Genomic DNA, 40,775 nt, shown 5'->3' on the forward strand with positions numbered 1-40,775 from the left:
GCCCTGTCCATCGCTGGCGGGCCTTTGAAGTTCGTGCGTTATTGGCTCACGACACCTCTCACGACCCGCCTTGGGCGGTCGTGGTCGTGGTGGTCGAGGCAATGCGTGGCTGATTCATAAAGTGGACAGTATCTGCACGGTATCTGGTTGGCAAGGGGGCGTGACCTGCGTGGCGGTTACTGCTTGTATTGATCGTTGAGGTCCGTTTCTAGTCGGTGACGTCTGTTGCGAAGGGCTGCAAATCGACCCAATACGCCCGTGATTGCGCATTATTCTGCCGCCCTGAGCGTGTTGACCTGGACTATGAGTTTAGAAATATCGGCGGTTTCCACGAACAGATCATAGGCCTCTAGATAGAGGTATTCGTTACTTGTCTGCAGGGCATTATTGGTGACGCAAGTAACCTTGCGGGCCATGCCTTGCAGTGAGGCGACTGTATGTGTGGCGGGAAGGGAGTCGCCTACCGAACACTCAAATTTCTGCACGAATGGTTTGCCGGTGCTCTGAGTGAAGTGTTTGCTGTAAGTGACAACACTCCCAGGTTTGAGTTTTTGCCAATCACCATCCAGGTCGATGTTCGTGAGGGTGCTTTGCTGGTCGTTTTTGCCAGCGAGCTCAGTGCTGCTCGTCGCGGCGAGTTCGATCAGCCCACGCCAGCGTAGGCTTACACGCTGGCTGCCCAGTGCTCCCGTCGCTTGCTCGCGCCATATGCCGCGGGCCGGGCCCGATTGCAAATACAAGTCCATTGGATGGTCGTTGACCACGGCGCGCGGCACGAGCGGAGAGCTAGCGTTGTAGGTGAATTGCAAATGGTTGAGCGTGTGGGTCGGTTGTCCCAGGGGGAGGGCGCTGACCTGTGCCAACAATGTCGCCGGTAGCTCCGGTGTACGCATGTCCGGCGGCAATTTTTGCCGAGTGACTGGCGTGGCGAGTTTCGCCAGGTTGGTGGGCTCGGCGCACATGGCGCCAATTAGCCGGGCACGTTGTTCAGTGTCCAATGCACTGTCGATTGGCTTAACGGGCGGCGGCAGCAAAATCTGATCGCCTAAACGATAAGCCTGGCGAGTGCTGGCCTGGCGGGTTGCACAGTCCACCTCGACACGCTCGAACTGGCGGTCGTAGGGCTTTCCTTCGCTTTCGTCCAGACGGGTGCGCCTGAAGTCGATGCCCGCCCAGATCGAGCGTCGGGAATTCACGATGCCCAGGGTGCCAGGGTCCAATAACAAAAGGTCTTCGCTGTCACCGGGAAGCTGCTTCCAAACGCTGTCTCGGACCGCTTGGCACATCTGCTGAGCGATGTTCCGCGCTTTGTCTGCTGGCAGAACATAGGGACTGCTCCACCTCTTTGCCTGTCGATAATCCATCGCCAATGTCAACGAACCGCAGGTCGCGAAAAGCCGGGCCTGGGTAGCTGGCTCGGTGCCTTCAGCCGGTACGTCAACCGTCAGCACGGCAGTTTGGTCGAGTCTGAAAGTGCTATCCAACGGCAGCGGCCGGGATTGTACTCGGGTCGCCATGGCTCGATTTTGCGCCTCCTGCTCGGCAGCCTCGCGCTTATAGTAGTTGGCCATCCCGTGGCCTTGCAGGGCGCAACCCGCCAGGGTCACAGCGATGGCAACGCCCGCCAGGCGAAATAGAAGATTCACTGCAAACAGCTCCTTGGTGCACCCGTAATTCATCGTGATAGCGGATGCATCTTGTGAGGGGATCGAGGTTTTGACATTGTTGCGACGTGGTCGAGACAATGTCCGTGGTAGTCGAAGGCCAAGAAATATCGAGGGGAGACGGTCCTTCGTCGGTATCTGAGTATCGAGTTCATCTGATCGGCTTGACCATCAAAACCTTTAGGACGGGGAGAGGGCGAGGCTCGAAAGAGGCTTCTCCGGGCGGGCAGCAAACGACCCCAAGCATCCATCGAAAAGAGACCCGACAGGGATACGCTAAAGTTATGTGGGTCGTCGATTGTCCGCCCTGCTTCCGTCCCTGGAGGGTCCGATGCCGCCCATCATTACATGCCTGGTGGCGCTGTCTGTTCTTGGCCTGACTCCTGTAGTGCAAGCCCAGACTAACGCCTGCCCACCTGGCGAGAAACAAGTGTGCCTGAACGGCTGCATCTGCCTGCCAGATCTGGGGCAGATGCCTGATGGCGTCTACCAGGTCGCGGCACCTGCCCTGGCGCTGTGGCTGACCCAGGCACGCGCTGAAGCAGCCAGCGCCGAGATACAGCCCATTCCACCGCACATCCGGGAGCAACTACTGCGCTGGTACGACCCCAGCGTCCTCGATGCCGCGCACTACAAAGTGAGCGACAACGGCCAATTCAGCGCCGCCACTTCCATGCTGCAAAACCCCGACGTCGGTGCCGTGACGCTGATTGACATCATTCTCTTTCGGGACGCTCAAACCGCAGAACAGGACATCGCGCTCTGGGCTCACGAACTGAAGCACGTGCAGCAGTTTCAGGAATGGGGGGTAGAAGGATTTGCCCAGCGCTATACACAAGATTTCAATGCTGTGGAGGCGCCGGCTTATGCCATACAGGCTGAGGTTCGACGGTCGGTGCGGGGAGGGACTCAATGAAGGGTAGCGAAGCCCGCCTGACATTACGGGCATAAAGCAGTCATTATTGGCTGAAAGCAGCCTGTCAGTTAGGGAAGAGTTGAATGGTGTTCAGGGTGATGGTGGTCGGTGGTTACGGAAACTTCGGTAGCATCGTTTGCAGGCATTTGGTGGTGATGCCAGATGTGGAACTGGTGATTTCGGGTCGCGATCCACACAAGTTGCAGCGCAAAGTCGATGAGTTGAAAAGTCAATCGGGCACTGTCACCGAAAGTTGGTGCGGCAATGCCATGGGCACTGAGTTCAAATCCGTTTTGCGCTCGATGGACATCCAGTTGGTCATCCATACTGGCGGCCCGTTTCAGGGGCAATCCTATGCGGTCGCCGAGAGTTGCATCGAGGCTGGTGCGAACTACTGCGACCTGTCTGACTGTCGAACTTTCGTCAACGGCGTTGGCGTACTCGATGCCTTGGCGAAACAGGCAGGAGTGGCGATCCTCAGTGGCTGCAGTTCGGTGCCGACGCTATCGTCAGCCATCATCGATCAGCAGCGCTATCGCTTCAGTCGTATCGACTCGATCGAGCATGGCATTTCCTCTTCGGCGAAGATGCCGGGATTGTCGACCGTCGAAGGCGTACTCGCCTACGCAGGCAAACCGATCAGGCAACTCAAGAATGGCAAAGTGCATGAAGTGTCGGGTTGGCAGGATCTGACGCTGCGCAAGATGCCGCGTCTGGGTACGCGTGTGCTGGCCAACGTCGATGTGCCGGACATGGATATTTTCGCCAGCCGCTATGGCGCGCAAACCCTGAGCTTCAAGGCTGGCGCGGGCTTGAAGCTGGGTGGTGTCGCCAACTATCTGCTGGCTCAGGCGTTGAAGATCGGGCTGGTTCGCGACCATGCCCTTTGGGCTGCCAGACTGCATCGGCTGGGGACCCGGTTCGAACGCTTCGGCGATGGCAAAAGCGCGATGTACATCGACGTTCAGGGCAGGGGAGTTGACGGGAAACCGCTGGCCATGACCGTGCAACTGACGGCCATGAATGACAAGGGGCCGCAAATCCCAAGCTGCGCATCTGTAGCCTTGGCCGCAAAAATGGCCCAGGGGTATGTGCCGCAACCCGGTGCCAGGGCTTGCGTGGGTGAAATTACCGTCGATGAATACATGGCAGCGATCAACGATCCGGACAATTTGAGCCTGTCCGTGCAGTTCTCTGGCGGGCCCCGCTGACATGCTCTATCTGTGCATGAAGTACCTCCACGTCATTGCCGCGATTTTCCTGTTCGGATTCGGCATGGGTTCCTACCTCTATCTGATCGCCGCCAGCCGCACGGCCAACCCTCAAGTGATCGCGCATGTGGCCCGAATGGTCGTGCGCTTCGACACCTGGATTACCACGCCGGCAGGCTTTGTTCAGATCATCACGGGCTACCTGCTGATGAGGCTCTCCGGACTACCCATGACCACGGAGTGGGTGCTGACTTCGTTGATTATCTTCTTCTGCGTGGGTTCGCTTTGGCTGCCGGTGCTGGTGTTGCAGAGGCGGCTGTACCTGATGGCGTCGTGCGCAGTTGAGGCTGGCAACGGACTCGATGATGAATACCGATCCGTGTACAAAAAATGGTGGTGGATGGGGGTGGTCGGTTTTGTCGGGATGTTTGTGATTGTGCTGATGATGGTGACGAAGATGACGCCGGTACAACTGGTTGGGCTATTGGGGTAACAGGATCGGTTTGCTCAAGACTGTGGTGTTCAAGGCCTCTGCCAAACGTGAACGCGAGGCGGTCCAGTTAATGCGGGTGAGGGCGTTCATAGGGGTGCTTTCAAAAAGCGTTGTTCATGATCAGGATCCGGCAACAGGCACGTGTCGTATTTCCCGAAGAGCCGATAACGATTAAGCGCAATGCGGTCGTATGCCCAATCTCGAAGCATGCGAGGGAAGATGCGCAACAGGTTCACTGGGCGCCAGAGTGCGGGCAACTGGGCGATGACTTCGAAAAATGCATCCGAACGCTCCCAGTAGTGTCGGTCGCGGATCACCGCCATGGTGTCGAATTGATCCACGGGCAAACCTGCCCACGCGAGCAGAGCCTGCCCCTCGGGTGACTGAACCGCCGCCAACCGCACTCGCCGCTGGCGGTCATGGCGAATCAAGAAGCTCGCCCAGCCATTGCACAGCTTGCAGACACCGTCGAACAAGACCACCGTCTCTCCTGGTTTGAGCAGCGGCGCGGGTGAGGGGCGGATTTGCGAGGTGGGCATAAGCGTGGGTCCAAGGGAACCTGATTATCCCGGATCATAACCGCGTGCCAGCGTTAAAGTCTGCATTTGGCCGAAGGGGGGGCTGCTCCTTGCCGGCAGCCGCAATAGCCAATGCGTTATCATTGTCCCTTTGAAATTAGCCAAGGAGGCATCCATGAGTGTGCGTGGTAAAGACCGGCAGATCGACAATATTGAATTTAATGTCGACGACATTGCTCGCAGCAAAGCTTTCTACGGCAGTGCGTTCGGCTGGACATTCGTCGACTACGGCCCAACCTATACGGAATTCAGTGATGGCCGCCTTACCGGTGGCTTCACTACGGGAGAGCCGGTTCGACCTGGTGGCCCTTTGATCATTTTGTACTCGGATGATCTCGATGAGGCGCAGCAACGGCTCAAAGCCTTGGGCGCTGTTATCACCCGCGAAATATTCTCGTTCCCTGGTGGAAGCAGATTCCACTTCATTGATCCGGATGGCTATGAACTGGCCGTTTGGACAGCTCAGCAGTAGGTCTCAGGTCGGCCCAAAGCGGTCCATTACCAGGGTTTGCTTTGGGCCGATACTCAAGCGGTAGGTGCGGGTCGAGCCATGGCCCTGGTCGCATAAATTTGAAATGCACAGCGTTGCTCGCCAGAATCGCGGGCCGATCCGGTCAAAGGTGCCGGGCGCTCGTGGTGAAAAGGGGCAGCAGTTGAACCAACAGACATTGTCCATGCGCCTGGAACGCGTGGCGGCACATGTGCCAGCAGGCGCGCGGCTGGCCGATATCGGCTCGGATCACGGCTACCTGCCTGTGGCATTGATGCGCCGTGGCGCCATCGTGGCGGCGGTGGCCGGCGAGGTGGCATTGACGCCATTTCGCTCGGCCGAACGCACCGTGCGCGAGAACGACCTGGACCAGTGGATCACCGTGCGCCTGGCCAATGGCCTGGCGGCAATCGAGCCGGGAGACGGGATCACGGCAATCTGCGTCTGCGGCATGGGCGGCGAGACGATCCGCGACATTCTCGACAGCGGCAAGGCACGTCTGAGCGGGCAGGAGCGCCTGATCCTTCAACCCAACGGCGGCGAGCAGCCACTGCGCCAATGGCTGATGGAAAATGGTTACCGCATCCTCTGCGAGGAAGTGCTGCGGGAAAACCGCTTCGATTACGAAATCATCGTCGCCGAGCGCGCCGGACCTGTGATGTACACCGCCGAGGAGCTGTATTTCGGCCCGCTGCAGATGCAGGTACGCAGCCCGGCGTTCCTGCTCAAGTGGCAGCGCCTGTTGCGCGAGAAGCAACGGACCCTGAGCAACTTCGCAAGGGCGCGGCAGGCCGTGCCCGAGGAGAAGGTGCAGGACGTCGCCCGACAGGCCCGGTGGATCACCGACCTGCTGGCTTGAGCCCTTGACTAAGTAATTGCAGGGGCAAATTTCAACCTGACGGTTGCTGCTCTTATAGGGCTTGCGGTTAGCGGCAGCACAGGCAACCGCTGATCAGCGGTTGGTCGGGGTCGTTTTCGAGAAATGTAACCATGACTTCCATGCCCGTTCGGGGGGGCGTAATTCCACAACTCCAATGGGAGGTCCCCCTCAGCCAACAACAACTCTTGTCGTCAAATCTACCTTCGCGGTCCCAGGGGAACTTGACCTTGACCCTTCCGAGGCGCCTATCACTCTGGATCTCCTCGTCTTCCAGAGCGATGACCACAGCGGTGTGGTTGCTCGGTATCTGAGGTTTCTTGTGAGCCAAAGGCGGACGATAGGACACGTCCCACGGAAGAACGATAAAGCGGTTGCGGTAACCCTGATGAAAGTCATCCTCGTTGTCAGTGTTGCCTCTGGCGACGTTCTCACTCAATACCTGTGGTTGCTTGCCTTCGTGGATGACCTGAGTCACTAACCATAGGTCGTTCCATTCCTGGCGCGGGTGGCCAGAGATCTCCAGAACATGGCCACTGACTAACCGGGTCTGGCCACCTTGACCTTCAGCTTGACGATAAGCCGCGTGGCGGCGCTCCATAGCACGCAGACTTATCTGCTTGCCGTGCTCATGGCTTGTGAAAGGCTTCAGCTTGATATCGTTTTCCATGCCTGGCTGTTGCTCGTTTCTCCCCAGGCGTAGGTTGAAGCGCTTGATCAGTGGCTCGTTGGCCACTCTATCGCTCTCTTGTCCATAAGCAGTGGGTTGCCCAATCCTGGGAAAAGCTGCCTGATCATCGCCAAAGACCAGCACGTGGCCTTGAGCGCTGTGTTGGAAGTGGAAGTGGATACCTTCTTCTTCGCACAAGCGCTGAATAAAGTGCAAATCCGTTTCATCGTACTGGGTACAGTAGTCACGCTCGGGGTAGGTCGACCCCAGATTAAACCGATAAGCTTCACCCACAATCCCGTGTTCTTCCAGTATCAAGGCGACGATTTTCGGCACCGAGAACTGTTGATAGATCCTCTGGTTGATGCGGTGGCGCAAGTAGGACAGGTGCGGTACGAGGGCCAGATTGTAGCGCGTCAAACGCTGAGCATTACCGCTTTGGGCGATGTGATAGATCCGTCCATGGATGCCGCTGCCTTTCGTGTCGAAGGTCAGAAAAGCCTCTACGTCGAAGAGGCTTTCGAGATCCAGGTCAGACCGCTCGCTAACAAGCTCCACGTTGAAGAGATAAGGTCTGCTGATCGCCTCATCTCCGGTAAATGCGAGTACTTGAAAATCGTGCGCAAAACCGTCGATGGTCAAACTGAAAGGCGTCTGATTGGCTGGGCTGAACATCCACTGTTCTCTTCTTGCATAAGGTGTTGAATCGGCGCTGTCGCAGATGTCAATGTCAGGAAGCCGGGTAAGTCCAGCTCAGGGCAAGAGCCTATAACAGGCACTAACCCACTAATTTGGCGCCCCCGTATATCAGCGTTTGTGTCTTACTGTCCGGACATAAATAGCCTCAGCCTGCTGCTCACAGCATGTCCGCGTATAAAACAAAGACATGCATAGAGCAACAGGTGACAAATCAGGTCAGATCACACACCACTCTTCACTTTGGTCCAGATCCGCGTGCGGATTCGCTCTAGCTTCAATGGCAGTGGCTCAAGTGGGATAAGTGTGGCAATGGTCTTTTTGTCTGGATAAATCCAGGGGTTGTCTCGCAACTTCTGTTCGACAAACTCAGCGGCATCTTTGTTAGCGTTAGGGTAGAGAGTGTGGTTTGAGGTCTTGGCAATAACTTCTGGTCGCAACATGTAATTAATAAACGCCATACCTTCCTTTGGGTGGGGCGCGTCTTTTAGAAGAACCAGATTTTCCGACCAGACCAGCGCTCCTTCGCGAGGAAGGCTGTAGGTGATCTTGCGTCCAGTGTTGGTCTTCTCGTTTATGGCCTGCGCAGCAAGGGCACCATTAGCCCATCCCACGACTGCACAAATATTGCCGTCAGCCAGGTCAGCGTCAATTCGGGAGGAGTCGAAATAGAGGACGTAGGGACGGATTTTTAACAGTAGGGCTTGAGCTTTCTGGTAATCATCCGGGTTCCTGCTGTTGCTGGGGAGCCCAAGGTAATGCAAAGCAATCGAAATGATCTCACTTGGAGAGTCAAGCATTGCCACGCCACACGACTGGAGCTTGCTGATGTTTTCTTCTTTGAAGATCAAATCCCAGCTATTCACCGGAGCATTATCACCCAATGCCGCTTTGACTTTGTCAACGTCATAGCCAATGCCGGTAGTACCCCATAAATAGGGCACAGCGTAGCGATTACCAGGATCATTGACCGCGACCTGGGACAAGATATCAGGATCGATATGGGACAAATTGCTCAGTTGATTACGATCCAGCGGCTGAAGTACTCCCGCCTGGATCAGGCTTGGCAACACATTGGAGGTGGCCACAACCACGTCATACCCCGTGCGCCCAGCCATTACTTTGCTCTGCATGATTTCGGCGCTGTCGAAAGCATCCATATGCACTCTGGTGCCAGTTGCCTGCTCAAACTCCTTTGGGGTCTCCGGTGCGAGAAGCCCGAACCAGTTGTACAGATGCACCCCAGGCTCTACAGCTCCCACTGATGTGCTCATCCCAGCACAGAGAAGCGAGGCCGAAAAAATGGTTCGCAAACGTGATTTTCTCATGCAACATCCTTATCAAGACGATGTGCCCTCATGGCCATCGTAAGTCCTGCCAGCGAATATACCGGGCGTTACCGAATAGTAAATACCTACGAATACTTACCTCTGACCTACGAATCCCTAACCCTAAAGGGGTAGAAAATGCCGTTCGACCTTCATAGCCTGGCTTGGCACCGATCGATTGGGAAACTGATCATGCAGTTGAACCGTCCAGAATTCTGGAGTTCGCTTGTTCGTATATTAAACGAATACGTGCAAATCGATAATTGGGTTGTATTGATCTTTAGCAATCAACAAGTGCAAGTTGTTAGTCTTCCTGAGGTCGCAGATGTCGAAGAGGTGGACGCGTTCACTCATCGCTATGTGAAGGGGCTTTACCTGCTGGATCCATTTTATATAGCTAATCGAGAAAACCCCCAGAGCGGTTTCTTTCATTTGCTGGATATTGCGCCGGAATACTTTCTTGAAACTGAGTATTATCATCAATATTTTGCACAATATATCTCCGTGGATGAGGCTCAGTACAATGTTCAGCTCGACGCCGATAGAACGTTATGTATTTCCGTTGGTAGCAAAGTCCGTTTTAATCAAGAACAAATAACAATGCTTGATATTATCAAGCCGTGGGTGACTGCATTAATGCATCAGCGCATGTGTTTTGAAATTGATGTAGAGAAAAATCTCGCTGAGCCACCTCTATGGCCAGAAACGATTACCCAGCTGGGCACGCAAATAACAGCGCGCGAAAGTGATGTGCTCAGATTGTTGCTCAGTGGCTTCTCTAATAAAGAGATAGCCGGAAAGCTTTCCCTCTCGGTGGAAACGATAAAGGTTCATCGGCGCAATATTTATGCCAAATTAAATATCAAGTCACAATCCGAGCTGTTTGCTCGATTTTTTATGCCCAAACAAGATGTTTTCTCTACAAGTTGAAGTCGGCGTTTTAGTCTGGATATTACCGTTAAATGGGTTCACGGCTTCAGGTGCGAACCTTGCCTGACCTCTAAATCCCGGTTCGGGACGAGGGCATCACGCTAATTCGCGCGGGTCATCGGAGTCATGTTCCCGCAAGCATCAAATCCAGATTCTGCACTGCAGCTCCAGCTGCTCCCTTCCCAAGATTGTCAAACACCGCAGCCAACAAAACCTGGCCCGTTTCGTCATTCTCAAACACAGACAGTCGCAGATCATCAGTCCCGTTAAGTGCCTGAGGATCAAGGGACGTCAGCCCTTTAGCCTCCAGCATCGACATCACCTGTACATGGCTCGCATCGGCGTAGTGCCGCATCAGGCACGCATGCAACTGCACCGCACTCACACCTGGCGCCAACAACCGGGTTTGCAAGGGGATGGTCAGCACGATCCCCTGCCGAAAAGCGCCATAGGCCGGCACAAACATCGGCCGCTCCGTCAGACCGCTTTGTTGTTGAATCTCTGGAATATGTTTGTGTGCCAACCCCAGCCCATAGACCTGAAACGCCGACGCCTGTGCTGCGTCTTCTCCCTCATGCTCTTCCACCCCGACACGTCCTTTCCCGGAATAACCCGACACGGCATGAATGTTCATCGGGTAATCCCTGGGCAGTAATCCGGCCTCCAGTAAAGGGCGCAGCAACCCTATGGCCCCCGTTGGATAGCAACCCGGATTGCTGACCCGTCGCGCGGCGGCGATGCGTTGGCTCTGCTGCGGACTCATCTCTGCGAAACCATAGGTCCAGTCTGGATGGGTGCGGTGCGCCGAACTCGCATCGATCACCCGCACGGCGGGGTTTTCAATGGTCGCTACAGCGTCGCGCGCGGCTTGGTCGGGCAAGCACAGAATCGCGATGTCGCAGTTATTGATGGCTTCGGCGCGACGTTGCGGATCCTTGCGATAGTCGGGACTGAGTGTAATAAGCCGCAGATCGCTGCGGTCGCGTAGGCGTTGATGGATTTGCAACCCGGTGGTGCCTTGGTCGCCATCGATGAATACAAGGGGACTTGCCATGGAATGCTCTCGGACGTTGGAAATCAGGAGTTCCAATCTTCAGTGAGGCGCTAAAATAGGAAAAGTTGAATTTATAAACGATGAAATTCAGTTTTTCTGAACGAGGAGTCACTCATGCGCGAAATCAGCCTGGACCGTCTGCGCACTTTGGTGGCGATTGCCGACCTGGGTTCGTTTGCCGAGGCGGCCCGTGTGCTGCACTTGGCGCCACCCACGGTCAGTTTGCATATCGCCGACCTGGAGGCGCGCGTGGGCGGTAAGCTGTTGTCGCGCACGCGTGGGCGCGTTCAGCCTTCGGCGATTGGGAACACACTGGTGGAGCGTGCGCGGCGCCTGTTGGCGGATGCGGAGCAGGCGCTTGAGGACGTGGAACGTCAGGTACAGGGATTGGCCGGGCGTGTGCGGCTAGGCGCCTCCACAGGGGCCATCGCACAGTTGATGCCGCACGCTTTGGAGACGTTGAGCCAGCGCCATCCCGCTATCGATGTGCAGGTCGCGGTGCTCACGTCGCAGGAAACTTTGAAGAAGCTTGCCGAGGGCGCTTTGGAGATCGGTTTGGTCGCGCTGCCGCAGTCCCCGGTGAAGGGCTTGCGGATCGAGCCATGGCGACGGGACCCGGTCATGGCCTTCTTGCCAGCTCGCTGGGAATCCCCGGAGGTTGTGACCCCCGACTGGCTGTTCACTCAGCCATTGATTCTGAATGACAACACCACTCGTCTTTCGCGTTTGACTGCGGAGTGGTTCGCCAGTGGTGGGCCGCAGCCTGCGCCGCGTATTCAACTGAACTACAACGATGCGATCAAAAGCCTGGTGGCAGCTGGCTATGGTGCGACGTTGTTGCCGCATGAAGCCTCCACGCCATTGCCTGATACCAGGATCGTCATGCGGCCATTAAAGCCCTTATTGTGGCGTCAACTGGGTATTGCCCACCGTAGTCGAGACATCGAACGGCCTACGCAACATGTGCTGGATGTACTGTGGGAGTTGAGTGCGGGGTAGGGGATTTTGTCAGGCGAATCAATCGTGGGATTGCTAAACCAACTGGCGGACTCCCAAAGATAAAATCAAACCGCCGCACAGTCGGTCGATAGCTTTTTTCCTCCCTTGATACGCGGACGCAATCTTGGGTTGCGAAAGAGTGATTGCGACCATTCCATACCAGGTCATTGAAACCACCACTACAACTGCCAGCATCGACAAAAACGTGCCTGGTGAAACGTGGGCGGGGGCTGCTGCTGAAAAAACAGCGGCATAGAAGGCCATGGACTTGGGGTTGCCGATGTTGGTAACCACCCCCTGAATGAAGGACTGCCGGCAACTACCGGCGACGGTATCATTTAGCGGACCAAGCGCATTCTTCCCCGCGTTGATCAGCAGTCGGAATCCGAACCACATCAGGTAGGCGGCGCCCAGAACCTTTACAACAAGCGCAGCCCAAGGGAGCGCAGCAAATACAACCCCGAGACCTGCAATTGCACAGGTGGACCAGAACAAATTGACCAGTACGATGCCCGCTACCAAGGCCAGAGCTTCTGACCGTGTAGCCGCCACCGCTTTATGGACCACTGCAACGAAATTTGGCCCAGGGATAACGACACCGGCCAAGTAGACCAAAAAGACTGTCAAAACGGCGGAACCATCGATCATGTGCTTCCTCGCGAGTCCTGTGGACGGTGTTCGTCACGCCAATAAGATGTTCCAGGAGCAAGGTCGCTCGTGACCTCAACGTCCATCGAGATAAGAGTTTTACACAGGGCTTTCGAGATCAGGGGCTTTTTACACATTCTGGACTCAAAGCAACCCTTCGCAATCAACAGGGCACTTACTCTGGAGTGCCAATGGCAGCCAGCTTGTTCTAGATCGATGATGACTCAGACATCTCCACCAGCAGTTGTCCAAATGCATTGGCCGCGGGCGTCTTTCCCGTGACACTCCATATCAGTCTGAAATCAGCATCCAGCAGCGGTGGCAGGCCATGTTGGCCGTCAATGACCACCATGCCAGGCTCTAGATCGCCCAGCGGTAGAGCGGTGACGGCAAGTCCCGCCAATACCGCCGCTCTCAGTCCTTGTTGACTTGGAGAGGTAAAGGCGACCCGCCAATCTACGGTGGAACTCTCCAACGCATCTACGGCCACCTGGCGGTGCAAGCAGGGTGCTGGGGCAAACGCCAGTGGCAAAGGGGCATCGCCGGTAAATTCGAAATTCTGCGCAGCGGCCCAGACAAACCGGGTTTCGCGCAGCACGGTACCGCCGGCCTGGCTGCCCGGCAATGCCATGACCACGGCCAGATCGAGCCCGTCGGCATCAACCAGTGCGCGCAGATCGAGGTAGGTGCCGACGGTTACATCCAGGCGTACGGCGGGAAATTGTCTGGCGAACCGAGTCAGTAACGGCGGCAGGCCGTCGCCGATAAAGTTTTCTGGCACACCGAAGCGCACGGCCCCGAATACCGACGACGCTTCGAAACGTCGGGAGAGGGCGTCTTGTGCTCTGAGGATTTGTTCGGCATGGCGCAGAAAATCTTCACCATCTTCCGTCAGTGTCAAACGTCGGGTAGTGCGTACCAATAGCGTGGTACCGACCTGTTCTTCCAAACGCCGGATCTGATGACTGATCGCTGACTGGCTCAAATGCAGCCGCTCTGCGGCACGAGTGAAACTACCGGTGTCCTTGATCGCGACAAAAGCACGCAACAGAGCTGGGTCGAAGTCCATTAAGTCAACTCATGACGAATATTAATAAAACCTACGAAATTAAATCATTTCTGTCATTTTTTAATTGCTTCCAGAATGCGGCCGGTCACTTGGACTTGTGCCGGGTGACGCTGGCGAGGCTATCGCGTCTCTACTCCTGACGGCGTTCAGAGCGGTCTTGCCAGTGCCCATCAACTTGATCTGGAAGATCACGATGCAGTTCTCTTCTTCGCAAAAGGATATTTTCACCATCGCCGCCGTGTGCCTGGCGTCGCTGATGTTCGGCTTGGAAATCTCGAGCGTGCCGGCAATCCTGCCGACTCTTGAATCGGTTCTGCACAGCGATTTCAAAGATATGCAGTGGATCATGAATGCCTACACCATCGCCTGCACCACGGTGCTGATGGCCACCGGCACATTGGCGGATCGGTATGGGCGCAAGCGAGTGTTTGTCATCAGCCTGGTGCTTTTCGGCATTACCTCACTGGGCTGTGGATGGGCACAAAGCGCCAGTGTGTTGATCGCAAACCGTTTCCTGCAAGGTATGTCCGGTGGTGCCATGCTGATCTGTCAGGTGGCCGTGCTGTCTCACCGGTTCCAGTCGGGAGTTGCGCGCGGAAAAGCGTTCAGTGCCTGGGGAATCGTGTTCGGTATCGGTTTGGGGTTTGGCCCGATAATCGGCGCCGTTATCGTGGCGTTGTCGAGTTGGGAATGGGTGTTTCTGGTGCATGCGCCCATTGCCGTGCTCGCGCTGGTGCTGGTGCATGCGCCCATTGCCGTGCTCGCGCTGGTGCTGGTGATCGCCGGTGTCGATGAGTCACGTGATCCGCAGCGTCGCAGGCTGGATGTGTTGGGCATTATTTCGCTGTCACTGGCAGTGTTTGGCCTTTCCTGGTTCATCACCCAGGGCGCGGGGGAGGGTTTCTCCAGCGGTTCGGCCATCACTTGTCTGGTTGTGGCAATGCTCAGCTTTATCGTCTTTGTCGTTGCGCAGCGACGCTATGTCGATCCGATGTTCGACTTCTCGGTATTGCGCATCCGTCGCTTCTCGGGTGCCTTGCTAGGGTCGGCAGGCATGAACTTCAGCTTCTGGCCGTTCATGATTTACCTGCCGCTGTACTTTCAAAATAGCCTGGGCTACGCCAGTGTCGGCACCGGTCTGGCACTGCTGGCCTATACGCTGCCGACGCTGGTTGTTCCCCCGTTAGGTGAACGGCTGGCGCTGCGCTATCGACCTGACGTGGTGATTCCCGCAGGTTTGTTCACCATAGGATTGGGGTTCCTGCTGATGAAATGGGGCAGCAGTGTCGCGCACGCCAGCTGGCTGACGATGCTTCCAGGCTGTCTGATCGCCGGAATCGGACTGGGGCTGACCAATACACCTGTGACCAATACCACCACCGGATCGGTGCCCAGTGAACGTGCCGGCATGGCATCGGGCATCGATATCAGCGCTCGCATGATCAGCCTTGCAATCAATATCGCGCTGATGGGATTCATCTTGGTGGAAGGTATCCTGTCTTCCCTGCGCAACCAGTTGTCTGGCTCGCCCGATGATGGGCAACTGAGATGGCTGGCGGAGAATATTTCGGCCGGCAACTCTGCCGTGTTGGTGCCGACTGGCCAAGGGATCACGATTCCGGTCGATGTCGCCAACGCAGCTTTGGCGCATGGGTTTGGCTGGGTGATGCTGTATGGCGGTATTGCTGCATGGGTGCTGGTGGTGGCAAGTTACCTGGTCTTTCGTTCGAGCAAAGCTGTTCATTCTCAGCGCTGACTGTCATTCGAAGGACTGCTTCTGGCCGTTATCCATCTGATGCAAAAGCCAGTGATTCCTGGCAACGCACTGGTCCGATGCGCTCGACTATCGGTCCAGCAGAGGTGCCAACAGTGCACACATGCCGCGCCAGTGCGAACCCTCCCAGTAAATCCGTTGGCAGGCGTCACAGCGCAGGAAGTGCGAATAGAGGACGCCAACGCGTGGCGGCACTTGCGGCCGGGCCAGTTCCGGGCTGATCTCGTGTAGCGGCAGGTTGCAATGGAGGCACAGGCTGAAGGGGCGCGCGCTACGCGCCAGGTCGAGGCGCTCGTACAATTCGCGCAGCTGCAGCGACGGTTTCAGGGCATGCACGTAACAGCCGTGGCTGATGATCCGCCGCTTGAGCAGTTCGCGGTCGCGGGTTAGCACGATGCGTCCTTGCTGCGCGGCGATTTCGGCGATCTCGGCATCGTCGAAGCCATTGTCGTAGAGGGTGTCGAAGCCGCTCATGCGCAGCAGACTGGCCAATCCACCAAGGTGCGCATCAGCGACGAAGCGCAGCACCCGTAAAGGTTGCGCACGAACCTTGAGCAACGGACTGATGTCCAGCGTTTCGAACTTGGGATACACCGCCAGCCGGTCACCGTCGAAGATCACCCGCTCGAAGCCCACCGACTCGCCATTGAGCAGCACCATCTCGACCTCGGTGTGCGGTATCCCGAGCGCCTCGATCATGTGCTTGACCGTCGCCCCTTGCGCGCACTCGCAAGTGAAGGACTGCCGCCGCCGTTCGGCCGGCAGGAAATCGTTGAGCTCCTCGTAGAAACGGAAAGTTGCACGGGTCATGCTGAACAGTATGGCAGGGCTGCAGGAAGAATGAGTTCAGCTGCTCGGTAGAGGGCGGGAGGGATGGATTATCAGGTTGAGCCAGCGCCTTCGAGCAACCCAGCGGTCGCTCGAAGGCGCTCCGGTTACTTCAGGTTGCCGCTGAGGAATTGCTGCAGGCGCTCGCTCTTGGGGTTGCCCAATACGTCCTCGGGCGCACCTTGCTCTTCGACCCGCCCCTGGTGCAGGAACAGCACCTGGTTCGACACTTTTCGCGCAAAGCTCATTTCGTGGGTCACCATGATCATGGTGCGGCCTTCTTCGGCCAGCCCCTGGATCACCTTGAGCACTTCGCCCACCAGTTCCGGGTCCAGGGCCGACGTCGGCTCGTCGAACAGCATGATCTCCGGTTCCATGCTCAGGGCACGGGCAATGGCGACCCGTTGCTGCTGACCACCCGAGAGAAACGCCGGGTATTGATCAGCAACCCGTGCCGGCAAACCGACCTTGTCCAGGTAGCGCCGGGCGCGATCCTCTGCGTCCTTCTTGCTGACGCCCAGCACCCGGCGTGGTGCCATGGTGATGTTTTCCAGCACCGTCATGTGGCTCCACAGATTGAAGTGCTGGAACACCATCGCCAGGCGAGTGCGGATGCGTTGCAGCTCGTTGGCGTCGGCCACGCGCATGCCGTGGCGGTCATGGACCATTTGAATGGGCTGGTTGTCCAGGCTCATGGCGCCGTCGTTGGGCGTTTCCAGGAAGTTGATGCAACGTAGAAAGGTGCTCTTGCCCGAACCACTGGCGCCGATCAGGCTGATCACATCGCCGGTCTTGGCGTTCAGCGAAACGCCCTTTAGGACTTCATGGTTGCCGTAACTTTTGTGCAGGTTTTCAACGGTCAATTTGTACATGAACAAGCATCCTGAATTAGTGAGCCGGGCCGAGGAAAGACAACCAACGGCGTTCAGCCAGGCGGAACAGGCCGACCAGGGAGAAAGTGACTGCCAGGTAGATCAACGCGGCGAGGCCGAACGACTGGAAGGTCAGGAAGGTCGCCGAGTTGGCGTCCCGCGCGACTTTCAGGATGTCCGGGATGGTCGCGGTGAAGGCCACGGTGGTCGAGTGCAGCATCAGAATCACTTCGTTGCTGTAGTAAGGCAGCGAGCGACGCAGGGCGGACGGCATGATCACGTAGGCATAGAGCTTCCAGCCGGTCAGCCCGTAGGCTTTGGCCGCTTCGACTTCACCGTGGTTCATGCTGCGAATCGCCCCGGCGAAGATCTCCGTGGTGTACGCGCAGGTGTTCAGGGCGAAGGCGAGGATGGTGCAGTTCATCGCATCGCGAAAGAACGCATCCAGTACTGGCTGAGCACGCACCGCGGCCAGGCTGTAAATGCCGGTGTAGCAAATCAGCAGCTGGATATACAGCGGCGTACCGCGAAACAGGTAGGTGTAGAACTGCACCGGCCAGCGCACCAAGACATTGCTCGAGACCCGGGCAATCGACAACGGGATCGACATCACGAAGCCGAAGAGGATCGAAGCACTGAGTAGCCAGAGGGTCATGGCCAGCCCGGTGATGTGATTGCCGTCCTGGAACAGGAAAGGTTTCCAGTATTCCTGCAGTAGCTCGATCATCGCACGGCCTCCCGGGTGCCTGCGGCGTAGAAAATTTCCATCCGGCGCAAGACGTAGTTCGAAACGGTGGTGATCACCAGATAGATCAAGGCGGCCAGAATCAGGAAGAAGAACAGCTGATAGGTGCTCTTGCCCGCGTCCTGGGCCACCTTGACCAGATCGGCCAAGCCGATGATCGACACCAGCGCGGTGGCCTTGAGGATCACCATCCAGTTATTACCGATGCCCGGCAGGGCAAAACGCATCATTTGCGGGAACACCACCAGGCGAAAGCGCTGGGCGCGGGTCAGGCCGTAGGCGGTAGCCGCTTCCATCTGCCCTCGCGGTACGGCAAGGATGGCACCACGGAAGGTTTCGGTGAAATAAGCCCCGTAGATGAAGCCCAGGGTAATGACCCCGGCGCTGAACGGGTTGATCTCGATGTATTCCCATTCCATGAAGTCGGTGAACGAGGACAGCCAGGTTTGCAGGCTGTAGAAGATCAACAGCATCAGCACCAGGTCCGGCACCCCGCGAATCAGCGTGGTGTAGGCCTGCGCAGGGACGCGCAGCAGTGCCGATTTTGAAAGCTTGGCGCTGGCGCCGATCAGGCCCAGGCCAACGCTCACCAGCAAGCACAGAAAGGATAATTTGACCGTCATCCAGGAGCCTTGCAGCAATAGCGGGCCGAAACCCTGAAGGCTAAAGTCTGACAGCCCAAGAATCTGCAATAAGTTTTCTAGCATTGAGCAGCCCTACCTCAATCAAAAAAGTGCCCATCCGGAAATGGGCGCAGGGTCATTATTTGTCGCTGTAGAGATTCAGATCGCCAAAGTGCTTCTGCTGGACAGCCGCATAGGTGCCATTGTCGTGCAGTGCCTTGATACCTTTGTTCAGCAAGGCCTGAAGCTCGACGTTGCCTTTGGTGAGACCCACGGCGGTCTTGGCTGGAAGGAGGGGATTTTCGACCGGCTCGCTGACTTGGAAGTCGGCGCCTGGTGGCGACTTCAGGAAGCCCAGTTCTGCTTGCAGCATGTCCTGGATCGAGGCATCGAGGCGTCCGGAGATCAAGTCAGCGTACACCTGGTCCTGATTGGCGTAGGCCTGGGTCTCTACCCCGGCCTTGTCCAGCACGGCCTTGGCGTAGGCTTCCTGGATGGAGCCTTGCTCGTAGCCGATTTTCTTGCCCTTGAGGGCGGCCGGATCGATGCCGATGGCCGCGCCTTTCTTGAATACCAGCGCGGTCGGGCCAGAGAACAGCTCGTTCGAGAAATCGATGACTTTCTCACGCGCCGGCGTGACGGTCATGGAAGAGATCACGCCATCGAACTTGTTGGCCTTGAGGCCGGGAATCATGCCGTCGAAGTCGCTTTCAACCCACTTGCACTTGACCTTCAGCTCCGCGCAGATCGCGTTGCCCAAGTCGATGTCGAAGCCCACCAGGCCGCCGTCGGCGGCCTTGGATTCGAACGGCGCATAAGAGGGGTCGACGCCAAATCGCAACTCCTTGTACTCCTTGGCCAGCGCAGAACCGGCAGCCATACACAAAGCCAATGCAGAAAGAGTGAGAAATGCTTTTTTCATTATTTTATTCCCAGGGACCATCGAAAGCGCTTGTGCCGCAAGAGCGCGTGTACTGCGCTGCGAAATGTCCTATGCACACGCAAGTACTTGTACAGACAAGCATATGCAATCGCCCGGCCAATTCGCCGATTGGGCGTTTGAGAAAGCGCGTGCAGCGCTCTGGGATGGGCTTGGCAGGCAGGTGAACGCTGGGGAGAGGTAGCCTGCGAGGCTGTTACCTAAGCAGGCTTTTACACTCGGCTGGGGTATGCGGTAACAAAGTGTGGGGTTAAGGGCGCTGACTTTCCTGGCTCAAGCCTTGACCCAACGCTGACGGCTCCAGCTACTCAATGTATCGACCGCCAAGACCAATAACAGCATCGCCAGAATAACCGTGCTGGCTTGAGCTTCCTGGAACAGGCTGAGGCTGACATAGAGCATTTGCCCCAAACCACCGGCGCCGACGAAGCCGAGCACACTGGCCATGCGGATGTTGTTTTCCCAGCGGTACAGGATGTAGGCCAGTAGCTGTGGCAACAGGTTGGGCAGGGTGCCGTAACAGAATGCCAGGATGGCATTGCCGCCCTGCAGGCGGATGGCGTCGGCCGGTTCCGGCGGGGTGTTTTCCAGGGCTTCGGCGAACAACCGGCCGAGCACGCCGGTGGTGTGCAGGGCCAAGGCCAGGGTGCCGGCGTTGGGGCCGAGCCCGGCGGCCAGGACCATCAGTGCGGCCCATACCAGTTCCGGCACCGCGCGCAAGGCGTTGAGCACCAGGCGTGACGCGCTCTGCAAAGGCCAGCCGTAGCGCCCGGCTGCGGGCAATGCCAGTAACAGGCCGAACACCGCCGCGAGCAGGGTGCCCAGGGCCGACATGGCCAGGGTTTCCAGGGCGCCGTGGCCGATGGCTTGCAGATGGCCCGGGCTCAGGTCCGGGCTGAGAAAACGCTGGGCATAAGCGCCCATCTGCTTCAGGTTGCCGGCGCCGCCGAGCTCGCCGAGGTCGATGCCCAGGTAGTTGAACGAGGCGATGACCGCTGCGCCGATGCACAGGAGCAGTGCCAGGTTGAACAGGCGATTCATGTCAGCCTCCAGCGCAGCAGACGGCTGAGTTGATCGGCGAGCAGCACCAGGACGAGGAACGTCAATAACAGACTGGCCACTTCACCACCGGCGAACATGCGCAACGACAAATCCATTTGCTGGCCCAGGCCGCCGGCTCCGACGAAGCCCATCACCACCGAGGCGCGGATGGCGCATTCCCAGCGGTACACCGTGTATGACAGCAGTTCCGCGGCGACATTGGGCAGAATCCCGTAGCAAAAGGCTGCGAGCCGACCGCTGCCGGATTGCAGTAGCGCGTGTACCGGGCGCTGGTCGACCGACTCGAAAATTTCCGCATAGACCTTGCCCAACATACCGCTGTAGGTGATGGCAATGGCCAGTACCCCGGCTGTCGGGCCGAGGCCGACGGCGCGCACGAACAGCAGGGCCCAGACAATTTCCGGCACGCTGCGCAGGAAGATCAGCAAGCCGCGTATGGGCCAACGCAGCAGTTGGCCCCAATAGCTCGGGTGGCCAGCGCGGGAGGCAGCAGACAGCGACAGGGCACGACTGGCGAGCAGGCCGGCGGGAACAGCCAACAGCAACGCCAGGGCCATGCCGGTCGTGGCGATGGCCAGGGTCTGCAGGGTGGCTTGCAACAACAGCTGGATGAACTCGTCGCCATGGGCCGGTGGCCAGAAGGCGGACACGAACCGGCCCATCTCGCTCTGACTGTCACTCGCCACCAGCACACGGAGGTCCAACTCGCTGAAGCGGATGCCGGGCCACAGCAAGGCAAGGGCCAGCAGGGTGAGCAGCAGACGGGGCAGGGCGGCCGGATCGCGGGTGTCAGACGTCAGCATCGGGGGATCTGCACACTCAAGGGAGCCGGAGGAATCGGCGAGGACTGCAACTGCTCATTGGCGTAGAGCTTGTCGAGCAGCTCGCGATCGACGGCGCTGGCCGCAAGGTCGAACAGGATCTGTCCATCACGCAAGCCGATGATGCGCGAAAAGTGCGCCAGGGCCAGCTCCACCGCGTGCAGGCTGGCGACCAGGGTGACGTTCTGCTCCCGGGCATGGCGGCACAGCACCGAAAGCGTGTGCTGGGCCAACACCGGGTCCATGGCCGATACCGGCTCATCGGCCAGCAACACCTCGGGCGCTTGATATAACACGCGGGCAATGCCCACGCGCTGTAGTTGTCCGCCGGACAGTTGCTGGCAATGCGCGAACAACTTGTCACTCAGGTCCAGCCTGGCCAATGCCGCGCGTGCGCCCGGAACATCCAGCGGATGCAGCAGGTTCAGCAGGCTCTTGCCCAGACCCCACTGACCCAGCTTGCCGGCCAGAACTGCGGTGACCACGCGCTGGCGCGGGGGCAGGGGAGGCGCCTGATGAATCAGACCGATACGCGCGCGCAGCCGCTGGCGTTGACGGGCAGAAAGCTGCCAGACGCGCTCGCCGAGCACCTGCAGCTCGCCGTTGCCCGGTCGCAGGGCGGTGGCCAGCAGGTTGAGCAAGCTCGACTTACCCGCGCCGGACGGGCCGATGATCGCGACCTGTTCGCGGGCACCGATGTGCAGATCCACGCCACGCAGCGCCTGGACACCGTTGGCGTGGGTAAGGCTGACCTGGGTCAGATGCAATGTCATTTGAGCAGTTCGGCGGCGCGTGCGGCTTCCTCAATGCCCTTGTAGTTCTCAGGCTTGGTTTCGATAAAGCGGCTGGCGGCCTGCAGGTCCAGAATCTCCTTGTCTTTCGGGTTCGACGGATCGAGTGCCAGGAACGCAGCCTTTATCTTGGCCGCCAGCGCCGGATCGAGGGTTCCGCGCACCGTCCAGTTGTAGTCGAAGTACGCTGGGGTGGTCGAAAACACTTTGACCTTGGTGGTATCGACCTTGCCGGCAGCGACCAGTTTTTCCCACACGCTGGCGTTGAGCACCCCGGCGTCGACCTTGCCAGCCTGGACCCAGGCAACGGTGGCGTCATGGGCACCGGAGTAGCCCACGCGGCTAAAGTACGTTTCCGGCTTGATGCCTTCCTTGAGCATGAAGTAGCGCGGCATGAGACTGCCGGAAGTCGAGGACACCGAGCCGAAGGCAAAGGTCTTGCCCTTGAGATCGGCGAGGGACTTGACGGCTGGGTCGGCGGTGATGAATTTGCTGGTGAATTGGGCGTCCTGTTCACGCTGCACCAGCGGAATGGCGTTACCGGTTTTCAAGCGTGCCTGCACAAACGTAAAGCCGCCCAGCCAGGCCAGATCGATGCGGTCGGTAGCCAGCGCCTCGACCACAGCCGGATAATCGCTCACGGGTACGAACTCAACCTTCATGCCCAATTGTTGTTCCAGATAGGCGCCAAGCGGCTTGAACTTGCGCAGCAGTTCGGTCGGGGCTTCATCGGGAATCGCGCTGACTTTCAGGGTCTCGGCGGCTTGCGCCAGCAGGGTGCAAAAAGACAAGGACAAGCCGACGGCCAGTGCCAGGGTACGCTTGAGCATGGAACATCTCCGGTGCATTTACGAAAGAATGTCGAGGCGCCTGGCACAAGGTGATTGCTGCGTGGCGCTTCGTGAGGGTAGCCGAAATGGAGCGAAATTGACTGCTTTTGGGCTATTGCTGTTTATTGAAAAGGGCGGTATACGACTCAAAAGCAGCCCCTGAAGCGGGTGATCTTCTTCACCCTGTGAATGGTATCTCCAAGGCTTTTGAGATCCGAGCTAAAACTTTCATGCATTTTTCAGAAAGATCGAGCGGTGGTTCATTAATCATGTACGGCAGGTGTTCGAACGCTACTCCGGCCTCGTTGTGATCAACATCTGACTGGCATTTACCAAAGCGCCAGGGTGTAGCTGAGGATCAAGCGGTTCTCATCCAGATCATTACCGAAGTTCGAACGCACCGACGCGTTGCGCCATTTGAGGCCCAGCCCTTTCAGCGTACCGTCCTGCACCACGTAAGCGATATCGGTGTTGCGCTCCCATTCCTTGCCTTCACCTGGCGCTGCGCGTTGCACATTGTCGCCAGAGATGTAGCGGGTCATAAAACTCAGCCCCGGCACACCGAGTGCGGCAAAGTTGTAGTCGTAGCGTGCTTGCCAGGAATGCTCGTCGATGTTGGCGAAGTCGCCGATCTGCACGAAGTTGACCAGGAATGGATCGCTGCGCCCAATATACGGAAACGGATCGTTGCCGCTCATGCGTTGGTAGCCGAAGCCCAGAGCATGGCCACCAAGGCTGTAGGTAAACAGTGCACCAAAGGCCTTGTTGTCGAGCTCACGGAAGCTGCCGTCTTCGGTACTGCGCGCATAGCGCACGTCGCTCTTGAGCGACTGGCCCTTGCCCAGGTCCAGCAAGTGCACCAGCCCGAGGTAGTTCTGCTGGTAGATATTCTCCAGCGTGCCATAGCGGTACTGCGCAGTCAGGTTTGGCATGAACTGATAGTCAGCCCCGGCAAACTGGAACTTGTCGCTTTGCCCGCCGATGCGGTTGGCGGTCATGTTCTGATAATTGGTGGAGTCAACAACATTTATCTGTGTGAGTTGACCGGCTGTGAGCTTCAAACGGTCGATTTCCTGCACATTGACCATGCCGCCCTTGAAGGTTGACGGCAACAAACGAGTGTCATTGGAGTTCACTACCGGGTCCTTGATTTGCAAAGTCCCAAGCTTCAGGGTGCTGTTGGACAAGCGCACTTTGGCGGTCATGCCCAATTTGCTGTAGCTATTCTGGGAGCCACCGGACAAATCCGCCGGCAACAGATTGGTGCCCGCCGTCCCCCCACCGGAGTCCAGTTTGAAACCGGCCATGCCCAAGGCATCCAGGCCAAAGCCCAGAGTGCCGGCGGTGTAACCGGACTCCATCCGCAACAGGAAACCCTGCGCCCATTCCTCTGCTTTGTCCCGCGAACCTGCCTGGCGGAAATCGCGATTGAAATAGAAGTTGCGCGCTTCGAGACTGCCTTTACTGTCGGCAATGAAATCCGCCTGGGCAGCCGGTGCACAGAACAGGCTCAAGCCGAGCAATGTGCCAACCGGGACGTACACGCGCTGGGTGGAAATGAAATCGTTCATGCCATGCTCCTTTTGCAGGCGCGAGCGAACCCTCTCGGGGGCGTTGCCGCTCGCGACCGATGTTGTCGATAAGAAGTGGATCAGCGACGTCTGAGCAGTCTTGCTCAGACGTGTCGGGGCTCAGGACTCGAGTTGTCGACCGCGGGTTTCCGGCAGACTCAGCGCCGCCAGAATCACCACGCCATAAGCACCTGCTGCGAAGATTCCGATACCCGTACCAATTGGCAGCTTGTCGCTCAGTGCACCGATGAACAACGGGAACAGCGCGGCGATGGAGCGTCCGGCGTTGTAGCAGAAGCCCTGGCCCGAACCACGCATGCGAGTCGGAAACAACTCAGTGAGAAAAGCCCCCATGCCGGCGAAGATGCCCGAGGCGAAAAAGCCCAGCGGGAACCCGAGCCAGAGCATCAAGCTGTTATCGATGGGCAACTGGGTGTAGGCCAGGACTATCGCCATGGAGCCGACAGCGAACAGGATGAAGTTCTTCTTGCGACCGATGGCATCGGTCAGCAGCGCACTGGTCACGTAGCCGATGTACGAACCGACGATAACCATCGCCAGATATCCCCCGGTGCCGAGCACGCTCAGGCCCCGTTCGGTTTTCAGGTAGGTCGGTAACCAAGTGGTGATCGCGTAGTAGCCGCCCAGCGCGCCGGTGGTCAGCAACGACGCACGCAAGGTGGTGCTGAGCATCCGTGGTGCGAAGATTTCGAAGAACGCCCACGGCGAATCCTGCTCGGGTTTGGCCTTGCGCTCACGCCGGGTGTGCTCAAAGGTGTCCGATTCCTTGACCAGCCGGCGAATCACCAGCACAAACAATGCCGGCACCAACCCGATCATGAACAGCGCCCGCCAGGCTTCTTCCGGTGGAAGAAAGCTGAACAACCCGGCATAGAGCAACGCTGTCAGCCCCCAACCCAGAGCCCAACCGGCCTGCACCATGCCTACCGCCTTGCCCCGATCCTGTGAGCGAATCACTTCGCCGATCAGCACCGCGCCCGCCGTCCACTCTCCACCGAAGCCAAAGCCCATCAACGTCCGGGCCACCAGCAATTGCTCGTAGTTCTGCGCCAGCCCACACAAAAAGGTGAAGAACGCGAACCACAGGACCGTCAGTTGCAGGGTTCGTACCCGGCCGATGCGGTCGGACAAAATCCCGGCAACCCACCCGCCTGCCGCCGAGGCCAGCAGCGTACAGGTGCCGATCATTCCGGCATCCCCCTTGGAGATGCCCCAGGTGGCGATCAGCGTAGGAATAACGAAACTCAGCATCTGAGTGTCCATGCCGTCCAGGGCATAGCCGATTTTGCAGCTCCAGAATGTGCGTTTTTCATTTTTTGACAGAGGGCCGTACCAACTGAACGGGCCGGCGCGGCCCGTGCCTGAAGGCACGCTGTCAATTATGGTCTTTTCCATAGGGGTTCCTGCGGCAGCAAGCGAAGATGACGGACACGCCTCATTATTTTTTTGTGAAGGCGGTGTCGTGGGGGGGCAGACGCAGTGGCTGCGTCATGGCGTGGATTCTTCGCGCCGCGGCGGAATGGCGTCAAACGGGAAAAAAGCGAGGTTGCACATAAGAAAATTTGATACCTGCGCGACGGCTTCTGGAGTAACAATTGCCGGGTGCCGAACATGTTTCCCTGTGGGAGAGCAATATCCGCACTCCCAAATACAAAAGCTGCGAAAGCCACGAGAGTCGCCATGAACCTCAAGTTCCTCGAAACCTTCGTCTGGGTTGCCCGACTGCAAAGCTTCAGCCTGACTGCGGAGAAAATGTTCAGCACTCAGGCCGCTATCTCCAGCCGGATTGCCTCGCTGGAAGAGGAGTTGGGCCTGCGCTTGTTCGTGCGTGATTCGCGTGGGGTGTCGCTAACACCCGAAGGTGTGAAAGTGCTCGACTATGCCGAGCAGATGCTTGAGGTTCAGCGAGCGTTGAAGCACTCGCTGGACAACACCAGCCAGCAGCAGGGCCTGGTGCGTATCGGCGTGATGGATACGGTGATCCACACCTGGCTCAGCCCATTCATGTCGACCTTGATGCAGACTTTCCCCACCGTGGAAATCGAGATCAACGCCGACGCCGCGCGCAACCTGTGCGACCAGTTGCAAAAGGGCTATCTGGACATCGTTTTCCAGACTGACCTGATCCGCCACGAAAGCGTACGTAATCTCGAACTGGCGCACTATCCCATGCACTGGATCGCCGCCAGCAACTCGATCTATGCCCGACCCTTTGCCTCCCTTGCCGAGTTGGCCAGTGAGCGCATCATCACCTTCGTTAAAAACTCACGACCTCATCAGGATGTACTCAACCTTCTGCACGCCCATGGCATCAGTACGCCGCGAGTCAGTTGCGTCAACTCTGTTTCGGCCATGACCCGGTTGATTCGAGACGGCTTCGGTATTGGCGCATTACCGGCCGCATTAGTGGCTAAGCCCTTGGCCAGTGGCGAGCTGATTCAGCTGGAACCGGGCACAAGCTTGCCGCAATTGGATGTCGTGGCTTCGTGGCGCGCCGGGGTCGGCCTGGAATTGATCGAGAGCATCGTAAACATGAGCCGCCAAGTGGTTTGCCAATACGCTGAAGATGTCGGCCCGCTTCGAATGGTTCCAACGCCCGGTCTCAACAGTCGACAGCCCCTTGAATAACTATTAGTTGTTCGGGGGTAACAACATTCCTAGTTGGACGGCGTCGTCATGGTTTTCTAAAAAGAGTCATCGAACCCGAAGAGATGCCGTGATGAATCAGTCAGTCCTGTCCTTTGAGCAATTGCAGCAGCGTTCCCCTCTGGCCCTTCGCCAAAGCATCGCCGCCGGGCAATATCGGGACCACACCAGCGGTCTGGCCCAAGGTCGGGTGCAAGCCAATATCGTGATTCTGCCCAATGATTGGGCTAACGAATTTCTCCGGTATTGCACACTCAATCGACAGGCGTGTCCGGTGCTCGACGTTACCGAGCCGGGTGATCCGCATTTTCGTAATCTCGGGACGGCCATTGATATCCGCCATGACGTGCCCCGATACAGGGTCTATCGCCATGGCGAGTTGAGCGAAGAACCGTCGGATATCGAGCATTTGTGGCAGGACGACATGGTTGCCTTTGCCCTCGGCTGCTCGTTCTCTTTTGAACAACCCCTGCTTGAGGCTGGTATCCGCCTCAGGCACATAGATCTGGGGCGCAATGTCGCAATGTTCCGGACCAACATCGACACACGCTCCACCGCTCGCCTGTCTGGCAAAATGGTGGTGAGCATGCGCCCGATGAAAGCCGCCGCGGCGATCCAGGCGATTCAGATCACCGCACGCATGCCCAATGTCCATGGGGCGCCCGTACACATCGGTGATCCGGCGCTGATCGGCATTCATTCGCTAAGCAGCCCGGACTACGGCGATGCCGTACCGATCGAGGCCGACGAAATCCCGGTGTTCTGGGCCTGCGGCGTGACCCCGCAATCGGTGGTGCAAGCTTCACGTCCGCCGCTGTGCATCACCCATGCGCCCGGTTGCATGCTGGTGACGGATTTGTGGAATAGCGCTTTATAAAGGCGTACGGGGTCTGTGTAATAGTCATGTGAGCCGCGCATGAGGCGGCTCTCAACCAAGAATGGATGCGACGGACAAATAATGAACACTGCTCAACTATCAATTCGACAGTACATCAAAGCCAAGGACGGCAACCGTCCACATTTGTTAGACCAGGCCTTTGCGCCAGACGCGATCCTGGACATGGTCGTGCACACCGGATCCATCTCGTTTCCACCCCACGTCGAAGGCCTTGGGCCTATCGGTGATGTGCTGGTCAGGCGGTTCGGCCAGACCTTCGAAAACGTCTATACCTTCTGCCTGGGACACGCGCCTGAACCGCAGGCCAAAACCTTCCAGTGCAAATGGCTGGTCGGCATGTCCGACAAGCACTCCGGCGACGCCCGGGTCGGTTGCGGTCTGTATGAATGGCAGTTCAGCCCCGAGTCGGGACTTGTCCAGAGGCTCACTATCACCATCGAGCACATGAAAACCCTGCCAGCGACTGATCTGCACTGCATCATGGAGTGGCTATCGCATCTGGATTACCCATGGTGCCGCCCGGAAATGTTAGTGAGCAATGCTCCAGACATAGACTCGCTTGAAGAGGTGATCCATTACGTGAAGCAGGGCTGATCGCGCTATCTCAATAGTCGCTCAACCTGCGCCAACTCCCAGGTGCTCAGTAAACTGACCGGGTCAGTGCCGTAACGCCAGGCCTGGAGCGTGCCTTCGCGACCGTCCGGACTCCGGCAGTGTTGGCAGTGGTGCAAGCGGTTGCCGTCGAAGTCGAGGGTCAGACGCCAGCCTTCGATATCGACCTGTACCTGACCGGGTTCACACGGTTCGTGGAGGCGCCGCAACGGGAGGACTTCCAGGGCGGCGTCTCGCAGGCGTTGGCAGACTTCGCGGGCGGTGAGGGCGGGTATCGGGGTTAGGCTCTGCAAGGTCATTCTCATTCTTGGGAGTGGCTTTTGGAGCATTGTAGCGAGACACGCCGGCGTCATATCACCGGATACGGATTTTCGGTGTCACGGACATGCCGACTCGCAGCTTCGCCGCCGCGGGCTGATCGGGATCGATGCGAATGCGTACAGGCAAGCGCTGGACGATTTTCGTGAAGTTGCCAGTGGCGTTGTGTGGCGCAACGGCGGAGTAGGTGACTCCGCTGGCCGGCCCCAGGCTGTCCACCGTTCCTTGCAGCGTCTCGCCCGGCAAGGCATCCACCTCGATATCCACTGCTTGACCCTTTTGTACGCGCGCCAGTTGCGTCTCCCTGTAGTTGGCCGTGACATAGACGGCATCGAGCGGAACAATCGCCAGCAAGGGTTTTCCGGCATTGACTAAAGCACCGATACGCACCGATTTCTGTCCGATCGTGCCGCCGATCGGCGCAGTGATGCGGGTATAGGAAAGTTTCAGCTCTGCGGTGGCTTGTGCGGCTTGCGCGTGGGCAAGAGCCGCCCTGGCTTTCTCCAGATCAGCTTTCAGGATATCCACTTGTTGCCGAGCGGCCTGTAAACCTGCCTGGCTCGTTTCCCCACGGGCCTGTTGAATGCTCAGTTGCGCTTCGGCCTGTTGCCGCGCTTGCACCGTTCCCGAGCCGTCGGTGGCCAGGTTGCGATAACGGGTCTGATTGACGCTGGCCAGCTTGAGCGCAGCGTCGTCTGCGGCAACGGCCGCTTGGGCCTGGCGGATGGCGGTTTCCTGCTGAATCAGGTGCGCTTGCAGGCTGGCGATGCCGGCCCGGGCACTGGCAACCTCGGCCTTCGCTGCGTTCAGGGCCGCAACGAAATCACGGTCGTCAATGATCGCAAGCAGATCGCCTTTCTTGACCAGCTGGTTGTCTTCGACCATCACTGAGTCGACCGTTCCCGACACCTGCGGTGCGACCGTGGTGAAGTCGGCGTGGACGTAGGCATCATCCGTGGACTGGGTCGATGCGCTGGATTCGGGGCGATTGAGATAGAGAACACCGCCGATCGCCACTGCAAGCAGTAGCACCGCGCTGATGATCCTGGCTTTCTTTGGCAAGGCCATGATGGGTTATCCGTGTGAGGAAGATGAAGGAGAGGAAGAGGGCGAGGCCACACGCACGTCGGGTGCGGGGATGTAGGTCAGCCGCAGCACCAGAGGAATCAATGCCAGCGCCAGAATGCCCAGCACGCGATAGGCGTCGGCGATCGACAGCACCTGCGACTGTTGCCCGATGAGGTCCATCAATTGGGACGGCTCAAGCGCCAGGGCGTTATCTGCCAGGGCCGCATGGTCCAGCAGCATTTCCCCATGGAAACGACCGCGCAGGGTCATCAGCTGTCCGACCACTGCCGCACCGGCCAGTGAGCCGAAGGCGCGCAGGGTGTTGATGGTGCCGGACACATAAGGTCCTTCGGGGGGCTGCACAACGCTGGTGACCAGAAACAGCATCGATACCACCGCCATTGGCTGGCCGAACGCTTGCAGCGTTTGCACCACGACGAACTGCTCGCGGTTCCAGTCGGAGGTCAATTGCGCGCCGCAAAAACACGCCAGCGCGATCAACAACAACCCCAAGGCGAACACGAGGCGCGCATCGATCCACTTCTGATACAGCAGCAGCGCCACGACAGGCCCCAGGACCAGTTGCGGCAAGGCGACGATCAAACCGATCGAGGCCATTTGCAAGGGGCGGTAGTTCTGCAACGGGCCCAGATAGCTGGCCGGCAAGAGCGAGCTGGACATCAGCACCACCAGCAAGCAGAAGAACAGAATGCAGCCCAGTCCCAGGTTGCGGCGGCCGAGGATCTGCAATTTGATGAACGGCGAGGGGTGATACCACTCAGTCAGCAGGTAGACGGCCAGCAGGGCCAGCCCGGCCACCAGGGATAAGGTGATCAAAGGCGAATGAAACCAGTCCAGCCGTACGCCTTGATCCAGTGCGACGGTGATCAAGCCGAGCGCGGGCACACCGCAAGCCATGCCGGACCAATTGGCCTGCCCAAAGCGTGGGATCTGGATGGGCTCCCGAGGCAGTCCCCACCCGACCAACAATCCGGCGATGAGGGCCAGGGGAATGATCTGCCAGTACACCCAGCGCCAGTCGAACAGCCCATCCGTCCAGTACCCGGCCAGCCAGATCGAGAGATTGGGCGCGAAGGTCGCGGTCATCGCATACAGCGCCAGCCCATACAGCCGGATGGGCGCTGGCAGGAATTTCAGCGCCGCCATCATCAGCAACGGAATCGTCGTACCGCAGGCAATGCCTTGCACAAAGCGCAAGGTCAGCAGCAGGTTCAGATCGTGGATGAAGGGCAGGATCACCGCCAGCAGCGCACAACTGCCGAGCATCCACAGCTCGAAGCGGCGCAGCGAAAGCGTAATGGCGAACCATGCCGCAAAGGGCATGGCAATCAGTTCCCCGGCGCTGTACGCGGTGGTCAGCCAGGAGGCATCGTCGAGGCCAAAACCGAGTGCACCGCGTACATCGGCCAACGCCAATGCGCCGACGCGGGTGTTCAAACCCGCCATCATGGCTGCGATGAAAATCCCGACGAGACCTGCCATTGGGCGTATCGAGGGCTTGGCCACGGGCGTTGTGGTAGCAGGGACGTCCGCTGGCGACAGCGCGACGCCGTTCATTGGTCGGCCTTCGAGGGTGCAGCGACCGGAGACGCGAGGGCAACCGATGAAGGTGCCGTCGAATGATCGATACCAGCCTGTGGGTCCCAGCCGCCACCCAGCGACTTGTAGAGGTTGACCACGGTGAGCGTGGCGTTGGTTGCGCTGTCGTTGAGACTGGTTTGGCTGGCAAGCACATTGAGCTGCGCGGTCAGTACGCTCAGATAGTCCGTAGCGCCTTGCTGATAGCCGCGTTCGGCAGACTGCAGTGCTTGCTTGTTCTGTTCATACGAATCCAGCAATTCAGCGTGCCGGCGTTGTTGGGCCGCCCAGGCATCCAGGGCGTTGTCCACTTCATGCCAGGCTCGCAATACCGTTTGCCGATAAGCCAGCGCGGCGGTTTTTTGCCGTGATTGGTTCAGGGCCAGACGCTGCGTCAACCGCCCTCCCTGGAAGATCGGAAGGTAAACCGTCGGGCCGACGGAAAAGAAGCGCGAGTCCCAACTCGCGAGATCGCTGCTTTCGAAGGCTTCCACGCCGACTTTTCCTTTCAAACCGATGCGTGGGTAGAAATCAGCCTTGGCCACACCGATGGCTGCTGTCGCGGCATGCAGCTGCGCTTCGGCGCGCAGGATGTCGGGTCGCCGGTGAGCCAATTCAGAAGAGACGCCGACCGGCACGCGGGTCGGCAGCGAAGGCAAGGGCATGGCTTGACGCAGTTGCGCATCGAGTGCGCGCGGCTGCTCTCCCAACAGCAACGCCAGTGCATTCATCAGGGCATTGCGACGCTGGATCAGTTCGGGAACCAAGGCTTTGATCGTCGCCAATTGCGCGCGAGCGGACGAGGTTTCGAAGCGCTTCGCGACGCCGTTACGCTCGCGGCTTTCGGCCAGGCCGAGGGTGCGTTCGGCAATCCTCAGATTTTGCTGTGCAATGTCCAGTTGTGCCTGCGTTCCGCGCAACTGCAAATAGGTGCGCGCCACTTCGGCGGACAAAGCCACCCGTGCCGCTTCGCGGTCATACACCGTGGCTTCCAGGGTCGCTGCAGCACCTTCGCGCGTGCGTTGGGCACGGCCCCACAAATCGAGCTCCCAACTGGCATCGAATCCAAGCTGCCAGAAATTATCGGGGGCAGTAGGCGCTCCCAGGGCGGCGAACTTGCCATGTTCGCTGAGCCCCTCACGCGTGTAGCTGGCATTGGCCGCCACGCTGGGCAGCAACTGCGAGGAGGCGATGTCCAGTTGCGCCCGGCTTTGTTCAATGCGTTCGGAGGCTATGAGCAGATCAAGGTTGTCAGCCTGCGCACGTGATTGCAGCTCGGCGAGCACGGCGTCGTTGAACAACAACCACCACTGGGAGGGCACTGCAGCGTCGGAAGTCAGGGGGGCGCTTGGGTGGTCCTGTCTGGGCGTCAGCACCATTTCGCCAAGCTCGTTCTCAGGCTTCACGAAGTCGGGGCCGACCATGCAGCCGGCCAGCGAAACTGCGCCTAGGGTTGCGATTGCGCACTGCCGTAATTGTGAAAGCAGCCGTTGAGAAGTCATTGCAGCGTCCTGTCGAGGAAGGGAGCGCCCCAGGCCGATATCGTTGAACGGATGATGTCGGCCGAGTAGGGCGTCACCGAGCACGCAGCTGGCCGCGTGTGCGGGCGGTGCTGTCAGTGCACCGGAGTAAAAATGGGCTTGCTCTTGTCCTTCAACAGGACGACCAGAAACTTGGCGGGTTTGGTGAGGCTGGCGTTGCGCCCGACCGTGTGGACGTCGTCCGGGCCTTCGTAGAAGGTCTGGCCCGGTGTCAGCGTGACGGATTCGCCGCCGCGCACGCCCATCACAATCGAACCCTCCAGCACATAGATGAATCCGTGTGCATTGTGCCGATGCACGGGATCGCCTCCACCCGGTGGAAACTCCACCGTGATCATCACCGCCTCCTTATCGGGATAGTCCGCCAGTGCTTTGGTCATCAGCGGTGTTACCTGCGCCGGTGGCAATGCCTCCTGCGCGCCGGCGGTGCCGGTGGTCAACAGGAGCCCTATGGCGAACGTTCTGAAAATGGACATGGCGTGTTCCTCGTTGTCGATTAGTAGATGGCGCAGCACCCTGGCGGGGCTGCGCCTGTGTGCCGATGCCTGATCAGGACAGGCCGGACTTGTCTACGCCGAATGCCTTGTCGTACGAGCCGGGCACGACCTGGAAGCCCACGTTGATGCGATTCCAGGCATTGATCGACATGATCAGGAAGGTCAGGTCCGATATCTCCTTCTCGGACAGTTGTATACGAACACGCTCATAGAGCTCATCAGGCACGCCATGGGCGGGAATCTGGGTGAGGATTTCGGTCCATGCCAAGGCCGCGCGTTCGCGTGGGCTGAACAGCGTTGACTCACGCCAGATGGCGACATGGTGGATCCTGAGGGGCCGCTCGCCATGGATCGTGGCTTCCTTCACGTGCATGTCCACGCAGAAGGCGCAGCCGTTGAGTTGCGATGCCCTGATATCCACGAGATCGCGCAGCGACTCCTCGATGGCGCATTGCTTGAAGGCAAGGCTGAACTCGACGAACTTCTTGAACAGCTCGGGGGATTGCTTCTGGTAATCGATGCGCTGGGTCATGGTGAATCCTCTGTGTGAGAAATACGTAGGTGGAGATTCGATAGCGTCCTGCCTGGCTGACTGGCGCGGTCCTTAAGCCGATGTGCGGCTGAGCCAGTTCAGGAAGCGTGTCGGACCGATGTGCGCGTCGTCGCCCGCGACCAGGGATCGATCATTCAACTCATCGCCGAAGTAGCGCGCATGCACGTCGGCGATGACCTGCCGCTTGTCTTGGTGCGCGGCAAGAAACTTGCGCGCCAGTTCATCGAGAGGGAAACGATCGGGTCCGCCCACTTCGACGATGCCATTGACCGGTGCCCCGACCGCAAGATCGGCCAGCACCGCCGAGACGTCATCCGAGGCGATGGGCTGGATAAGGGCTGGCGAGAGGCGAATCGTGTCGCCGTCGGCACCCGAATTGACAATGCCTTCGATGAACTCGAAGAACTGCGTCGAACGCAGGATGGTGTAGGGGATCTTCGACACCTTGATCAACGCTTCCTGGGCGACTTTTGCCCGGAAGTAACCGCTTTGCGGAAGACGATCGGGGCCTACGACAGAGAGCGCGACATGGTGCTCCACCCCAGCGGCCGCTTCGGCTGCAAGCAGGTTTCGACCGGACGTTTGAAAGAACTCCATGACGGCCCGGTCTTCAAACGAGGGAGAGTTCGCCACATCGACGACGACCTGAGCACCGGCAAGCGCTTCGGCCAGCCCCTCGCCAGTGAGGGTGTTCACCCCCGTACGTGGCGAGGCCGCCACCGTCTCGTGTCCATAGAGACGTAGCCTGCTGACAATGTTCGACCCGATCAGTCCGCTACCGCCAATAACGACAATTTTCATGTCCCGCTCCTCGGTTGGGTGTCGATCAAATTCGTTGCAGTGATCGATGTAGGGAGCATGCTCGCCAGCCGGGCGCGATACTTTGTCGAAGCCTTGGGTTTCCATTGAATTTGGCTTGGCTATTTGTCCAGGAACCCGTGTTATAAATCACGTCGCCTGGTCGCCAATCGTCGGCCGGTAACCACGGGCATGTGCCCGGCGCGTGAGTACGGGACAGGAGCCCTGAATGCTATTGGTGTTTGATGACTGCGTGCTCGACCTGGACCGGCGCGAACTCCTTCGGGCCTCCCAGGTCGTTGCCACTGCGCCCCAGGTTTTCGACCTGCTGGTTTACCTGGCGCAGAACCGCGAGCACGTCGTCAGCCGGGACGACCTGATCAATGCGATATGGACCGGCCGAATCGTCTCGGAGTCGACCCTGGCCAGCCACATCAATGCGGTGCGCAAGGCGGTCGGTGACAACGGTCAGCAGCAGCGTGTGATTCGAACGGTGGCCCGCAAGGGATTCCGGTTCGTCGCCGACGTCAAGTCGGTGGAGGGTGCTGGTCTTTCTGGTGCCGATCCCGCCCCCTCGGTTCAAGCCTCTGCATCAGAGCCGGCGCTGCCAGCCAAACCGTCCATCGCGGTTTTGCCGTTCGTGAACTTGAGCGGGGACGAAGAGCAGGATTACCTGGCCGACGGCGTGGTAGGGGACATCATCGCGGCGCTGTCGCAGTATCGCTGGCTGTTTGTCGTCGCGCGCAACTCGAGTTTTACCTACAAGACCCGTACGGTGGAGGTGAAACAAGTCGGTCGCGAACTGGGCGTTCGCTATGTGCTGGAGGGCAGTTGGCGCAAAGCCAACAATCGCGTGCGCATCACGGCCCAGCTGATCGATGCGACAACCGGGGCTCACCATTGGGCGGGTCGTTTCGAAGGTGTGCTGGGAGACATCTTCGAACTGCAGGACCAGATTACCGAGAGCGTGGTCGGCGCGATCGCGCCACAGCTTGAGCGGGCGGAGATCGAACGTGCGAGGCACACGCCCACCGAAAGCCTCGACGCCTACGATTATTATCTGCGCGCAATGGCCAAGCTTCATCACGGCACCCGGGAGGCCATCGACCAGGCGCTGCCGCTCTTCCATAAGGCCATAGAGTTCGACCCGGATTTTGCATCGGCCTATGCGATGGCGGCCTGGTGTCATAGTTGGCGCAAAGCCAATCGCTGGATGACTGATCACCCACGGGAGGTCGCGGAGGGTATCCGACTCGCTCGCCGGGCAGTGGAGTTGGACAAGGGCGATGCGGTCGCTCTCACCAGAAGCGGCCATACGCTTGGCTATCTTGCCGGCGACCTGCGGGGTGGCATTGCCTTGCTGGACAAGGCACTCGTGCTCAATCCGAACCTCGCCGCCGCGTGGTTCCTCGGCGCGTTCCTCAGGCTCTGGCACGGCGAAACCGATGCCGCCATCGAGTACTTTACGCACGCCATGCGGTTCAGCCCCCTCGACCCGGAGCTGTATAGAATGCAAGCCGGAATGGCAGTCGCGAATCTCTTCGTGGGGCGCTTCGATACGGCGTCGTCATGGGCAGAGAAAGCACTTCGGGATTTGCCAGATTTTCTGTTGGCCGTCGCCATCCTCGCGGCGAGCCATGCGCTTGCCGGACGGATGGCCGAAGCGCAGCGTGCGATGGAGCATTTGCGCAAACTCGACCCTACGTTGCGCCTCAGCACTATCTCTGATTGGCTGCCGATCCACCGGCCGGAGAATCTCGCCACGCTGGTGGACGGTCTGCGCAGAGCGGGGCTGCCGGAATAAGGGATACATGTCTAAACGCCCCAGCCCCAAACAGCGCTGGTTACTGCCTTAGAGCCGCTTCGATCGCAGCGATGTCGATCTTGCCCATCCCCATCATGGCGTCGAATGCGCGCTTGGCCGCCGCTCGATCAGGATTGGCTATCGCGGCGCTGAGGACGCGTGGCGTGATCTGCCACGACAGCCCCCACTTGTCCTGGCACCAGCCGCATACATTTTCCTGACCACCGTTGCCGACAATCGCGTTCCACAAGCGGTCGGTTTCGGCCTGGTCGTCAGTCGCAACCTGGAACGAAAAAGCCTCGTTGTGCTTGACCCCCGGCCCACCGTTCAGCCCGAGACAAGGGATGCCCATCACCGTGAACTCCACCGTCAAGACATCGCCCTGTTTACCCGCCGGATAGTCGCCAGGCGCGCGAAGGACCGCTCCCACGGCGCTGTCCGGGAACGTCTTGGCGTAGAACGTTGCAGCGTCCAGCGCGGTGCCGTCGTACCAGAGACAAATCGTGTTCTTGCTGATCATCTTGGTTCTCCATAGTTGGGACAGGTCCGTGCATTCTAGCAGTGCAGGCATCCGGGCTATTTCGCGCGGACGGACAGCGTGATGTACCGCGTTAAGCAATTGGCCCGGTTCATGTCGGTGACTCCGTTTGCTGAAAGAGATCTTGGCGGATGCGAGATGTTGTCTACCGCAGCCACTTTCAAGCCGGATCTTCAGCCATCAACCATCGATCATGCCGAGACTCACGGGCCGCGTCGCTCAGTCGATCGTAAAGCGCTGAAACCCACGGGTGGCGTGGGGTCAGCTCGATGAACAGATGGCGGTCTCAACGCTCCATGACATAGGTGCCAGGTGCGGGGCAGAGGGGCGGGTATTTACGCGAGCCGAGCTTCTTCGGTGCCGGCTGGATGTCGCCCGAGCGCTGCCCGATCCATTCGCGCCAATGCGGCCACCAGCTGCCTTGCTGGCGCTCCCCGGCGTTTTGCAGCCAGGTTTCCGGGGTCTCGGCGGTGGCAGGCGCCGCGTAGTAGAACGACTTGGGGTTGCCCGGCGGGTTCACCAGGCTCTGCAGGTGGCCGGCATTGGACAGCACGTAGGTTGTGTCTTCACCCAACAGCCGGGCAGTGCCGTAGCAGCCTTGCCAGGGGGTGATGTGGTCGGTGGTGCCGCCAACCACATAGGCTCCCACCTTCACTTGGGTCATGTCGATTGACTCGCCGGCAATCTCAAGGGCGCCCGGGTTGCTGTAGGGATTCTGCTGGACCAGATCGAGGTAGTCCGCGTGCAGTTGGGCGGGTAGCCGCGTGGTGTCGCTGTTCCAGGCCAGGATGTCGAAGGCCGGCGGCTTATTGCCAAGCAGGTAGTTGTTGACCCAGTAGTTCCAGATCAGGTCGTTGGGTCGCATCCAGGCGAACATGCGGGCCATGCTCTGGCCGCTCAGCACGCCCTTGCGCCGGGAGCTGGCCTTGGCCGCGCGCAGGGCGGACGGGGTGGCGAATATCCCCAGGGTGGTGTCGTCCAGCACCGAGGGCATGTCGAGCACGCACACGGCCCAGCTGGTGTTGGCCACCTTGTGGCCTTCGCCACGAGCCGCCAGCCAGCCCAGGTAGGCGGCCAAGGTGATGCCTCCCGAGCAGGAGCCCCACATGTTCACATCCGGGCTACCAGTGATCCTGCGCGCCACGTCCACAGCCTGGTCGAGGCACAGCGCGTAATCGGACAAGCCCCAGTCGCGGTGTTCGCTGGTGGGATTGCGCCAGCTGATGACGAAGAGGTTCACGCCGCTGTCCTGAATCCACTTGATCAGGCTTTTCTCCGGCGACAGGTCGATGGCGTAGTACTTGTTGATTTGCGGTGGCGACATCACCAGGGGCCGGGCATAGACCTTTTCGTTGGTGGGCGCGAACTGCAGCAGCTCGAACATCTCGTTGCGAAACACCACTTCGCCCTTGGCCGTGGCGAGGTTTTCCCCAACCTTGAACGGCGTGCTGTCGACCTGCCTCGGGAGCCCACGGTTGTTCAGCATATCCTCGCCGAATTGGCGGATGCCCCTGGCCAGGCTCATGCCACCGGTGTCCACCAGCTTGCGCAGCGCCGCCGGATTGGTCAGCGGCGAGTTGCTTGGTGCCATTGCATCGGCCAGGAGTGCTGCTACGAACCGGGCTCGACTCTTCTCCAGCGGGGCAAGGTCGGTGGATTCGATGAAGCGGGTCAGCTCACTTTGGCCGGCCAGGTAGCTCTGCAGCAACGCGCGCAGGAAGGCGTTGGATTGCCAGGCCGGATCGACGAAGCGCTTGTCCTTCGGGTCCGGCGCGATGCCGGAGTTGCCGCCGACGATGCCGCGCAGCTCCTTCAGGTAGCCACTCAGATGAGCGCCAGCCTTGAGCGGCGATTTGCCCACGGCCTTGAGCAGGTAACCGGCCGAGCTGGCCAGGTCCGCCGCGCGCATGCTGACTAGCGGATTGCCTGCCAGAGCCTTATTGGCAGTCATGCCCATCAGCTCTTGTTGCCGGGTGTTGTCCGGGAGATCGCCATCCTTGCGAGCGCGACGTTTTCGGCCGGTCGCCGAGGGGCGCTGGGTGGGGGTTGCGGTCTCGCTCGTTCGGTTGGATCTGCTCATGGCGGGGCTCTCGTGTTCCCGGGCGCTGCGCCCGGTAGCGGTCTTTGCCTCTGACTCTAGGGCGCAGAAGGTGCGGCCACCTCGCATTGCACGACAGCGAATTTTCATTTCATGACAAGGGAATCGTGGATCGACGAGCTGAACGGGTGGCCGGCGGGACAGCAGCGGCTACTGGTTGCCGTGGAGTGAAATCCGGGTGAAGAAAAAATCGTAAAATATGGACAGATATATTTTCCCTTCCCAAACGGGGCTGCGGAGAAGGGCATTAATCGCCCCGAAGCAGCCCTTGATGTCTGTTTGTCCTCACCATATGTTATTGGCATTCATGGAGGATTCTGACTGATGGCACGCGTGGGTTTGATACTGACACCCGGTTTTGCGGACTGGGAATATGCTTTCATTGCTGGAACTGCGTCGCCTTTTTACGGGATCGACGTCAGGTTTTTCGCTGCTGCTACGGGGCAGTTCCGCTCGCAGGGTGGATTGGCTGTAACTGTCGATAGCAGTTTGCAACAATGTCTGGACTGGAAACCGGACGTTGTCGTCGTCATTGGCGGAATGATCTGGGAGCGTGCAGAAGCACCGGATATTCGAGACTTTCTTCATGCCTGTCGTTCAAGTGGAGCGACAATTGCCGGTATCTGTGGGGGAACGCTGGCACTCGCGAGGGCCGGTCTTCTCGACACGGTTCCTCATACCTCAAACAGCGCTGACTTCTTACAACAGAATGCCCTAGGCTATGAAGGGCGTATGTTTTATAGAAACAGTCCAGTAGCTGTGGTTGCGGACCGCATCATAACTGCTCCAGGCCCCGCGCCTGTTAGCTTCACCTGTGCAGTGTTCGAAGCTGCCGGGCTATCTTCAGAGATCATTTCTCAGTTCAGGTCAATGTTGGCAGCGGAACATCGGTGACCGCTACGTCCTACAAAATAGCCGATCAGGTGATGTGTTCGAGTGGCTGCGCATGGCCGGTTCCAACCCTTCAAGATAGGCTGAAATCGGGCCGTTCATTCATCCCTGAGCCTATCTCGTGCCATCCGCAATATCTCTGCGTAGTCGCCTTCCATTGGAAGGTTTAGGTGCTTTTCAAATACGCAGCATAGGTTCCATAGGGCCCTTTGCTCTGCTTGGTCTTCAATAGCCAATGTATCGGTATCACTGAAACGACGGACAAACTCAAACAGCACTACCGCTTCGTCCGGTGAAAGAGGAATGGAAATGGTTGTGTCGAGTGGTGAGGGCATCAAAAAACCGCCTTAACTGCGTTATGGATTGATGAGTAGTCTGTGAGCGTGCGTTGAATTGCGCTACTCCGATGTCCG

41 protein-coding genes are annotated in these 40,775 nt (G+C 58.8%); 13 read left to right on the forward strand and 28 right to left on the reverse strand.

Translation table 11 applies throughout. The features are described 5' to 3' along the window. Positions 1-269 precede the first annotated feature (269 nt). Positions 270-1,646, reverse strand: a complete 1,377-nt coding sequence (locus AC30D7_RS27005; RefSeq protein ID WP_490136112.1) for a hypothetical protein — start codon at positions 1,644-1,646, stop codon at positions 270-272. Positions 1,647-1,995: 349 nt separating this feature from the next. Here AC30D7_RS27005 and AC30D7_RS27010 point away from each other — a divergent pair, with 349 nt between their 5' ends. The 3 genes from AC30D7_RS27010 to AC30D7_RS27020 all read left to right on the forward strand — a co-directional run bounded on the left by AC30D7_RS27010 (position 1,996) and on the right by AC30D7_RS27020 (position 4,284). Beyond that, complete coding sequence (locus AC30D7_RS27010) at positions 1,996-2,580, forward strand: eCIS core domain-containing protein (protein ID WP_490136113.1); 585 nt, start codon at positions 1,996-1,998, stop codon at positions 2,578-2,580. Positions 2,581-2,663: 83 nt separating this feature from the next. Continuing rightward, the gene (locus tag AC30D7_RS27015) at positions 2,664-3,791 is read left to right on the forward strand and encodes a saccharopine dehydrogenase family protein (RefSeq protein ID WP_490136114.1); all 1,128 of its coding nucleotides are present in this window, start codon (positions 2,664-2,666) and stop codon (positions 3,789-3,791) included. A 1-nt stretch (position 3,792) separates the two neighbouring features. Further along, the gene (locus AC30D7_RS27020) at positions 3,793-4,284 is read left to right on the forward strand and encodes a DUF2269 family protein (protein ID WP_490136115.1); all 492 of its coding nucleotides are present in this window, start codon (positions 3,793-3,795) and stop codon (positions 4,282-4,284) included. Between the two features lie 86 nt (positions 4,285-4,370). Here AC30D7_RS27020 and AC30D7_RS27025 read toward each other — a convergent pair whose 3' ends face one another. Continuing rightward, positions 4,371-4,823: a thiol-disulfide oxidoreductase DCC family protein gene (locus AC30D7_RS27025; RefSeq protein WP_490136116.1), complete on the reverse strand. Its 453-nt coding sequence runs from the start codon at positions 4,821-4,823 to the stop codon at positions 4,371-4,373. Between the two features lie 154 nt (positions 4,824-4,977). On the opposite strand from AC30D7_RS27025, the gene AC30D7_RS27030 reads away from it, so the two are divergent. Beyond that, a complete protein-coding gene (locus AC30D7_RS27030) occupies positions 4,978-5,334 on the forward strand; it encodes a VOC family protein (RefSeq protein WP_018925628.1) in 357 nt (118 codons plus the stop codon). 181 nt (positions 5,335-5,515) lie between these two features. Beyond that, a complete protein-coding gene (locus AC30D7_RS27035; RefSeq protein WP_490136117.1) occupies positions 5,516-6,211 on the forward strand; it encodes a tRNA (adenine(22)-N(1))-methyltransferase in 696 nt (231 codons plus the stop codon). A 67-nt stretch (positions 6,212-6,278) separates the two neighbouring features. On the opposite strand, the gene tssI is transcribed toward AC30D7_RS27035, so the two are convergent. Together tssI and AC30D7_RS27045 are read right to left on the reverse strand one after the other, a co-directional pair. Next, a complete protein-coding gene (gene tssI, locus AC30D7_RS27040; RefSeq protein WP_490136118.1) occupies positions 6,279-7,574 on the reverse strand; it encodes a type VI secretion system tip protein TssI/VgrG in 1,296 nt (431 codons plus the stop codon). A 245-nt stretch (positions 7,575-7,819) separates the two neighbouring features. Next, positions 7,820-8,923: a polyamine ABC transporter substrate-binding protein gene (locus AC30D7_RS27045; protein ID WP_018925631.1), complete on the reverse strand. Its 1,104-nt coding sequence runs from the start codon at positions 8,921-8,923 to the stop codon at positions 7,820-7,822. A 138-nt stretch (positions 8,924-9,061) separates the two neighbouring features. Here AC30D7_RS27045 and AC30D7_RS27050 point away from each other — a divergent pair, with 138 nt between their 5' ends. Further along, positions 9,062-9,853, forward strand: a complete 792-nt coding sequence (locus AC30D7_RS27050) for a response regulator transcription factor (RefSeq protein ID WP_490136119.1) — start codon at positions 9,062-9,064, stop codon at positions 9,851-9,853. A 124-nt stretch (positions 9,854-9,977) separates the two neighbouring features. Here AC30D7_RS27050 and argC read toward each other — a convergent pair whose 3' ends face one another. Next, entirely contained in the window at positions 9,978-10,907 is a 930-nt protein-coding gene (gene argC / locus AC30D7_RS27055; protein WP_490136120.1) for an N-acetyl-gamma-glutamyl-phosphate reductase, read from the reverse strand. 114 nt (positions 10,908-11,021) lie between these two features. On the opposite strand from argC, the gene AC30D7_RS27060 reads away from it, so the two are divergent. Then, positions 11,022-11,906, forward strand: a complete 885-nt coding sequence (locus tag AC30D7_RS27060) for a LysR family transcriptional regulator (RefSeq protein ID WP_490136121.1) — start codon at positions 11,022-11,024, stop codon at positions 11,904-11,906. A gap of 33 nt (positions 11,907-11,939) precedes the next feature. Here the strand turns inward: AC30D7_RS27060 and AC30D7_RS27065 are convergent, their stop codons facing one another. Both AC30D7_RS27065 and AC30D7_RS27070 read right to left on the reverse strand, forming a co-directional pair. Further along, positions 11,940-12,554 (reverse strand): LysE family translocator, encoded by a 615-nt coding sequence (locus AC30D7_RS27065; protein ID WP_490136122.1) that lies wholly within the window; start codon positions 12,552-12,554, stop codon positions 11,940-11,942. A 208-nt stretch (positions 12,555-12,762) separates the two neighbouring features. Continuing rightward, positions 12,763-13,623: a LysR family transcriptional regulator gene (locus AC30D7_RS27070; protein ID WP_490136123.1), complete on the reverse strand. Its 861-nt coding sequence runs from the start codon at positions 13,621-13,623 to the stop codon at positions 12,763-12,765. Between the two features lie 193 nt (positions 13,624-13,816). Between AC30D7_RS27070 and AC30D7_RS27075 the strand changes: the two genes are divergently transcribed. After that, complete coding sequence (locus AC30D7_RS27075) at positions 13,817-15,379, forward strand: MFS transporter (protein WP_490136139.1); 1,563 nt, start codon at positions 13,817-13,819, stop codon at positions 15,377-15,379. Positions 15,380-15,466: 87 nt separating this feature from the next. Here AC30D7_RS27075 and AC30D7_RS27080 read toward each other — a convergent pair whose 3' ends face one another. The 11 genes from AC30D7_RS27080 to AC30D7_RS27130 all read right to left on the reverse strand — a co-directional run bounded on the left by AC30D7_RS27080 (position 15,467) and on the right by AC30D7_RS27130 (position 25,896). Continuing rightward, positions 15,467-16,207 (reverse strand): Mut7-C RNAse domain-containing protein, encoded by a 741-nt coding sequence (locus tag AC30D7_RS27080; RefSeq protein WP_490136124.1) that lies wholly within the window; start codon positions 16,205-16,207, stop codon positions 15,467-15,469. A gap of 125 nt (positions 16,208-16,332) precedes the next feature. After that, the gene (locus AC30D7_RS27085; RefSeq protein WP_046031503.1) at positions 16,333-17,097 is read right to left on the reverse strand and encodes an ABC transporter ATP-binding protein; all 765 of its coding nucleotides are present in this window, start codon (positions 17,095-17,097) and stop codon (positions 16,333-16,335) included. A gap of 16 nt (positions 17,098-17,113) precedes the next feature. Continuing rightward, positions 17,114-17,824, reverse strand: coding sequence for an ABC transporter permease (locus AC30D7_RS27090; protein ID WP_204124038.1), 711 nt, complete (start codon positions 17,822-17,824; stop codon positions 17,114-17,116). Further along, positions 17,821-18,549, reverse strand: coding sequence for an ABC transporter permease (locus AC30D7_RS27095; protein WP_096479958.1), 729 nt, complete (start codon positions 18,547-18,549; stop codon positions 17,821-17,823). The genes AC30D7_RS27090 and AC30D7_RS27095 overlap by 4 nt, the downstream gene beginning before the upstream one ends. Before the next feature lie 55 nt (positions 18,550-18,604). Continuing rightward, entirely contained in the window at positions 18,605-19,387 is a 783-nt protein-coding gene (locus tag AC30D7_RS27100) for a transporter substrate-binding domain-containing protein (protein WP_490136125.1), read from the reverse strand. A gap of 291 nt (positions 19,388-19,678) precedes the next feature. Beyond that, positions 19,679-20,446 (reverse strand): phosphonate ABC transporter, permease protein PhnE, encoded by a 768-nt coding sequence (gene phnE, locus AC30D7_RS27105; protein ID WP_490136126.1) that lies wholly within the window; start codon positions 20,444-20,446, stop codon positions 19,679-19,681. After that, complete coding sequence (locus tag AC30D7_RS27110; protein ID WP_490136127.1) at positions 20,443-21,270, reverse strand: PhnE/PtxC family ABC transporter permease; 828 nt, start codon at positions 21,268-21,270, stop codon at positions 20,443-20,445. The genes phnE and AC30D7_RS27110 overlap by 4 nt, the downstream gene beginning before the upstream one ends. Beyond that, a complete protein-coding gene (locus tag AC30D7_RS27115; protein ID WP_019648578.1) occupies positions 21,264-22,061 on the reverse strand; it encodes a phosphonate ABC transporter ATP-binding protein in 798 nt (265 codons plus the stop codon). Before AC30D7_RS27115 ends, AC30D7_RS27110 begins: the two co-directional genes overlap by 7 nt. After that, positions 22,058-22,909 carry a putative selenate ABC transporter substrate-binding protein gene (locus AC30D7_RS27120; protein ID WP_490136128.1) on the reverse strand — a complete coding sequence of 284 codons (852 nt, stop codon included), beginning with the start codon at positions 22,907-22,909 and terminating at the stop codon, positions 22,058-22,060. Before AC30D7_RS27120 ends, AC30D7_RS27115 begins: the two co-directional genes overlap by 4 nt. A 329-nt stretch (positions 22,910-23,238) precedes the next feature. Next, positions 23,239-24,480: an OprD family porin gene (locus AC30D7_RS27125; protein WP_230175044.1), complete on the reverse strand. Its 1,242-nt coding sequence runs from the start codon at positions 24,478-24,480 to the stop codon at positions 23,239-23,241. Positions 24,481-24,600: 120 nt separating this feature from the next. Next, on the reverse strand, positions 24,601-25,896 hold the full coding sequence (locus AC30D7_RS27130) for an MFS transporter (RefSeq protein ID WP_019580207.1): 1,296 nt from the start codon (positions 25,894-25,896) through the stop codon (positions 24,601-24,603). A gap of 285 nt (positions 25,897-26,181) precedes the next feature. Between AC30D7_RS27130 and AC30D7_RS27135 the strand changes: the two genes are divergently transcribed. The 3 genes from AC30D7_RS27135 to AC30D7_RS27145 all read left to right on the forward strand — a co-directional run bounded on the left by AC30D7_RS27135 (position 26,182) and on the right by AC30D7_RS27145 (position 28,639). Further along, entirely contained in the window at positions 26,182-27,129 is a 948-nt protein-coding gene (locus AC30D7_RS27135; protein WP_018930034.1) for a LysR family transcriptional regulator, read from the forward strand. Between the two features lie 91 nt (positions 27,130-27,220). Beyond that, entirely contained in the window at positions 27,221-28,024 is an 804-nt protein-coding gene (locus AC30D7_RS27140) for a putative hydro-lyase (protein ID WP_026286717.1), read from the forward strand. Positions 28,025-28,105: 81 nt separating this feature from the next. After that, complete coding sequence (locus tag AC30D7_RS27145; protein WP_490136129.1) at positions 28,106-28,639, forward strand: hypothetical protein; 534 nt, start codon at positions 28,106-28,108, stop codon at positions 28,637-28,639. Between the two features lie 5 nt (positions 28,640-28,644). On the opposite strand, the gene AC30D7_RS27150 is transcribed toward AC30D7_RS27145, so the two are convergent. The 7 genes from AC30D7_RS27150 to AC30D7_RS27180 form a co-directional block, all read right to left on the reverse strand. Then, positions 28,645-28,932, reverse strand: a complete 288-nt coding sequence (locus AC30D7_RS27150) for a DUF7693 family protein (RefSeq protein ID WP_429541960.1) — start codon at positions 28,930-28,932, stop codon at positions 28,645-28,647. 79 nt (positions 28,933-29,011) lie between these two features. Further along, positions 29,012-30,043 carry an HlyD family secretion protein gene (locus AC30D7_RS27155; RefSeq protein WP_490136130.1) on the reverse strand — a complete coding sequence of 344 codons (1,032 nt, stop codon included), beginning with the start codon at positions 30,041-30,043 and terminating at the stop codon, positions 29,012-29,014. Between the two features lie 6 nt (positions 30,044-30,049). Beyond that, positions 30,050-31,546, reverse strand: coding sequence for an MFS transporter (locus tag AC30D7_RS27160; protein ID WP_490136131.1), 1,497 nt, complete (start codon positions 31,544-31,546; stop codon positions 30,050-30,052). A gap of 71 nt (positions 31,547-31,617) precedes the next feature. Further along, positions 31,618-33,144 carry an efflux transporter outer membrane subunit gene (locus tag AC30D7_RS27165; RefSeq protein ID WP_490136132.1) on the reverse strand — a complete coding sequence of 509 codons (1,527 nt, stop codon included), beginning with the start codon at positions 33,142-33,144 and terminating at the stop codon, positions 31,618-31,620. Positions 33,145-33,257: 113 nt separating this feature from the next. Further along, complete coding sequence (locus tag AC30D7_RS27170; protein ID WP_018930042.1) at positions 33,258-33,659, reverse strand: cupin domain-containing protein; 402 nt, start codon at positions 33,657-33,659, stop codon at positions 33,258-33,260. Between the two features lie 73 nt (positions 33,660-33,732). Then, on the reverse strand, positions 33,733-34,212 hold the full coding sequence (locus AC30D7_RS27175; protein ID WP_019648590.1) for a carboxymuconolactone decarboxylase family protein: 480 nt from the start codon (positions 34,210-34,212) through the stop codon (positions 33,733-33,735). A gap of 72 nt (positions 34,213-34,284) precedes the next feature. Next, the gene (locus tag AC30D7_RS27180; RefSeq protein WP_490136133.1) at positions 34,285-35,034 is read right to left on the reverse strand and encodes an SDR family oxidoreductase; all 750 of its coding nucleotides are present in this window, start codon (positions 35,032-35,034) and stop codon (positions 34,285-34,287) included. 226 nt (positions 35,035-35,260) lie between these two features. On the opposite strand from AC30D7_RS27180, the gene AC30D7_RS27185 reads away from it, so the two are divergent. Beyond that, complete coding sequence (locus tag AC30D7_RS27185; protein WP_490136134.1) at positions 35,261-36,835, forward strand: winged helix-turn-helix domain-containing tetratricopeptide repeat protein; 1,575 nt, start codon at positions 35,261-35,263, stop codon at positions 36,833-36,835. A gap of 40 nt (positions 36,836-36,875) precedes the next feature. Here the strand turns inward: AC30D7_RS27185 and AC30D7_RS27190 are convergent, their stop codons facing one another. After that, the gene (locus AC30D7_RS27190) at positions 36,876-37,355 is read right to left on the reverse strand and encodes a VOC family protein (protein ID WP_490136135.1); all 480 of its coding nucleotides are present in this window, start codon (positions 37,353-37,355) and stop codon (positions 36,876-36,878) included. A gap of 304 nt (positions 37,356-37,659) precedes the next feature. Next, positions 37,660-39,453, reverse strand: coding sequence for an alpha/beta fold hydrolase (locus AC30D7_RS27195; RefSeq protein WP_490136136.1), 1,794 nt, complete (start codon positions 39,451-39,453; stop codon positions 37,660-37,662). A gap of 342 nt (positions 39,454-39,795) precedes the next feature. Here AC30D7_RS27195 and AC30D7_RS27200 point away from each other — a divergent pair, with 342 nt between their 5' ends. Next, positions 39,796-40,365: a DJ-1/PfpI family protein gene (locus tag AC30D7_RS27200; RefSeq protein ID WP_490136137.1), complete on the forward strand. Its 570-nt coding sequence runs from the start codon at positions 39,796-39,798 to the stop codon at positions 40,363-40,365. 95 nt (positions 40,366-40,460) lie between these two features. Here the strand turns inward: AC30D7_RS27200 and AC30D7_RS27205 are convergent, their stop codons facing one another. Next, the gene (locus AC30D7_RS27205; RefSeq protein WP_490136138.1) at positions 40,461-40,697 is read right to left on the reverse strand and encodes a hypothetical protein; all 237 of its coding nucleotides are present in this window, start codon (positions 40,695-40,697) and stop codon (positions 40,461-40,463) included. Positions 40,698-40,775: the final 78 nt, after the last annotated feature.

Source organism: Pseudomonas sp. DF5 (genome assembly GCF_058148225.1).

Excerpts from the sequence above, each read along its gene's own strand:
- tssI (WP_490136118.1), bottom strand. The coding sequence starts at position 7,574 with ATGTTCAGCCCAGCCAATCAGACGCCTTTCAGTTTGACCATCGACGGT.
- AC30D7_RS27080 (WP_490136124.1), bottom strand. The coding sequence starts at position 16,207 with ATGACCCGTGCAACTTTCCGTTTCTACGAGGAGCTCAACGATTTCCTG.
- AC30D7_RS27185 (WP_490136134.1), top strand. The coding sequence starts at position 35,261 with ATGCTATTGGTGTTTGATGACTGCGTGCTCGACCTGGACCGGCGCGAA.
- AC30D7_RS27160 (WP_490136131.1), bottom strand. The coding sequence starts at position 31,546 with ATGGCAGGTCTCGTCGGGATTTTCATCGCAGCCATGATGGCGGGTTTG.
- AC30D7_RS27100 (WP_490136125.1), bottom strand. The coding sequence starts at position 19,387 with ATGAAAAAAGCATTTCTCACTCTTTCTGCATTGGCTTTGTGTATGGCT.
- AC30D7_RS27195 (WP_490136136.1), bottom strand. The coding sequence starts at position 39,453 with ATGAGCAGATCCAACCGAACGAGCGAGACCGCAACCCCCACCCAGCGC.
- AC30D7_RS27145 (WP_490136129.1), top strand. The coding sequence starts at position 28,106 with ATGAACACTGCTCAACTATCAATTCGACAGTACATCAAAGCCAAGGAC.
- AC30D7_RS27075 (WP_490136139.1), top strand. The coding sequence starts at position 13,817 with ATGCAGTTCTCTTCTTCGCAAAAGGATATTTTCACCATCGCCGCCGTG.
- AC30D7_RS27205 (WP_490136138.1), bottom strand. The coding sequence starts at position 40,697 with ATGCCCTCACCACTCGACACAACCATTTCCATTCCTCTTTCACCGGAC.
- AC30D7_RS27025 (WP_490136116.1), bottom strand. The coding sequence starts at position 4,823 with ATGCCCACCTCGCAAATCCGCCCCTCACCCGCGCCGCTGCTCAAACCA.
- AC30D7_RS27190 (WP_490136135.1), bottom strand. The coding sequence starts at position 37,355 with ATGATCAGCAAGAACACGATTTGTCTCTGGTACGACGGCACCGCGCTG.
- AC30D7_RS27130 (WP_019580207.1), bottom strand. The coding sequence starts at position 25,896 with ATGGAAAAGACCATAATTGACAGCGTGCCTTCAGGCACGGGCCGCGCC.
- AC30D7_RS27090 (WP_204124038.1), bottom strand. The coding sequence starts at position 17,824 with ATGATCGAGCTACTGCAGGAATACTGGAAACCTTTCCTGTTCCAGGAC.
- argC (WP_490136120.1), bottom strand. The coding sequence starts at position 10,907 with ATGGCAAGTCCCCTTGTATTCATCGATGGCGACCAAGGCACCACCGGG.
- AC30D7_RS27120 (WP_490136128.1), bottom strand. The coding sequence starts at position 22,909 with ATGCTCAAGCGTACCCTGGCACTGGCCGTCGGCTTGTCCTTGTCTTTT.
- AC30D7_RS27110 (WP_490136127.1), bottom strand. The coding sequence starts at position 21,270 with ATGCTGACGTCTGACACCCGCGATCCGGCCGCCCTGCCCCGTCTGCTG.
- AC30D7_RS27165 (WP_490136132.1), bottom strand. The coding sequence starts at position 33,144 with ATGACTTCTCAACGGCTGCTTTCACAATTACGGCAGTGCGCAATCGCA.
- AC30D7_RS27030 (WP_018925628.1), top strand. The coding sequence starts at position 4,978 with ATGAGTGTGCGTGGTAAAGACCGGCAGATCGACAATATTGAATTTAAT.
- AC30D7_RS27175 (WP_019648590.1), bottom strand. The coding sequence starts at position 34,212 with ATGACCCAGCGCATCGATTACCAGAAGCAATCCCCCGAGCTGTTCAAG.
- AC30D7_RS27170 (WP_018930042.1), bottom strand. The coding sequence starts at position 33,659 with ATGTCCATTTTCAGAACGTTCGCCATAGGGCTCCTGTTGACCACCGGC.
- phnE (WP_490136126.1), bottom strand. The coding sequence starts at position 20,446 with ATGAATCGCCTGTTCAACCTGGCACTGCTCCTGTGCATCGGCGCAGCG.
- AC30D7_RS27045 (WP_018925631.1), bottom strand. The coding sequence starts at position 8,923 with ATGAGAAAATCACGTTTGCGAACCATTTTTTCGGCCTCGCTTCTCTGT.
- AC30D7_RS27180 (WP_490136133.1), bottom strand. The coding sequence starts at position 35,034 with ATGAAAATTGTCGTTATTGGCGGTAGCGGACTGATCGGGTCGAACATT.
- AC30D7_RS27070 (WP_490136123.1), bottom strand. The coding sequence starts at position 13,623 with ATGGACTTCGACCCAGCTCTGTTGCGTGCTTTTGTCGCGATCAAGGAC.
- AC30D7_RS27060 (WP_490136121.1), top strand. The coding sequence starts at position 11,022 with ATGCGCGAAATCAGCCTGGACCGTCTGCGCACTTTGGTGGCGATTGCC.
- AC30D7_RS27010 (WP_490136113.1), top strand. The coding sequence starts at position 1,996 with ATGCCGCCCATCATTACATGCCTGGTGGCGCTGTCTGTTCTTGGCCTG.
- AC30D7_RS27065 (WP_490136122.1), bottom strand. The coding sequence starts at position 12,554 with ATGATCGATGGTTCCGCCGTTTTGACAGTCTTTTTGGTCTACTTGGCC.
- AC30D7_RS27095 (WP_096479958.1), bottom strand. The coding sequence starts at position 18,549 with ATGCTAGAAAACTTATTGCAGATTCTTGGGCTGTCAGACTTTAGCCTT.
- AC30D7_RS27125 (WP_230175044.1), bottom strand. The coding sequence starts at position 24,480 with ATGAACGATTTCATTTCCACCCAGCGCGTGTACGTCCCGGTTGGCACA.
- AC30D7_RS27085 (WP_046031503.1), bottom strand. The coding sequence starts at position 17,097 with ATGTACAAATTGACCGTTGAAAACCTGCACAAAAGTTACGGCAACCAT.
- AC30D7_RS27140 (WP_026286717.1), top strand. The coding sequence starts at position 27,221 with ATGAATCAGTCAGTCCTGTCCTTTGAGCAATTGCAGCAGCGTTCCCCT.
- AC30D7_RS27020 (WP_490136115.1), top strand. The coding sequence starts at position 3,793 with ATGCTCTATCTGTGCATGAAGTACCTCCACGTCATTGCCGCGATTTTC.
- AC30D7_RS27050 (WP_490136119.1), top strand. The coding sequence starts at position 9,062 with ATGCCGTTCGACCTTCATAGCCTGGCTTGGCACCGATCGATTGGGAAA.
- AC30D7_RS27135 (WP_018930034.1), top strand. The coding sequence starts at position 26,182 with ATGAACCTCAAGTTCCTCGAAACCTTCGTCTGGGTTGCCCGACTGCAA.
- AC30D7_RS27200 (WP_490136137.1), top strand. The coding sequence starts at position 39,796 with ATGGCACGCGTGGGTTTGATACTGACACCCGGTTTTGCGGACTGGGAA.
- AC30D7_RS27115 (WP_019648578.1), bottom strand. The coding sequence starts at position 22,061 with ATGACATTGCATCTGACCCAGGTCAGCCTTACCCACGCCAACGGTGTC.
- AC30D7_RS27155 (WP_490136130.1), bottom strand. The coding sequence starts at position 30,043 with ATGGCCTTGCCAAAGAAAGCCAGGATCATCAGCGCGGTGCTACTGCTT.
- AC30D7_RS27015 (WP_490136114.1), top strand. The coding sequence starts at position 2,664 with ATGGTGTTCAGGGTGATGGTGGTCGGTGGTTACGGAAACTTCGGTAGC.